The 56,690-nt window shown below is 73.5% G+C and carries 51 protein-coding genes (2 of these 51 only partly in view); 29 read left to right on the forward strand and 22 right to left on the reverse strand.

What is annotated here, in order from left to right; translation table 11 throughout:
- Positions 1-233, reverse strand: partial view of a DUF2530 domain-containing protein gene (locus IF30_RS0110320; RefSeq protein WP_030235181.1) — the 5' portion only. Its footprint begins 70 nt before the window's first position; 233 of the gene's 303 nt are visible here — the first part of the coding sequence; its start codon is at positions 231-233; the stop codon falls past the left edge of the window.
- Positions 234-493: 260 nt separating this feature from the next.
- Between IF30_RS0110320 and IF30_RS0110325 the strand changes: the two genes are divergently transcribed.
- Entirely contained in the window at positions 494-1,954 is a 1,461-nt protein-coding gene (locus tag IF30_RS0110325) for an NCS2 family permease (protein WP_030235183.1), read from the forward strand.
- 126 nt (positions 1,955-2,080) lie between these two features.
- Here the strand turns inward: IF30_RS0110325 and IF30_RS0110330 are convergent, their stop codons facing one another.
- The gene (locus tag IF30_RS0110330; RefSeq protein ID WP_030235186.1) at positions 2,081-2,530 is read right to left on the reverse strand and encodes a VOC family protein; all 450 of its coding nucleotides are present in this window, start codon (positions 2,528-2,530) and stop codon (positions 2,081-2,083) included.
- Between the two features lie 129 nt (positions 2,531-2,659).
- Between IF30_RS0110330 and IF30_RS0110335 the strand changes: the two genes are divergently transcribed.
- Both IF30_RS0110335 and IF30_RS0110340 read left to right on the forward strand, forming a co-directional pair.
- Positions 2,660-3,583, forward strand: coding sequence for a DUF4231 domain-containing protein (locus tag IF30_RS0110335; RefSeq protein WP_030235190.1), 924 nt, complete (start codon positions 2,660-2,662; stop codon positions 3,581-3,583).
- Positions 3,584-3,752: 169 nt separating this feature from the next.
- Positions 3,753-5,465, forward strand: coding sequence for a hydrogenase maturation protein (locus IF30_RS0110340; protein ID WP_030235192.1), 1,713 nt, complete (start codon positions 3,753-3,755; stop codon positions 5,463-5,465).
- A 70-nt stretch (positions 5,466-5,535) separates the two neighbouring features.
- Here the strand turns inward: IF30_RS0110340 and IF30_RS0110345 are convergent, their stop codons facing one another.
- Positions 5,536-6,369, reverse strand: coding sequence for an MHYT domain-containing protein (locus tag IF30_RS0110345; protein ID WP_051709722.1), 834 nt, complete (start codon positions 6,367-6,369; stop codon positions 5,536-5,538).
- Positions 6,370-6,675: 306 nt separating this feature from the next.
- A complete protein-coding gene (locus IF30_RS0110350; RefSeq protein ID WP_234322659.1) occupies positions 6,676-7,161 on the reverse strand; it encodes a VOC family protein in 486 nt (161 codons plus the stop codon).
- 122 nt (positions 7,162-7,283) lie between these two features.
- On the opposite strand from IF30_RS0110350, the gene IF30_RS0110355 reads away from it, so the two are divergent.
- Both IF30_RS0110355 and IF30_RS0110360 read left to right on the forward strand, forming a co-directional pair.
- Positions 7,284-7,718: a MarR family winged helix-turn-helix transcriptional regulator gene (locus tag IF30_RS0110355; protein ID WP_030235202.1), complete on the forward strand. Its 435-nt coding sequence runs from the start codon at positions 7,284-7,286 to the stop codon at positions 7,716-7,718.
- Positions 7,719-7,811: 93 nt separating this feature from the next.
- A complete protein-coding gene (locus IF30_RS0110360; protein WP_051709725.1) occupies positions 7,812-9,362 on the forward strand; it encodes an MFS transporter in 1,551 nt (516 codons plus the stop codon).
- A 46-nt stretch (positions 9,363-9,408) separates the two neighbouring features.
- On the opposite strand, the gene IF30_RS0110365 is transcribed toward IF30_RS0110360, so the two are convergent.
- On the reverse strand, positions 9,409-9,927 hold the full coding sequence (locus tag IF30_RS0110365) for a GNAT family N-acetyltransferase (protein ID WP_030235208.1): 519 nt from the start codon (positions 9,925-9,927) through the stop codon (positions 9,409-9,411).
- 136 nt (positions 9,928-10,063) lie between these two features.
- On the opposite strand from IF30_RS0110365, the gene thpR reads away from it, so the two are divergent.
- Positions 10,064-10,654 (forward strand): RNA 2',3'-cyclic phosphodiesterase, encoded by a 591-nt coding sequence (gene thpR / locus IF30_RS0110370; RefSeq protein ID WP_030235211.1) that lies wholly within the window; start codon positions 10,064-10,066, stop codon positions 10,652-10,654.
- A gap of 316 nt (positions 10,655-10,970) precedes the next feature.
- Here the strand turns inward: thpR and serC are convergent, their stop codons facing one another.
- Entirely contained in the window at positions 10,971-12,089 is a 1,119-nt protein-coding gene (gene serC, locus IF30_RS0110380) for a phosphoserine transaminase (protein ID WP_030235214.1), read from the reverse strand.
- Positions 12,090-12,239: 150 nt separating this feature from the next.
- Entirely contained in the window at positions 12,240-13,340 is a 1,101-nt protein-coding gene (locus IF30_RS0110385) for a citrate synthase 2 (RefSeq protein WP_030235217.1), read from the reverse strand.
- A gap of 487 nt (positions 13,341-13,827) precedes the next feature.
- Here IF30_RS0110385 and pdxH point away from each other — a divergent pair, with 487 nt between their 5' ends.
- The 4 genes from pdxH (at position 13,828) to IF30_RS0110405 (ending at position 18,292) form a co-directional block, all read left to right on the forward strand.
- On the forward strand, positions 13,828-14,460 hold the full coding sequence (gene pdxH / locus IF30_RS0110390; RefSeq protein WP_030235219.1) for a pyridoxamine 5'-phosphate oxidase: 633 nt from the start codon (positions 13,828-13,830) through the stop codon (positions 14,458-14,460).
- Positions 14,461-14,860: 400 nt separating this feature from the next.
- Positions 14,861-15,052: an FxSxx-COOH cyclophane-containing RiPP peptide gene (fxsA, locus tag IF30_RS0110395; RefSeq protein ID WP_030235222.1), complete on the forward strand. Its 192-nt coding sequence runs from the start codon at positions 14,861-14,863 to the stop codon at positions 15,050-15,052.
- Between the two features lie 41 nt (positions 15,053-15,093).
- Entirely contained in the window at positions 15,094-17,505 is a 2,412-nt protein-coding gene (locus IF30_RS0110400) for an FxsB family cyclophane-forming radical SAM/SPASM peptide maturase (protein WP_037899568.1), read from the forward strand.
- A 13-nt stretch (positions 17,506-17,518) separates the two neighbouring features.
- Positions 17,519-18,292, forward strand: coding sequence for an aminoglycoside N(3)-acetyltransferase (locus IF30_RS0110405; protein ID WP_030235228.1), 774 nt, complete (start codon positions 17,519-17,521; stop codon positions 18,290-18,292).
- A gap of 109 nt (positions 18,293-18,401) precedes the next feature.
- Here the strand turns inward: IF30_RS0110405 and IF30_RS0110410 are convergent, their stop codons facing one another.
- The 3 genes from IF30_RS0110410 to IF30_RS0110420 form a co-directional block, all read right to left on the reverse strand.
- Positions 18,402-19,187 (reverse strand): alpha/beta fold hydrolase, encoded by a 786-nt coding sequence (locus IF30_RS0110410; protein ID WP_030235231.1) that lies wholly within the window; start codon positions 19,185-19,187, stop codon positions 18,402-18,404.
- Between the two features lie 19 nt (positions 19,188-19,206).
- A complete protein-coding gene (locus IF30_RS0110415) occupies positions 19,207-19,866 on the reverse strand; it encodes a DUF4097 family beta strand repeat-containing protein (protein WP_030235234.1) in 660 nt (219 codons plus the stop codon).
- 468 nt (positions 19,867-20,334) lie between these two features.
- Positions 20,335-20,529 (reverse strand): DUF397 domain-containing protein, encoded by a 195-nt coding sequence (locus IF30_RS0110420; protein WP_030235238.1) that lies wholly within the window; start codon positions 20,527-20,529, stop codon positions 20,335-20,337.
- A gap of 198 nt (positions 20,530-20,727) precedes the next feature.
- Here IF30_RS0110420 and IF30_RS41260 point away from each other — a divergent pair, with 198 nt between their 5' ends.
- The 3 genes from IF30_RS41260 to IF30_RS0110435 are packed head-to-tail and all read left to right on the forward strand — an operon-like array spanning position 20,728 to position 27,282.
- A complete protein-coding gene (locus IF30_RS41260; RefSeq protein ID WP_051709729.1) occupies positions 20,728-22,257 on the forward strand; it encodes a TIR-like protein FxsC in 1,530 nt (509 codons plus the stop codon).
- Positions 22,254-26,261 carry an FxSxx-COOH system tetratricopeptide repeat protein gene (gene fxsT / locus IF30_RS0110430; RefSeq protein ID WP_078891281.1) on the forward strand — a complete coding sequence of 1,336 codons (4,008 nt, stop codon included), beginning with the start codon at positions 22,254-22,256 and terminating at the stop codon, positions 26,259-26,261. Before IF30_RS41260 ends, fxsT begins: the two co-directional genes overlap by 4 nt.
- A 55-nt stretch (positions 26,262-26,316) precedes the next feature.
- Positions 26,317-27,282, forward strand: coding sequence for a 2-hydroxyacid dehydrogenase (locus IF30_RS0110435; RefSeq protein ID WP_030235247.1), 966 nt, complete (start codon positions 26,317-26,319; stop codon positions 27,280-27,282).
- A 9-nt stretch (positions 27,283-27,291) separates the two neighbouring features.
- Here the strand turns inward: IF30_RS0110435 and IF30_RS0110440 are convergent, their stop codons facing one another.
- The 4 genes from IF30_RS0110440 to IF30_RS0110455 all read right to left on the reverse strand — a co-directional run bounded on the left by IF30_RS0110440 (position 27,292) and on the right by IF30_RS0110455 (position 30,878).
- On the reverse strand, positions 27,292-27,981 hold the full coding sequence (locus IF30_RS0110440) for a hypothetical protein (protein ID WP_030235250.1): 690 nt from the start codon (positions 27,979-27,981) through the stop codon (positions 27,292-27,294).
- Between the two features lie 72 nt (positions 27,982-28,053).
- Entirely contained in the window at positions 28,054-28,908 is an 855-nt protein-coding gene (locus IF30_RS0110445; RefSeq protein ID WP_030235254.1) for an alpha/beta fold hydrolase, read from the reverse strand.
- 23 nt (positions 28,909-28,931) lie between these two features.
- The gene (locus IF30_RS0110450; protein WP_051709731.1) at positions 28,932-29,867 is read right to left on the reverse strand and encodes a DUF4231 domain-containing protein; all 936 of its coding nucleotides are present in this window, start codon (positions 29,865-29,867) and stop codon (positions 28,932-28,934) included.
- A gap of 246 nt (positions 29,868-30,113) precedes the next feature.
- Complete coding sequence (locus tag IF30_RS0110455; RefSeq protein ID WP_030235261.1) at positions 30,114-30,878, reverse strand: sugar isomerase domain-containing protein; 765 nt, start codon at positions 30,876-30,878, stop codon at positions 30,114-30,116.
- A gap of 220 nt (positions 30,879-31,098) precedes the next feature.
- Here IF30_RS0110455 and IF30_RS0110460 point away from each other — a divergent pair, with 220 nt between their 5' ends.
- Positions 31,099-31,791: a metal-dependent transcriptional regulator gene (locus IF30_RS0110460; protein ID WP_030235264.1), complete on the forward strand. Its 693-nt coding sequence runs from the start codon at positions 31,099-31,101 to the stop codon at positions 31,789-31,791.
- Between the two features lie 430 nt (positions 31,792-32,221).
- Here the strand turns inward: IF30_RS0110460 and IF30_RS0110465 are convergent, their stop codons facing one another.
- Entirely contained in the window at positions 32,222-32,923 is a 702-nt protein-coding gene (locus tag IF30_RS0110465; RefSeq protein ID WP_030235268.1) for a bifunctional DNA primase/polymerase, read from the reverse strand.
- Positions 32,924-33,238: 315 nt separating this feature from the next.
- On the opposite strand from IF30_RS0110465, the gene IF30_RS0110470 reads away from it, so the two are divergent.
- Both IF30_RS0110470 and IF30_RS46510 read left to right on the forward strand, forming a co-directional pair.
- Entirely contained in the window at positions 33,239-34,615 is a 1,377-nt protein-coding gene (locus IF30_RS0110470) for a hypothetical protein (protein ID WP_030235271.1), read from the forward strand.
- A gap of 207 nt (positions 34,616-34,822) precedes the next feature.
- Entirely contained in the window at positions 34,823-36,019 is a 1,197-nt protein-coding gene (locus IF30_RS46510; RefSeq protein WP_051709734.1) for a hypothetical protein, read from the forward strand.
- A gap of 119 nt (positions 36,020-36,138) precedes the next feature.
- Here IF30_RS46510 and IF30_RS0110480 read toward each other — a convergent pair whose 3' ends face one another.
- Positions 36,139-37,437: an ABC transporter substrate-binding protein gene (locus IF30_RS0110480; protein WP_051709737.1), complete on the reverse strand. Its 1,299-nt coding sequence runs from the start codon at positions 37,435-37,437 to the stop codon at positions 36,139-36,141.
- Between the two features lie 255 nt (positions 37,438-37,692).
- Here IF30_RS0110480 and IF30_RS0110485 point away from each other — a divergent pair, with 255 nt between their 5' ends.
- Positions 37,693-38,127: an SCO4402 family protein gene (locus IF30_RS0110485; RefSeq protein ID WP_234322660.1), complete on the forward strand. Its 435-nt coding sequence runs from the start codon at positions 37,693-37,695 to the stop codon at positions 38,125-38,127.
- A 144-nt stretch (positions 38,128-38,271) separates the two neighbouring features.
- On the forward strand, positions 38,272-39,138 hold the full coding sequence (gene purU / locus IF30_RS0110490; protein WP_234322661.1) for a formyltetrahydrofolate deformylase: 867 nt from the start codon (positions 38,272-38,274) through the stop codon (positions 39,136-39,138).
- 3 nt (positions 39,139-39,141) lie between these two features.
- Here purU and IF30_RS0110495 read toward each other — a convergent pair whose 3' ends face one another.
- Positions 39,142-40,377 carry a zf-HC2 domain-containing protein gene (locus IF30_RS0110495; RefSeq protein WP_037899571.1) on the reverse strand — a complete coding sequence of 412 codons (1,236 nt, stop codon included), beginning with the start codon at positions 40,375-40,377 and terminating at the stop codon, positions 39,142-39,144.
- Complete coding sequence (locus IF30_RS0110500) at positions 40,374-41,033, reverse strand: sigma-70 family RNA polymerase sigma factor (protein WP_063752566.1); 660 nt, start codon at positions 41,031-41,033, stop codon at positions 40,374-40,376. The genes IF30_RS0110495 and IF30_RS0110500 overlap by 4 nt, the downstream gene beginning before the upstream one ends.
- A gap of 596 nt (positions 41,034-41,629) precedes the next feature.
- On the opposite strand from IF30_RS0110500, the gene IF30_RS0110505 reads away from it, so the two are divergent.
- Positions 41,630-42,103 carry an ATP-binding protein gene (locus IF30_RS0110505; protein ID WP_051709740.1) on the forward strand — a complete coding sequence of 158 codons (474 nt, stop codon included), beginning with the start codon at positions 41,630-41,632 and terminating at the stop codon, positions 42,101-42,103.
- Between the two features lie 32 nt (positions 42,104-42,135).
- Here IF30_RS0110505 and IF30_RS47650 read toward each other — a convergent pair whose 3' ends face one another.
- Both IF30_RS47650 and IF30_RS0110515 read right to left on the reverse strand, forming a co-directional pair.
- Positions 42,136-42,282, reverse strand: coding sequence for a hypothetical protein (locus tag IF30_RS47650; protein ID WP_158834920.1), 147 nt, complete (start codon positions 42,280-42,282; stop codon positions 42,136-42,138).
- A gap of 375 nt (positions 42,283-42,657) precedes the next feature.
- Positions 42,658-43,626: a GlxA family transcriptional regulator gene (locus tag IF30_RS0110515; RefSeq protein WP_030235294.1), complete on the reverse strand. Its 969-nt coding sequence runs from the start codon at positions 43,624-43,626 to the stop codon at positions 42,658-42,660.
- Here IF30_RS0110515 and IF30_RS0110520 point away from each other — a divergent pair.
- From IF30_RS0110520 to IF30_RS0110535, 4 genes are all read left to right on the forward strand, one after another.
- The gene (locus tag IF30_RS0110520; protein WP_078891287.1) at positions 43,625-45,229 is read left to right on the forward strand and encodes an MFS transporter; all 1,605 of its coding nucleotides are present in this window, start codon (positions 43,625-43,627) and stop codon (positions 45,227-45,229) included. The two genes, IF30_RS0110515 and IF30_RS0110520, sit on opposite strands and share 2 nt — an antisense overlap.
- Positions 45,230-45,239: 10 nt before the next feature.
- The gene (locus tag IF30_RS0110525) at positions 45,240-45,767 is read left to right on the forward strand and encodes a GNAT family N-acetyltransferase (protein ID WP_030235300.1); all 528 of its coding nucleotides are present in this window, start codon (positions 45,240-45,242) and stop codon (positions 45,765-45,767) included.
- Positions 45,768-45,963: 196 nt separating this feature from the next.
- Positions 45,964-46,308: a DUF4229 domain-containing protein gene (locus tag IF30_RS0110530; RefSeq protein WP_030235302.1), complete on the forward strand. Its 345-nt coding sequence runs from the start codon at positions 45,964-45,966 to the stop codon at positions 46,306-46,308.
- 36 nt (positions 46,309-46,344) lie between these two features.
- On the forward strand, positions 46,345-47,409 hold the full coding sequence (locus tag IF30_RS0110535) for a LacI family DNA-binding transcriptional regulator (RefSeq protein WP_078891288.1): 1,065 nt from the start codon (positions 46,345-46,347) through the stop codon (positions 47,407-47,409).
- A 432-nt stretch (positions 47,410-47,841) separates the two neighbouring features.
- Here IF30_RS0110535 and IF30_RS0110540 read toward each other — a convergent pair whose 3' ends face one another.
- Positions 47,842-49,053, reverse strand: coding sequence for an MFS transporter (locus IF30_RS0110540; protein ID WP_030235307.1), 1,212 nt, complete (start codon positions 49,051-49,053; stop codon positions 47,842-47,844).
- Positions 49,054-49,571: 518 nt separating this feature from the next.
- Here IF30_RS0110540 and IF30_RS0110545 point away from each other — a divergent pair.
- Positions 49,572-50,921: a dicarboxylate/amino acid:cation symporter gene (locus IF30_RS0110545; protein WP_051709743.1), complete on the forward strand. Its 1,350-nt coding sequence runs from the start codon at positions 49,572-49,574 to the stop codon at positions 50,919-50,921.
- 243 nt (positions 50,922-51,164) lie between these two features.
- On the opposite strand, the gene IF30_RS0110550 is transcribed toward IF30_RS0110545, so the two are convergent.
- Positions 51,165-51,368 carry a cold-shock protein gene (locus IF30_RS0110550; RefSeq protein WP_030235313.1) on the reverse strand — a complete coding sequence of 68 codons (204 nt, stop codon included), beginning with the start codon at positions 51,366-51,368 and terminating at the stop codon, positions 51,165-51,167.
- Positions 51,369-51,892: 524 nt separating this feature from the next.
- On the opposite strand from IF30_RS0110550, the gene IF30_RS0110555 reads away from it, so the two are divergent.
- The 5 genes from IF30_RS0110555 to IF30_RS0110575 form a co-directional block, all read left to right on the forward strand.
- Entirely contained in the window at positions 51,893-52,819 is a 927-nt protein-coding gene (locus IF30_RS0110555) for a menaquinone biosynthetic enzyme MqnA/MqnD family protein (RefSeq protein WP_199807850.1), read from the forward strand.
- A gap of 150 nt (positions 52,820-52,969) precedes the next feature.
- A complete protein-coding gene (mqnC, locus tag IF30_RS0110560) occupies positions 52,970-54,193 on the forward strand; it encodes a cyclic dehypoxanthinyl futalosine synthase (RefSeq protein WP_051709745.1) in 1,224 nt (407 codons plus the stop codon).
- A 45-nt stretch (positions 54,194-54,238) separates the two neighbouring features.
- Positions 54,239-54,985: a hypothetical protein gene (locus tag IF30_RS0110565; RefSeq protein WP_030235323.1), complete on the forward strand. Its 747-nt coding sequence runs from the start codon at positions 54,239-54,241 to the stop codon at positions 54,983-54,985.
- 295 nt (positions 54,986-55,280) lie between these two features.
- On the forward strand, positions 55,281-55,868 hold the full coding sequence (locus IF30_RS0110570; protein ID WP_030235326.1) for a hypothetical protein: 588 nt from the start codon (positions 55,281-55,283) through the stop codon (positions 55,866-55,868).
- Between the two features lie 141 nt (positions 55,869-56,009).
- A protein-coding gene (locus IF30_RS0110575; protein ID WP_030235330.1) for a demethylmenaquinone methyltransferase crosses the window boundary here: on the forward strand, positions 56,010-56,690 show its 5' portion. 15 nt of this gene lie beyond the right edge of the window; 681 of the gene's 696 nt are visible here — the first part of the coding sequence; its start codon is at positions 56,010-56,012; the stop codon falls past the right edge of the window.

The raw sequence follows: 56,690 nt of genomic DNA on the forward strand, positions 1-56,690 counted from the left end.
CTGCGGGCGATCGCGTCCCGCCGGGCCCGGCAGTACCAGAGGCCGATCAGGCCGAGCAGGCCGCCGGAGAGGCAGATCCAGGGCCAGGTGCCGTGGCCGTGCTCGGAGAGGGTGCCCTGGAAGGGCAGCAGGGCGAGGAAGGCCACGAACCACAGCACCGTGCCGCCGCCGACGATGGCGACGTCGTTGGCCTCCAGCGGAGGGGGCGAGGGGTGCAGTGGCGTCTTGGGCATGGGGCCTAGCGTACGGTGCGGCGGGCGCGCGGTCGTCGTCACGGCGGGCTGTCCTGGCGCCGTGCGCGGCCCCGCGGGGCGCGGTGGGGATCCGGCGGGCCCGGCGCATGCCCCCGTGGGCTCCGGAGAGGGCCCGGCGCGGTGCTCTACGCGCGAAGATAGCGCGGCTGGGACCGGGAAACCATACTTGAAGTTCTGCGCCCGGCCACCGTCGCCCCGGGCACTCCCCCCTCCTCAGCTCCCCCACAGAGGACGCACGCATGCCTGTGGTCCAGCCGACCACCGAGTCGCCCGAACCCGCCGACACCGCGCCCCAGCCCCCCACCGGCGCCGTCGACCGCTACTTCCGGATCAGCGAGCGCGGCTCCAGCCTCCCGCGCGAGATCCGCGGCGGAATCGCCACCTTCTTCACCATGGCGTACATCCTGGTGCTGAACCCGATCATCCTGGCGAGCGCCACGGACATGACCGGGGCCCACCTGGACAGCGCCCAGCTGGTCACCGCCACCGCCCTCACCGCCGGCCTCACCACCCTGCTGATGGGCGTGATCGGCAACGTCCCGATCGGCCTGGCGGCCGGCCTGGGCGTCAACACCATCGTGGCGCTGCAGCTCGCCCCCAGGATGACCTGGCCGGACGCCATGGGCATGGTCGTGCTGGCCGGTTTCGCGATCATGCTGCTGGTCGCCACCGGGCTGCGCGAGCGGGTCATGAACGCCGTCCCGCTGGGGCTGCGCAAGGCCATCGCGATCGGCATCGGCCTGTTCATCGCCCTGGTCGGCCTGGTCGACTCCGGCTTCGTCAGCCGCATCCCGGACGCCGCGCACACCACCGTCCCGCTGCAGCTCGGCGGCAACGGGCACCTGCTCGGCTTCCCCGTGCTGGTCTTCGTGGTCGGCCTGCTGCTCACCCTGATCCTGGTGATCCGCAAGGTGCCCGGCGCGATCCTGATCAGCATCGCGGTCTCCACCGCACTCGCCGTGGTGATCGACAAGCTGGTCGACATCCCGGCGCTCAAGTGGGGGCTGACCGTTCCGACCTGGCCGGGCAACCCGGTCGCCGCGCCGGACTTCGGGCTGGTCGGCAAGGTCAGCCTGTTCGGCGGCTTCGAGAAGGTCGGCGTGCTGACCGGCGTGCTGTTCGTCTTCACCGTGCTGATGTCGTGCTTCTTCGACGCGATGGGCACCATCCTCGGCGTGGCCGACGAGGCCCACCTGCTGGACGGGAAGGGCGACCTGCCCGGCATCAACAAGATCCTGATGGTCGACGGCATCGCCACCGCGGCCGGCGGCGCCACCTCCGCCTCCGCCAACACCTGCTTCGTCGAGTCGACCGCGGGCGTCGGCGAGGGCGCCCGGACGGGCTTCGCCTCGATCGTCACCGGCCTGCTCTTCGTGGTGGCGCTCTTCCTGACCCCGCTCGCCACCATGGTCCCCGCCCAGGCCGCCACCCCGGCCCTGGTCACGGTCGGCTTCCTGATCCTGGCCAACTCGGTCAAGGAGATCGACTGGGCCGACTACACGATCGCGATCCCGGCCTTCCTGACCATGGTGATGATGCCGTTCACCTACAGCATCACCAACGGCATCGGCTTCGGCTTCATCGCCTTCTGCGTCCTGCGCCTGGCCGTCGGCCGCGGGCGCAGCGTGCCGGCCCCGCTGTACGTGGTGGCGGCGGTGTTCGCCTTCTACTACCTGATGCCGGCCTTCGGCCTGCTCTGACCCCGTACGGTCCGTACGGTCCGTACGGCCCGTACGGACCGAGCGGCCCCCCACGGCCCGACCGGACCACGGCCCCGACCGGCCCCGCACCCACCCGGGTGCGGGGCCGCGGCGCTTTCCGGCCGGTCAGTGGGCGCAGAACTCGTTCCCCTCCGGATCCCGCATGACGGTCCACTCGCCGCCCGGCTCCTCGACGTGCCGCACGACGGTGGCACCGAGGGCTTCGAGCCGGGCGACGATGGCCCCGCGCTCGCCGGGCGCGGCGTGGACGTCGAGGTGCAGACGGTTCTTGCCCTGCTTGGGCTCGGGGACGGCCTGGAAGAGGATGCGGCGGCCGAGGCCGGTGTCCGAGGCGGGGTCGAACGGGTCCTCGGGGTGGCGGACGGCGGCCAGGGTGCGCCAGGCGGGGCGGCCGTCCACCTCGGTGACGGCGTCCGGGCCGATCGCGCCGGCGTCGAGCAGGCGTCCGATCAGCGGGCCGTGGTCCTCCGGCGCGTAGTCCAGCGCGGCGGCCCAGAAGGCGGCCTGGCGGTGCGGGTCGGCGCAGTCGATGACGAGCTTCCAGTGCAGTGGCATGCAACCGTTCATAGCGGTTGCGCCGCCGGCCGGGCAGCGACCGCGCCGGGAATGTCAAAAAGGCGCCTGTGTAGGCCAGTTGGCTGGGGGAATACTGGCTGGACGGAGAAGGGGGAGGGGACTCGGTCGATGGTGCAACAGGATCCGCCCGGGGGAGTCGAGGCGCAGCTGCTGCCGGAGCTGTTCCGGACGGCGGACAAGGCCTCGCTGGACGGCCAGCGCGAGACGCTGCGCTGGTACCGCGGCCTCATCGCGATGCTGGTGGTCGCCGCGCTGATCGGGTCGTTCCCGGGCCCGGAGCACGACGGCGACTTCGACCCCTGGCCGCTGTTCTCGGTGGCCGCCTTCCTGGTGGCCGGCTACTTCTGGTCGCGGCTGCGCCGCAGCAACCCGCAGGGCCGCTGGTACGAGGCCCGGGCGGCGGCCGAGTCGGTCAAGACGCTGGCCTGGAAGTACACCGTGCGGGCCCGGCCGTTCGACGGCGAGGCGCAGTCCGAGGACGTGGACCGCGGCTACCTGCTGCAGGTCGAGGACGTGCTGCGGGCCTTCGAGGACCCGGAGATCGTGCCGCCCGACACCGTCGCCGAGATCACCCCGGAGATGCGGCGGCTGCGCGCCGAGAGCCTGACCGCCCGGCGCACCCTCTACCTGCGCACCCGGGTCGAGGGCCAGCGCACCTGGTACCGCTCCCGGGCCGAGTCCTGCGACTCGCAGGCCGTCTCCTGGGGGCTCGGCATCGCGGCGCTGATCATCATCGGCGCGGCGGCGGCCGTCGCCCAGGCCACCGGCGCGCTGCAGGTGCACGTCTTCGGCGCCAGCTCGGCCGCGGCCGCGTCGATCATCGCCTGGACGCAGCTCAAGCAGCTCCGCCCGCTGGCCACCGCCTACCAGCTGGCCGCGCGTGAGCTGGAGAACGTCGGCAACCAGCTCTCGGACCTGGACCTCAAGGCGCCGGACGCCGAGGCCCGCTGGGCCCGGCTGGCCGCCGAGGCGGAGGACGCCGTCTCCCGGGAGCACACCACCTGGCGGGCCCGGCGGGCGTTCCCGCGCTAGGGCAACTCTGGAAAACGGCTGGGGAGATCGGGCGAAGGAGCACCACACCGGGCGCACAGGTGTGCGGGGTGCGTGAGGGTCGGGCGCCGAGGTGCGAACCGTAATCGTTACGTGTCCATGTCGTGGTTTCATCGCCTCCGCGCGACCCCTGTAACGCCGGAGGCCCCCCTTGCGCATTCTCCTGATCGCCAGCGCTTTCAACAGCCTGACCCAGCGCGTCCACACCGAGCTGCGCGAGCGCGGCCACCAGGTCGCCGTGCAGCTCGCCCTCGGCGACGACCAGATGCGGGCGGCGGTGGAGCGCACCGATCCCGAGCTGATCGTCTGCCCGATGCTCACCAAGGCCGTGCCGCAGGACATCTGGTCCACCCGGACGGTCCTGATCGTGCACCCCGGTCCCAAGGGCGACCGCGGCCCCTCCTCGCTCGACTGGGCGATCACCGAGGGGGCGCAGCGGTGGGGCGTCACCGTGCTGCAGGCCGTCGAGGAGATGGACGCCGGCGACATCTGGGCGTCCGTCGAGTTCACCGTCCCCGCCTGCGGCAAGAGCGAGCTCTACCGGGGCGAGGTCGCCGACGCCGCCACCGAGGCCGTCCTGCTGGCCGTCCAGCGCTACGAGGGCGGCCTGTTCACCCCCGAACCGCTGGACTACGACCGGCCCGACGTCCACGGAGAGCTGCGGCCCTTCCTGCGCCAGGAGGTGCGCCGGATCGACTGGGAGCGGGACGACACCGCCACCGTGCTGCGCAAGCTGCGCGCCGCCGACTCCCAGCCCGGCGTGCTGGACGAGCTGTACGGGCGGGAGTTCTTCCTGCACGGCGGCCACCCCGAGGACGAACTGCGCGGCCCGGTGCCCGGCGCCGTGCTGGCCACCCGGGACGGCGCGATCTGCCGGGCCACGGTGGACGGCGCGGTGTGGATACCCCAGCTGCGCCCGCGCCGCACGCCCGGCGGCCCGGCCACCTTCAAGCTGCCGGCCGCGACGGTGCTCGCCGGCGAACTGCACCGGGTGCGCGAGGTGCCGGTGAGCCCGGAGTCGGCCGGCCGCCGCGACACCTGGTCGGAGCTGCGCTACCGCGAGGAGGGCGAGGTCGGCTACCTCGAGTTCGCCTACCCGGGCGGGGCGATGAGCACCGACCAGTGCCGCCGGCTGCTCGCCGCCTACCGCGAGGCGGCCGACCGGCCCACCTCGGTGCTGGTGCTCGGTGCGCCGCGCGACTTCTACTCCAACGGGATCCAGCTCAACGTCATCGAGGGCGCGGCCTTCCCGGCGCTGGAGTCCTGGGAGAACATCAACGCGATGGACGACTTCGTCGAGGCCGTCCTGACCACCACGGACAAGGTCACCGTCGCGGCCCTCGCCGGGAACGCGGCGGCCGGCGGCCTGATGATGGCGCTCGCCGCGGACGAGGTGTGGTGCCGCGACTCGGCGGTGCTCAACCCGCACTACCGCCTGATGGGCCTGTACGGCTCCGAGTACTGGACGTACACCCTGCCGCGCCGGGTCGGTGCGCAGTGGGCGGAGCGGCTCACCACCGAGGCGCTGCCGGTCGGCGCCGAGCAGGCCCGCAGGATCGGCCTGGTCGACCGTACGGCCGGCGGCGACGCGGTGGCGTTCCGCCGCTGGGTGGCCCGGGAGGCGGCCCGGATCGCCGCCTCGACGGAGCTCACCGGGCGGCTGGTGGACAAGAAGCGCCGCCGGGCCGCCGACGAGGAGGCGAAGCCGCTGGCCGAGTACCGGGCGGAGGAGCTGCGGCGGATGCACGCCAACTTCTACCGGGCGGGGGAGCCGTACCACGCGCTGCGGCGGGACTTCGTCCACAAGGTCTGCCCGGTGGCCACCCCGGAGCACCTGACCGGGCTGCTCGGGCGCCCCGAGTAGCGGCCGGAGACGGCGCGACGCCCGGCCGGGGCGGGGGCCCGGCCGGGCGTCGGCGTTCCGTCGTCGGGCCTCAGTGCCGGGCGCCGGCCCCGGCCGGCCGCTTCCGCCGCTGCTGCGGGGGGACGCGGGGGGCCCGCGGGGGCAGCGGGGCGGCCGGCCCGGCCAGCAGGGGCTGCGAGTCGGGGCGGCTCGGGGAGACGGCGAAGGCCAGTGAGCCGAAGAAGACGTAGCAGCCGAGGCCGACCCCGAGCGGGAAGATGAACTGCAGGGCCATCACGCCGCCCTCGGTGCTGCGCGAGAGGTCCACCTGGACCGACAGCGCCGCCATGCCCGTGTAGTGCATGGCGCAGACTGCCACGCCCATCACCGGCGCCGCCGCGAGCACGGCGACCGTGCCGCGGATATTCAGCGCGGCCCAGAGCGCGGCCGTCGCCGCGACCACCGCGATGACGAGCGAGAGCACCACCGTGAGGCGGTCGAAGCCCAGCCGGCCGGGCAGGACCATCGCGGCCATGCCCAGGTAGTGCATCGCGGCGACGCCGAGTCCGGTGGTCAGCCCGCCGACCAGGAGCGCCAGGGCGGGGCGGCGGCGCCAGTACCCGACGGTGAAGAGCCCGACGCCGACCATGGCGACGGCGACCAGCAGGCTGAGCACCGTCAGCCCGGGCCGGTAGCTGATCTCGACGCCGGTCACGGAGAAGCCGAGCATCGCGATGAAGTGCATGGACCAGATGCCGGCGCCGAGCGAGGTCGACGCGAAGAGCAGCCAGGCAACCCGGGTGCGGCCCTTGGAGACGAGTGCCCAGCGGGCGCTGCGCAGGGCGACGAAGGAGCCGACGCAGGCGACGAAGTACGAGATCGCAGGTGTCAACCAGCCGTGGTCGGCATGGTGGATCGCACCCAATTGAGCTCCCTGGACGAGGGGTTGAGGGCGTCAGGACTCGGGCGGACGTGGCCGGCGGAAGAGCCGGGGGCGGGCGCGCGGCAGTGGGCGCGGCAGCGGGGGGAGAGTTCCGCCGAAGGTGAGACCTGACGTGTGATGCCCCTGACAACGGGGGACAGTAGCCACTGTCCGGCGGTCGCACAATGTTCGTGGTTTTCGTGAAATCCCAGGTCAGGGGGGGCCTTTACCGGGCCTACATGATCTTGGCACGAAGTCCTGACATCGCCTGCGCATGCTCCTGACGTCGCTTGCGCCCCCATTTGTGCCTTACTCCAACGGGGCCAGCCCGAACGGGTGGCCGGCTGGGTCGATCAGCACCCTGAGCGTGCGGCCGTGCTGGTAGGCGGGTTCGGTCGCGCCGAGCGCGAGGGCCCGCGCGGTGGACTCGTCCAGGTCGTCCACGTAGAAGTCGAGGTGGAAGTGCTTGCTGCCGTCCGGCTCCGTCCACGGCTCCGGCCGGTACCCGTTCACCCGGCCGAAGCCCAGCGGGCTGCCGCCCTCCGGGTTGTCGAGGATCGCGAAGTTCTCGTCGACGTGGCGGGTCTCCCAGCCCAGCAGCGCGCCGTAGAACGAGGCCAGCGCGACCGGGTCGGCGCAGTCGATGGTGACCATGGCGAGCCGGGCGAAGCCGGTGTCGCCCGGAGCGTTCCGGGCTCCCGGTGCACCCGGTGTGCCCTGGGTGCCCTGCTCGGCCGATGCGGACGGCGTGGCCTGCGAGGACGGCGCGGACTGCTCGGAGACGAGGTCGGACATGGCTGGTCGGCCCTTCTGGGAGTCGAGACCTGAGGCCCATGACCAATATGGCACCGGGCCGGTGCTCCGGCACGGTGGGGATCTCGTTTTCCTTAGCGAGAGTAATGACGTAAGCTAAAGAGATGCCCGAGATGTCCGAGCAGGACCTCGCAGCGATCAGTCAGCTGCGGTCGTCCACGATGCGCCTCTCCCGACGACTCAAACACCAGCGGGTGGAGGAGTCACTGAGTCCCACCGAGATGGGAGTACTGGGCACCCTCGCCCGGTGCGGAAAGGCGACGCCGGGTGAGCTCGCCCGGAAGGAGCACGTGCAGCCGCCTTCGATGACCAGGATCGTCGCGATGCTGGAGGAGAAGGGGCTGGTGCGGCGCGAGCCGCACCCCGAGGACCGCCGCCAGGTGGTCGTCAGCAGCACCGAGCAGGCCGAGACGATCCTCGCGGAGAGTCGTCGGCGCCGAAACGTCTGGCTCGCCGAGCTCGCCCAAGGGCTCGACGAGGAGGAATGGGCCGTCCTCCGGGAGGCCGCGCCCGTGCTCTACAAGCTCGCACACCTCTAGGCACGCCGACCCCGGCCCCGCCGGCCGGGAGAACAAGGAGCCCCCATCACCGCAGGACCGACCACCGACACCAGGAGCGCGACGGCCACCGCCATGGCCGTCGCGCCGCGAGGGGAGAACACCGTGACACCGCCGGTCGCAGCCAGCGCCGCCGCCATCCGTACCGACGAACCGACCACCGACCCCGCCGCGGCGACCGCCGCGGCCGCCGACGCCCAGGCACCCGCCCCCGCGGGGCAGCCCGGCAACGGCGACGACGACCCCGACGAACGCACCGCGGCGGACCCCGCCGCTCAGCGCCGAACCCCTTCGGCCGCATCTCCCACAGGAGCCGAGTTCACCCGGCCCGGGGGGATGTTCTCCTCCCTCCGCGTTCGCAACTACCGCTACTACTTCGCCGGCCAGGTGGTGTCCAACACCGGCACCTGGATGCAGCGCATCGCCCAGGACTGGCTGGTGCTGAGCCTCACCGGCAGCCCGCTCGCGGTCGGCATCACCACCGCCATGCAGTTCCTGCCGATGCTGCTGCTCGGGCTCTTCGGAGGCGTCCTCGCCGACCGGATGCCCAAGCGCAGGCTGCTGATCTACACCCAGGGCGCGATGGGCCTGCTCGCCGCGGGCCTCGCCGTACTGACCGTCGGCGGCGTCGTGACGCCGTACTACGTGTACGCCTTCGCGCTGCTGCTCGGCCTGGTCACCGTCGTGGACAACCCGACCCGGCAGGCCTTCGTCTCCGAGATGGTCGGGCCCGAGGACCTGGCCAACGCGGTCAGCCTGAACGCCGCCAACTTCCAGACCGCCCGACTGGTCGGCCCCGCCGTCGCGGGCCTGCTGATCGCCGCCGTCGGCAGCGGCTGGGCCTTCGCCGTCAACGCGCTGTCCTTCGCCGCCGTGATCGGCGGACTGCTGGCGATGCGGGAGGGCGAACTGCGCCCGACCGCGCGGATCGCCCGGGACAAGGGCCAGCTGCGGGAGGGCCTGCGCTACGTCAAGGAGCGGCCCGAACTGCTCTGGCCGATGGTGCTGGCCGGATTCATCGGGACCTTCGGGTTCAACTTCCCGACGCTGCTCTCCGGCTTCGCGTACGACACCTTCAAGGTGGGCGCCGGCCAGTACGGCCTGCTGAACACCGCGATGGCGGTCGGCTCGCTGGCCGGCGCGCTGCTCGCCGCCCGCCGGGGCGCGCCGAGGCTGCGCCGCCTGGTCGGCGCGGCACTGGCCTTCGGCACGCTGGAGGTCGTCGCGGCGTTCTCGCCCGACTACTGGACCTTCGCACTGCTGCTGATGCTCATCGGAGTGTTCGGCCTGAGCTTCAACACCTCGGTCAACTCCATGCTGCAGCTCGCCACCGACCCCGAGATGCGCGGCCGGGTGATGGGCCTGCTCGTCCTGGTCTTCACCGGCGGCACGCCGATCGGCGCCCCGATCGTCGGCTGGGTGACCGCCTCGTACGGGCCCCGGCTCGGCCTGCTGGCCTGCGGACTGGTGTCCGCGCTGGCGGCGGCCACGGTCGGCCTGGTGCTGGCCCGCAGTGCCGACCTGCGGGTGCGCTTCGACCTGCACCCGGGCCGCGGTGGCCGGGTGGTGGCCGTCGTGCCGCGGACCGGCCCGGCGCGCAAGTCCGAGCTGGCCGCCGCCTGCTGACGGTACGTCAGGCACCCCCCGAGGCCGCCTCGGGGGGTTCGTGGCGTCAGAGCCGGATGGCGAGGACCTGGCCGGGCCAGACACCGGTCGGCTGCTCGACCTCGAAGCCCTCCGTCTCGGTGAAGCCGAGCGCCCGGTACTGCGCGACCAGCCTGCGGTCGTCCCCCGCGTAGCAGTCCACCCGCAGCAGGCCGATGCCGCGCCGGCGGGCCTCCTCGACCGCGTCGGCGATCAGCGCGGCGCCGATGCCCGTACCCTTGCGGGCCCGGTCGGTGACCAGGTTGCGGACGTACAGCTCGCGCTCGGCCACGGCGGGGATGTGCCTGCCGCGCTCCTCGGACAGCACGCAGGCGCCGACCGTACGGCCCTCGTCGTCCACGGCGAGGCGCATCAGGAACGGCTCGCGGCCGTACCTCTCGACGTACTCGACCCGGGCCGGCGCGGTGCTGAACGGCTGGTCCCCCCACTGGCCGGTACGGCCCCGGGCGGCCAGCCAGGCCACGGCGCCGTCGAGCAGGGCGAGGAGGTCGGGGACGTCCTCGGGGCCTCCGGTGCGGATCTTCATGCCGCTGGAATCGATCACGAAACCGTTCTATCCCGAACCGGGGCGCCCCGGGAAGGCCGGGGAGGAAGGTGCGCGCGGGATTCGGGGCGGCCCGGGAGGACGTGCCCGCGCCCGCACCGGCGGCAAGAATGGCCGCATGAGGCTCTTCGTGGCGGTGCTCCCGCCGGTCCCGGCGCTGCAGGGGCTCGCCGACGCGGTCGCCCCCCTCCGGGCCCTGCCCGGTGCGGACCGGCTGCGCTGGACCGCGGCGGAGGGCTGGCACCTGACCCTGGCCTTCCTCGGTGAGGTGCCGGCCGAACGGCTGCCCGAGCTGGAGGCGGGCCTGGCCGCCGTCGCCGAGGTCCATCCCGTGCACCGGCTGCGGATCGCGGGCCCCGGGCGGTTCGGCGACCGGGTGCTCTGGATCGGCGTCGAAGGCCAGACCTGGGCGCTGCGCCGGCTCGCCGAGGCCGTCACCGAGGCCACCGCCGGGGTGACCGCGGAGACGGCGGACGCCTTCGCCTTCCACCCCCACCTCACCCTCGCCCGGGCCGGCTCCTCGCGCGGCCGCCGGCGGGCCGTCCAGCGGGTCGCCGCGGCCGAGCTGGACGGCCTCGCGGCGGCGTTGGCCGACTACCGGGGGCCGGAGTGGGCGGCCGCCGAACTGCACCTGATGCGGAGCGACCCGGCCGGCGGTCTCGCGCACTACGAGTCGCTGCGCTCCTGGGCGCTCGCGGACTGGGGCTAGCGGACTGGACCGGCGGACTGGGGTCGGCGGGTCGGGCGGGCCGACCGTGGGGCGGAGCAGCGGTGGGCGGACCGGCGGGCCGGGCCCGGCGGGACCTCCGATCCGTCCGGGCGTGAGGCGGAGGTACGCTCGTTGACCGTGGACCCCAAGACTCGAATGCGCATCGTCTCCGGCACCCTGGTGCTGCTGCTGGTCGTCGTGCTGATCAGCTCACTGGTCGGCCGGTAGGCAGGAAACGGCGCGAGGGCCACCACCCGGGCGGGTGGTGGCCCTCACGCATGCCTCGGCGCGTGCCTCGGGGCGCCTCAGGAGGTGCTCAGAGCTGCTCGACCACGTAGTCGATGCAGTGGGTGAGCGCCTCGACGTCCGCCGGGTCGATCGCCGGGAACATCGCGATGCGCAGCTGGTTGCGGCCCAGCTTGCGGTACGGCTCGGTGTCCACGATGCCGTTGGCGCGCAGGGCCTTGGCGACCGCGGCCGCGTCCACCGACTCGTCGAAGTCGATGGTGCCGACGACCTGGGAGCGCTCGGCCGGGTTCGCCACGAACGGGGTGGCGAAGGAGGACTTCTCGGCCCAGGAGTACAGCCGGGACGAGGAGTCGGCGGTCCGGGCGACGGCCCAGTCCAGCCCGCCGTTGCCGTTCAGCCACTCCAGCTGGTCGGCCAGCAGGAAGAGGGTGGCGATCGACGGGGTGTTGTACGTCTGGTCCTTCGACGAGTTGTCGATGGCCGTCGGCAGGTCGAAGAACGGCGGGACGTAGCGGCCGGAGCCGGCGATCTCGGCGGCGCGCTCCAGGGCGGCCGGGGAGAACGCGGCCAGCCACAGGCCGCCCTCGGAGGCGAAGGACTTCTGCGGGGCGAAGTAGTAGACGTCCGTCTCGGTGATGTCCACCGGCAGGCCGCCGGCGCCCGAGGTGGCGTCCACCAGGACCAGCGAGCCCTCGTCCGCGCCCGCCGGGCGCCTGATCGGCATCGCGACGCCGGTCGAGGTCTCGTTGTGGGTGAGCCCGTACACGTCCACGCCGGCCTCGGCGACCGGCAGCGGGTGGGTGCCCGGGGCGGTCTTGATGACCGTCGGCTCGGCGAGCCACGGCGCGGCCTTGACCGAGGAGGCGAACTTCGAGGAGAACTCGCCGAAGTCCAGGTGCTGGGACTTCTCCCGCACGAGGCCGAAGGCGGCGATGTCCCAGAAGGCGGTCGAGCCGCCGTTGCCGAGGACGACCCGGTAGTCCTCGGGCAGCGAGAAGAGGCTGCTCACGCCCTCGCGCACGCGCTTGACCAGGTTCTTGACCGGGGCCTGGCGGTGTGAGGTGCCGAGCAGGGAGGTCTGGGTGGCGGCGAGGGCACTCAGGGCCTCGGGGCGCACCTTGGACGGTCCGCAGCCGAAACGGCCGTCTGCGGGCTTGATGTCAGCGGGGATCTGGATCTGAGCCACGCGCGCAGCCTACCGGCCGGGGACCGGGCCGGGGTACGGTCGTCCGCCCGCTGAGACTGTGATCTTCGCTGCTCAGAGACGCCGAAAGCGGGCCCGGCCGAGGCCGGACCCGCTGCTCAGGGCCACTGTTCGGACTGCCGTCCGATGCCGTCAGCGGACGATGGCGTCCCAGCCCTCGATCTCCTCGGGACGGCGCGGGCCGGGGCCGATGTAGCGCGCGGAGGGGCGCACGAGCCGACCCGTGCGCTTCTGCTCCAGGATGTGCGCCGACCAGCCGGCGGTGCGGGCACAGGTGAACATCGAGGTGAACATGTGCGCCGGCACCTCGGCGAAGTCCAGCATGATGGCGGCCCAGAACTCGACGTTCGTGGCCAGCACGCGGTCGGGGCGGCGGTTGTGCAGCTCCTCCAGCGCGGCCTTCTCCAGCGCCTCCGCGACCTCGAAGCGCGGCGCGCCGAGCTCCTTGGCGGTGCGGCGCAGCACGCGGGCGCGCGGGTCCTCGGCGCGGTAGACGCGGTGGCCGAAGCCCATCAGGCGCTCGCCCTTGTCCAGCGCGTTCTTGACCCACGCGGTGGCGTCGCCGGTGCGCTCGATCTCCTCGATCATGCCGAGCACGCGCGAGGGGGCACCGCCGTGCAGCGGGCCGGACATCGCGCCGACCGCTCCGGACAGCGCGGCCGCGACGTCGGCGCCGGTGGAGGCGATCACCCGGGCGGTGAAGGTGGAGGCGTTCATGCCGTGCTCGGCGGCCGACGTCCAGTAGGCGTCGACGGCCTTGACGTGCTTCGGGTCCGGCTCGCCCCGCCAGCGGATCATGAACCGCTCGACGACCGTCTCGGCCTTGTCGATCTCGCTCTGCGGAACCATCGGCAGGCCCTGGCCGCGGGCGGACTGGGCGACGTAGGACAGCGCCATCACGGCGGCACGGGCGAGGTCGTCGCGGGCCTGCTCGGCGGAGATGTCCAGCAGCGGCTTGAGGCCCCAGACCGGGGCGAGCATGGCGAGCGCGGACTGCACGTCGACCCGGATGTCGCCGGAGTGCACCGGGATCGGGAACGGCTCGGCGGCCGGCAGGCCCGGGTTGAACTTGCCGTCCACGAGCAGGCCCCACACGTGGCCGAAGGAGACCTTGCCGACCAGGTCGTCGATGTCGACACCGCGGTACCGCAGGGCGCCGCCTTCCCGGTCGGGCTCGGCGATCTCGCTCTCGAACGCGACGACTCCCTCAAGCCCGGGTACGAAATCGGACATGCGACGGCTCCTTCAGTTCTTGGATCGGCGTTCCGCCGTGGTGGGGCGGGCACGCCAGTGACCGAATCGTGGTTGGCACTCGGTGCCAGAGTGACAGGCACGGGGTGCATTGCGCCATACACCACCGTGGTGATGTTTGCCTCCGGGCCCGCTTGAACTTCTCCGTCGAGGCCCGGTCGAGGCCTGCTCGGGGGTTCCGTCTGGGTCCTGCCGGGGTCCTGCCGAGGTCCCGTCGAGGCCCGGTAGGGCCCGGCCGGCGCCCCGAACCGAGCCCCCGGTTCCGGACAATTCCCCGCGCTACGGACGGCCAAGCGGTGGCGAGTCACCTTATCTCCCACCGGGGTTTGTCCGGAGGTAGCGGTACCGGTTGCTTGTCGTACGGGATGATGTCGGCGTGCAGATCCCGGAACGCGCCCAGTCGACGACCCCGAGCCCCGCCCTCCGGCCCCCCTCCGGTGAGGCCCGCCCCGGCCCGGACCTCACCGTCATGCGCGAGCACTACATCCACGAGGGCCTGGTCGAGGAACACCTCGCGCCCGAGCCGGCCGCCCAGTTCACCCGCTGGTTCCACGAAGCGCAGGACGCCGGGGTGGTCGAACCCAACGCGATGGTGCTCTCCACCGCCGACGCCGAGGGACGGCCCAGCTCGCGCACCGTCCTGCTCAAGGGCCACGACGTGCGCGGCTACGTGTTCTTCACCAACTACGGCTCCCGCAAGGGCTCCGAGATCGCCGCCAACCCCCACGCCGCCCTGCTGTTCCCGTGGATCACGCTGGCCCGCCAGGTGATCGTCCAGGGCCGGGTGGAGAAGATCGGCCGGGACGAGACCGCCGCCTACTTCCGCACCCGCCCGCACGGCTCCCAACTGGGCGCCTGGGCCAGCGAGCAGTCCAGCCCCGTCAGCAGCCGCGACGTGCTCGAACAGCGCTACGCCGAACTGGAGCGCCGCTACCCGGAGGGCGAGGGCGTGCCCGTCCCGCCGTTCTGGGGCGGGTACCGGGTGGTCCCCGAGAGCGTCGAGTTCTGGCAGGGCCGGGAGAACCGCCTCCACGACCGGCTGCGCTACCTCGCCGACCCGACGGCCCCGACGGGGTGGCGGGTGGAGCGGCTCTGCCCGTGAGGGCCCGCACGGCTCAGGTCTCCCAACTCGTCGGCCCGGTCGGCCCGGTCGGTCCCGTCGCCAGGCCGGAGGGCCGGAGTCGACGGCGCGGGATCGACGGGCCGGGCGGTCGAGCCGCCGCTCCCGGCCCGGAGCGGTGAGCGGTCACCTTCGCCGGGGTGTCGCCGGTGTGATCCGTACCGCCCGTCGCCGAGGGGGCTTGTGCGCCGGTCAGGTGCCCATGCGCGACCGCTGAACGGGTGAACTTTCGGCGAGACTCCGCAGCACGCGGGGGTTGGTGGGCAGTAAGGGCCGTGTAGGGGTGCACCGCGGTTGCACCCGCGCAGTACCCTTGCGACCAAGCCGGGGTATATACCCGGCCCTGCTTCTCTCTAACCCCCATCGTGGAAGAGAATCGAACATGACTCCCGCACTGGACACCATGCCGCGCACGGAACTGACGGGCCCTCAGGAAATTCGGGGGGGTGATCGGCCGTCGCTCGCCGATCTCGCCCAGCTCGGCGCGGAGGAACTCTCCGCGAGGATCCGGCGAGCCTTGCCGGACACCGGTGCGGGTGCGGTGCCGGTCGCGGCGTTCAACTCCTCCATCTGATCGGCCGACTCGCCGTCGGCTCTGGCTGAATCCGATCGACCATGACGCCAACTCCGCTGCCTTTCACGCAATTCGTGGTGAAAGTCCACAGCAGGTGTGATCTCGCCTGTGATCACTGCTACGTGTACGAGCACGCCGACACCAGTTGGCGGCGACGCCCCAAGGTCATCGGTGACGAAGTGCTGGAGGCCGCCGCCGAACGCATCGGCGAGCACGCGGCCGCCCACCGGCTGCCCGCCGTCCGGGTCGTCCTGCACGGGGGAGAACCCCTGCTCGCCGGCCCGGACCGTCTGCGCCGCGCCGCCGAGTCGCTCCGGGCGGCGCTCCCGTCCGGCTGTGCGCTCGACCTGCGCATCCACACCAACGGTGTGCTGCTGAGCCGCGCCTTCTGCGCGCTGTTCGCCGAGTTGGACCTCAAGGTCGGCATCTCGCTGGACGGGGACAAGGCCGCCAACGACCGGCACCGGCGCTTCGCCGACGGGCGCAGCAGCCACCCCCAGGTCCTGCGGGCCGTCGCGCTGCTGAACGAGCCCGAGTACCGGCACCTCTTCGCCGGACTGCTCTGCACCATGGACGTCGAGAACGACCCGGTGGCCGTCTACCGGGCGCTGGCCGAACTCCGGCCGCCCGCCGTCGACTTCCTGCTCCCGCACGCCACCTGGGACGAGCGGCCCAAACGCCCCGCCGAGCTGGGCGCCACCCCGTACGCGGACTGGCTGCTGACCGTCCACGGGCTGTGGGAGGCCGACGGGCGGCCGTTCGCCGCACGGACCTTCGAGTCCGTGCACCGGACCCTGCGCGGGTTCTCCAGCCTCACCGAGTCCCTCGGGCTGGAGCCGTCGGACCTGGCGGTCCTGGAGACGGACGGCACCTTCGAGCAGGCCGACAGCCTCAAGACCGCGTACGACGGCGCGCCGGCCACGGGGATGAACGTTTTCGCGCACAGCCTCGACGACCTCGCCCGCCACCCCGGCATCGCCGCCCGACAGTCCGGTCTGGCCGGGCTGAGCGAGGCCTGCCGCGCCTGCTCCGTGGTCTGCTCCTGCGGGGGCGGACTGTACGCCCACCGCTACCGGAGCGACGATGGAGGAGGCAGCTTCGACCATCCCTCCGTCTACTGCGGTGATCTCATGACACTCATCAACGGCCTTGCCGGCGCCGGTGGTTCTGCCGCCGTGCCGACGCAGGGCGGCGAGCAGCTGCCCGACGGCGCACTGCTGCCCGGCGCGCTCACGCCCGCCCAGCTCGACGAGCTCGCCCACGGGTACGGCAGCGCGGACACCGTCGCCACGCTCGGCCGCTCCCAACTCGCCCTCACCCGGGCGATGCTGGCCGCCGCCTGGGACGCCTCGGGGCAGGGGCGGCCCGAGGCGTGGGCCCTGCTGTCGGCACTCGACCTCGCCGCCCCCGCCGCCGTGGACACCGTCCTCGCCCACCCGTACGCCCGCGCCTGGGCGGCGCGGCGGCTCGCCGGCGACCTGTCCGTCGGGCTCGGCCCGCTCGCCGCCCTGGCCGCGGCCGCAGCGGTGCGGGCCGGGCGCGGGGACGCGGTGGCGGTGCCCGTGCGGGGCGGTTGGCTGCACCTGCCGACGCTCGGGCGAATCGCCGTACCCGACGGGGAAGCAGTGGTCACCGGGCGGGCGGGCGGCTTCGAGGTACGGGCCTCCGACGGCTCGGTGCGCACGGTCCTGGACGAGCCGCTGCGGCGGGTCCGACTGGCCGGCGGCTGGACCGTCGCCCTGGAGGACACCGACCCGCTGCGCGACTGCCACGACCACCCCGTCGCGGACCGGCTGACGGACGGCGAACTGCTCGACTGGACGGGCGCCTTGCGCGAGGCCTGGGAACTGCTCGGGCGGGACCTGCCCGAGTACGCGGAAGGCATCCGGACCGGACTGGCGACGGTCACCCCGCTGCGGCCGGGCCCGACAGGCCGGGACGTCAGCTCGGCGGCCCGGCAGGCGTACGGCGCGGTCGGCATCGCCCGGCCGGCCACCGCGCCGACGCTCGCCCTGCTGCTCGCGCACGAGTTCCAGCACGTCAAACTCGGCGCGGTGCTGGACCTGACGGACCTGTACGACCGCACCGACTCCGCGCTGTACTTCGCCCCCTGGCGGCCCGACCCCCGGCCGATCGAAGGACTGCTCCAAGGCACCTACGCCCACCTGGCCGTCACCGAGTACTGGGGCACCCGCACCCTGGCGTACGACGGGCTGGCCGGCGAAGCCGCCGACCGGGCGCGCGCCCAGCTCGCGCTCTGGCGGCGGTACACCGCCGACGCCGTGGACCGGCTCGTCGAGTCCGGGGCGTTGACGGCGCTCGGTGTGCGCTTCGCGGACGGCATGCGGGAGAGCGTCACCCCGTGGCTCTCCGTGCGGCTGCCCGCAGCAGCGGAGCGGGCCGCCGACCGGGCCCGCCAGGAACGCGGGCAACTGCGCCTCACCGAAGCCTGATCCAGGAGCCGCCGTGATCTCCGCCGCCGCCCTCACCGCCGGTCTCGCCGAACTGGGCGTCCGCCCGGGCACCGTGCTCCACGTCCAGGCCTCACTGCGAGCACTCGGACCGGTCGCGGGCGGCGCGGGCGGCGTGGTCGACGCGCTGCTCGACACCCTCGGGGACCAGGGCACGCTGGTGGCCTACACCGCCACCCCGGAGAACTCCGCCACCTCGCGCGTCCACCGGGCCGCCGTCGCCGGGCTCACCCCGGCGGAGACCGCCGCCTACCAGGACCGGATGCCGCCCTTCGACCCCGCCACCACCCCGTGCTCGCCCACCATGGGGGCCCTCTCCGAAGCGGTCCGCACCCGCCCCGGTGCCCGGCGCAGCAGCCATCCGCAGACCTCCTGGGCCGCACTCGGGCCCCGGGCCGGCGAGATCACCGCCCGCCACCCCCTCGCCTCCCACCTGGGACCGGATTCTCCGCTCGGGAGGCTGTACGACCTCGACGCCCGGGTGCTGATGATCGGCGTCCCGATGGCCGGCTTCACGGCCTTCCACCTCGCGGACCTGCGCATGCCGGACGTGCGGCTGCGCGAGTACCGCTGCGTCGGCGAGGACGGCTGGACCACCTTCACGGCCCCCGACCTGGACGACCTCCACTTCGGCGCGCTCGGCGAGGAGGTCCTGCGGACCGCCCGCGGCATCACCACGGCGCGCATCGGCGGCGCGGACTGCCGCCTCGTGCCGGTCCGGGAGGCCGTCGACCTCGCGGAGCGGATCCTGCGGCGCCCCCGGGCCTGAACCCGCCACCCGTCGCCCGTCGCCTGCCGCCCGTCGCCCGCCGCCCGTCGCGCCGGGGACGGTGGTGACAGCCCCGCCCCGGAATCCAAGCGGCGCCGGGGGTGGTCGCTCAGGCGGTGGTGAGTTCACGGACCGTGGCGGCGACGGCGGCGAAGTCCTTGCGCAGGATCTTGGAGTGGTTGCTCGGGACCTTCGTGCTGAGCTTGATGTCGGGGTTGCGGGCGACGACGGCGTCGAGGCCGGCGCGGATCCCCTCCATCACCTTCGGGTCGCCGCCCAGGTTGCCGCCGCTGGCCAGGACGTACCGGGTCGGTGTGGTGATGCGGTCGAAGACCGGGTCGAGGGCGGCGGGTGCGCAGAGTTCGTTGAGCTCGATGTTGATCTCGGCGTGTTGGGCGGCGCTCATCCGGGCGGCCAGGCCGAGGCGGCGGCAGAGCGGGAACAGCGGGCTCAGGCGGCGGAACAGCTTGCGGATCTGGGCCTTGGTGGTGTCGTCGAGCCACTCGTGTGCCATCGCGCCGTCCACGGACACCACCCCCCGGACGCGGTGGGGGTGCCGTGCTGCCCAGTGGATCGCGAGCATGGCGCCGTAGGACCAGCCGACCAGGATCGGCCGCTCGACCCCCCGTGCGGTGAGGACGGCGTCGAGGCTGCGGACGGAGGACTCGAAGGAGTAGTCGGAGGACGTCCCGGACTTGCCGCGGGCGCGCTCGTCGTAGGTGATGTGCCGGTAGCCGCTGCCGAGTTCGGCGATGACGTGCTTCCAGTGCGACTGGTCGGCGTAGGAGCCGTTGAGGTAGACGACGGGGATGCCGGGGCCGCCGGTGTCGGTGACGGCGAGGGCGGTGTCGTCGACCGGGACCATGCCGCTCCATGCGGGTCGTTCGGTGGTCATGGTGAGTGTCCTAGGGGTCTCAGAGGCTGCGGGCGGTGATGTCGCCGTGGGAGGTGGTGGCGCGGATGTCGAGCGCGGTGGTGCCGTCGTTGCGCAGGGTGTTGCTGATGCGGCCGTGGGCGGTGGCGGCGTCGAGGGAGGCGGAGGCGCCGGGGGCGGCGCCGACGGCGATGTTTCCGGACTGGGTGGTGAGGGTGACGGTGCCGCGTTCGGCCTGGTTGACGCGGATGTCGCCGCGGGTGGTGCTGATCTCGGCGGGGCCGGTGAGGCGGCCGATCTCGATGTCGCCGTCCACGGCGGTGAGACGGACGCTCGCGGCCTCGTCGATCCTGGTCTGGCGGTAGGCGCCGTCGAAGGAGAGGTCGCCGAGGCGGCCGACGACGCGCAGCTCGGCGGCTTCGGCCTTGGCCTCGACGCGGGAGCCGGCCGGCAGCTGGACGGTGACCTCGATCGAGCCCGCGCCGAAGAGTCCGCCGGCGTCGGGGGTGCGGATGTGCAGGACGCCGTCGAGGTAGGTGGCGGTGGTCTGCTCGGCGGTCTGGACGTCGCGGTTCTTCCCGGCGTTCGCGGGGCGGACCTCGACGGTGGTGTCGGTGCGGTCGGCGGCGATCAGCTGGACACGGCCGGCGGGGATGTCGAGGACGGCGGTGATCGCGGCGGGGGTGTCGAACTTCTGCATCGTGCTCTCCTTCGTGAGGCGGCGGCCGCTCGGTGCGCCCGCCGTTTCTGACGATGGAAAAGCTACGTTGCGTTCGAGAATCAGGCAACGCGTTCGTTGCTCAAAAAGCAGATCTACGCAGGTGGTGACCGAGAAATCGTTGCACTCGTTCTGAATCGAATGCAACGACATGAGACCTGTTCATTGCAATGGATTGTGAGTGAACGCTATCCGGGCCTGAATCGCCGCCGTCGGAACGGCAAGGGACGGCGGCTGGGCCTGCCGGACCGGACCGTCGCGGCAGGCCTCGGTGCGTGGAAGTCGCTGCGGTCGCCGGCGAAGCCGCCGACCACCGGCGGGTACGGGCGGTCGGCCCGGCGGTCGGCCCGGCGGATCGGCCGACCGCCGGGTCTCGCGGTCGCAACGCACAGGGCCGTGCCCTGGCGGCCGGGGGCGGGGAAGGCGACCCCGTCGAGACCCGGGACGACCTCAGGCGACGAAGTGGTCGAACTCGCCGGCCTTGGCGCCGCGGACCCAGGCGTCGAACTTGACGCGGGTGGTGGTGACGATGCGGGTGAGGTCGTTGGACTCGCGGATGTAGACGAGTTCGCCGTCGGAGGCGATCTCGATGTAGTCCGCCGAGCCCGCGCTGAGACTGGACCTCTGCCACTCGAGATGTTCCACGGGTGCCCCTTCTGGTGGTTCGCGGCGGCCGGGACGAGGGTACTGCCCCGACAGCACTGATGGCGGCATCGTTTCGGTCATGTCAATTCGTACGAGTCGTTGTGCTATTCCATTGGGGAGTCAGTCGTTCCTACACTGAAGCCCCGCCGCACGGGGGCTGCGGGAGGCAGGTTGCCGACGGGCCCGGGGGAGGCGCGTGTGACTGACCGGGGCTGGGACGAGGACGACTCCCGGCCGTACTTCTTCCTCTCCTACGCGCACACCCCGAAAGCCGGTGCGCGGGGCGCGGGCGACCCCAACCACTGGGTCAGGCAGCTGTACCGGGACCTCTGCGAGGCCGTGCTGCAACTGACCACGGTGCCGGACGGGGCGTCCGTGGGCTTCATGGACGAGTCCATGCACCAGGGCGAGTTGTGGGCCGACCGGCTGTCCGAGGAGCTGGCGACCTGCCGGGTCTTCGTGCCGCTGTACTCACCCCGGTACTTCAACAGCGTCCCGTGCGGACAGGAATGGCACGCCTTCACCCGCCGCCCCGTCTACCCGGCGAACCTCGACTCCGAACGCACCAGCGGCATCGTCCCCGTGCTGTGGGCGCCGATGAGCCGCTACCGGCTGCCGAAGGTGGCCGGCGAACTGCAGTTCAACCACGCGAGTTTCGGGCCCGACTACGCCACCGAAGGCCTGTACGCGCTGATGAAGCTCACCTACTTCCGCTCCGCGTACGAGCTGGCCGTGCACCGGCTGGCGGCGCGGATCGTGCAGGTCGCGGAGGAGACGGTGATCCCGGTCGGGCGCCGCCTCGACTTCAACGGCCTCCCGAGCGCGTTCAACGTCACCGCCCCGACCAAGCAGCTGCGGATCTCCGTCCTCGCCTACCACCAGGGGGAGTTGCCCACCGACCGCAACCCCGACTACTACGGCGAGCGGCGTACCGACTGGCACCCGTACCGGCCGGTCGGCTCGCCCATCGCGCAGCACGCCGTCCGGCTGGCACGGCAGTTGGGCTTCCAGCCGACCGTGCACGAGTTCGACGACGAGGTCGAGTCGATCATCGAGGGCAACGCCGAGGCGCCCGGCCTGCTGCTGCTCGACCGGTGGGCGCTGCGCGACCCGCGCCGACGGGAGCTGGTACGGCGCTTCGACCGATCGGACAGCACCTGGGTGAGCGTCCTGGAGCCGTGGAACGCCGACGACCCGGAGTGCGGCGAACGCGGCGGAGAACTCGGCGACTTGAGCGACGACGCCCTGCGCAACACCCGGCGCGCCAGCCGGCCGAGCTTCCTCGGCGCGACCGGCCCGACCGGCCTGCACACGCTGGAGGACTTCGACGACGCACTGCCCCGGGCCGCGATGAAGGCCAAGTACGCCTTCGAGAGCCGCACCAGGGCCGAGCCGGAGGAGCCGCCACCGCCCCGCCCGAGCCTGCGGGACGCGTTCCGGCCCGTCGGAGGCGGGTACGGTCCGGACGGATCAGACCCGGACGGATCCGACCCGGACGGGTACGGCCCGGACCCGTCCGAACCGGGGGAGGGCAACGGCCAGGGCCGGGGCCCGGGCAACCGCGACGACCCGTACCGCGCACACGATCCGCACGGCGAGCCCGACCCGCACCGCGCACACGATCCGCACCGCGCACACGATCCGCACCGCGAGCCCGACCCGTACCGCGACGACGGCGATGACCCCGATGACGGGATGGCGCCCCTGGGAGGACGAGGAAACCGATGACCGAGAACCGCACCAGGAACCTCCGCCTCGGGGGCCTCACCGCCGCCGACCTGGTCGCCCAGCGCGAGGCCGAGCGGCGCGCCGCGGAACAGGACCGCAACGGCCGGATCATCACCTTCTACTCCTACAAGGGCGGCACCGGCCGCACCATGGCCCTCGCCAACACCGCCTGGATCCTGGCCGCCAACGGCTTCCGGGTGCTCACCGTGGACTGGGACCTGGAGGCGCCGGGCCTCGCCAAGTTCTTCCACCCGTTCCTCGACCCGGCCTCCCTCGCCGGCACCACCGGGATGATGGACCTGATCGCCGAGTACCGCGAGGAGGCGCTGCGCCCGGTCGAGCACGCCGAGGGCTGGCACCTGGACTTCGCCCGGGTGCACCCGCACGCGCTGTCGCTCTCCTGGCCGCACTTCCCGTCCACCGGCAGCCTGGACTTCCTCTCCGCGGGCCAGTTCAACCGGGACTACTCCGAGGCCGTCACCCACCTCGACTGGGACATCTTCTACGACCGCTTCGACGGCGGGCAGTTCTTCGACGCCCTCAAGGCCGACATGGCCAAGCGCTACGACTACGTGCTGATCGACTCCCGCACCGGCCTGTCCGACATCGCCGAGATCTGCACCGTCCAGATGCCCGACGACCTGGTGGTCTGCTTCACCCTGAGCGACCAGTCGATCGACGGCGCCTCCCGGATCGCCCAGCACATCCACGACCGCTACCGCGAGCGCGGCATCCGCATCCTGCCCGTCCCGATGCGCATCGACGAGGGCGAGAAGGAGAAGGCCGACGCCGGCCGGGCGCTGGCGAGAGTCCGCTTCGACGGCCTGCCGTCCGGCCTCAACGGCGAGGAACTCGCCCAGTACTGGGGCTCGGTGGAGATCCCGTACCGGCCGTTCTACGCGTACGAGGAGATCCTCGCGACCTTCGGCGACCAGACCGGCACCCCCACCTCGATGCTGGCCGCCTGCGAGCGGCTGACCTCCATGCTCACCGACGGCCGGGCCCCCGGGCTGCCGCCGATGGACGAGGCGGTCCGGCTGCGCTACGTCGACGCGTTCACCCGCCGCCGCCCGTCCGTCCCCGCCGACCTCTACCTCTCCTACGTCCCCGAGGACCGGATGTGGGCGGACTGGATCGAATCCGTGCTCACCCGGGCCGGCTTCCGGGTGCTGCCCCGGGACCTGAGCGCCGGCACCGACCCGCGCGAGGAGACCGAGCGCGGCATCGACTCCGCCTTCCGGACGGTCGCCGTGCTCTCACCCGCCTACCAGCGCTCCCCGCAGGCGCGGGCGCTGTGGGAGTCGGTGGTCAGCTCCGACCCGTCGGGCACCCGGCGCCAGCTGCTGCCCGTCCGGGTCGGCGACGTGCGGCTCACCGCGCCGTTCAGCAACCGCAACCCGGTCGACCTGGTCGGCCGCGACGAGGCGCAGTCCGTCCAGAGCCTGCTGCGCGCACTCGGCCGCGGCGACGCCACCCTCGACGACGCGCCCAGCGGCGGCCCGCGCTTCCCCGGCAGCAAGCCGTCGGTGTGGGACGTCCCGCCGCGCAACCCCTCCTTCACCGGCCGCTCCGCGGTCCTGGAACAGCTGCGCAACCAGCTGCGCGGCGGCATGGCGGCCGTCCTGCCGACCCCGCAGACCCTGTACGGGCTCGGCGGCGTCGGCAAGACCCAGGTGGCGCTGGAGTACGCCCACCGCTTCATGTCCGACTACGACCTGGTCTGGTGGATCGACGCCGAGCAGACCGAGCTGGTCGCCCCCGCGCTCGCCGAACTCGCCCGCCGACTGGGCCTACGGGTCGGCGACTCGGTGACCGAGGCCGCCGAGGCCGCCCGGGAGGCCCTGCGCCGCGGCGTGCCGACCTCGCGCTGGCTGCTGATCTTCGACAACGCCGACGAGCCCGCCGAGATCCGCCGGTTCTTCCCCGGCGGCTCCGGCCACATCCTGGTCACCTCCCGCAACCAGGCCTGGACCGGGCACGCCGAGGCACTGGAGGTCGACGTCTTCACCCGCGGCGAGAGCGTCGAGCACCTGTGCCGGCGCGCCCGCAGCCTCTCCCGGCCGGACGCCGACCGGGTCGCCGAGGCGGTCGGCGACCTGCCGCTGGCCGTCGAGGTGGCCGCCGCCTGGCTGGACACCACCGGGACACCGGTGGAGACCTACGTCACCCAGCTGCACGCCGAGGCGGCCCGCGCGCTCGCCGTCGGCCGGCCCGCCGACTACCCGACCCCGGTCGCCGCGACCTGGAACGTGTCGATCGGACGGCTCCGCGAGCAGTCTCCGGCGGCGGTGCGGCTGCTGCAGCTGTGCGCGTTCTTCGCGCCCGAGCCGATCTCGATGAACCTCTTCTACAGCGACCAGATGATCCGGGCACTGGTGAGGTACGACGCCGACCTCAGCGACAAGTTCATGCTGGGCAAGGTGATCCAGGCGATCGGCCGGTACGCCCTGGCCAAGGTCGACGCCGGCAGCAACAGCTTCCAGGTGCACCGGCTCGTCCAGGCGGTGATCCGGGCCGGGATGACCGCCGACGAGCAGGAGATCGCCGTCCACGAGGTGCACCGCATCCTCACCGGCGCCCGGCCCGTCCTCGGCGACACCGACGACCCGGCCAACTGGCCCGCGTTCGACGAGATCTGGCCGCACCTGTCGCCCTCCAGGGCGCACAACTGCGACGAGGCGGACACCCGCCAGCTCCTCATCGACCGGGTCCGCTACCTGTGGAAGCGCGGCGAACTCGACCGCGCCCGCGACCTCGGCCACGCACTCGACGCGGAGTGGACCAGCAAGCTCGGCGACGACGACCGGCAGACCCTGCTGCTGCGCTTCCAGCTCGCCAACGTGCTGCGCTCCCAAGGAAACTACGCCGAGGCGCTGGCCCTGGACGAGTCCACCCTGGAGCGCCAGCGGGCGCTGCTCGGCGAGCACCACCCGTACACCCTGATGACGGCCGGATCGCTCGGCGCCGACCGCAGGGCACTCGGCCGGTTCCAGGCAGCACTCGACCTGGACCGCGAAATCCTCGACCAGTTCCGCGAGTTGTTCGGCGACGACAACCCGCGCACGCTCTCCATGGCGAACAACCTGGCGATCGACTACCGGCTGGTCGGCGACAGCGAGGCCGCCCGCGAACTCGACCAGGAGACCCTCGACCGGCGCACCGCCGTGCTCGGCCCCAAACACCCCTACACCCTGTCCACCAAGTCCAACCTGGCCCGCGACCTGCGCGAACTCGGCGACTACCGAGGCTCGGTGGACCTGCTGCAAGAGGTCACCGCCGACCTCGGCGACGTCCTCGACCCGGACCTGCCGGAGAACCTGCGCAACGCCAAGTCGCTGGCCGTCTCCCTGCGCCGCATCGGCCAGCTCGCCGAGGCCCGCCGGATCACCAAGGAGACCTACGAGCGCTACCTGGAACGCTACGGCGCCGACGCCCCCGACGCGCTCGCCTGCGCGCTCAACCTGGCCGCCGACCACAGCGCCTCCGGCGACAAGGAGGCCGCCCGCGACCTCTGCTCCACCGTCTTCGAGGGCCACCGGCGGCTGTTCGGCGACGAACACCCGTTCACCCTGGCCTGCGCCAACAACCTCGGCATCTACCTGCGCGGCAGCGGCGACGTCCAGGGCGCCATCGAGCGCGGCCGGCTCACCGTCGAGGGGCTGACCCGCTCGGTCGGGGCGAAGCACCCGTACACCCTCAACGCGATGATCAACCTGGCCAACGCCTACGGCGACGACGGGCAGCCGGAACTCGCCGAACAACTCGGCCGGGCCGCCTACCAGGGCCTGTGCGAGCGCTACTCGTCGCAGCACCCGGACGCGGTGGCCTGCGAGGCCAACCTGGCGATCACCCTCAGGTCCGTCGGCCGGCACACCCAGGCCGCCGAACTGCGCTCCCGGGCGATCGCCGAGCTGATCCGGCAGTTCGGCGAGGAACACCCCAACACGGTGTCGGCGCGCGGCTGGAAGCGGATCAACCGCGACCTGGAGCCGCAGCCGGTGTGACGGCCCGGGCGCGAGGCGCCCGGTGACCGGGAGGGGCGGGGTACGCTGCCGAGCCATGGCCACCACCCCGCCCCCGGTCCTGGTCACCCGGCGCCTCGCGCCCGGTGTCATCGAACGGCTCACCGCCCACCACGCCGTCACCTACCAGGACTCCGACCTGGCGATGGACCGGTCCGAACTGCTCGCCGCCGTCCGCGGCCGGCAGGCCGTCCTCACCACCCTGGACGACCGGGTGGACGCCGAGTTCCTGGACGCGGCCGGCCCCGGGCTGCGGATCGTCGCCAACCACGCGGTCGGTTACCACAACGTCGACCTGGCCGCCTGCGCCGAGCGCGGCGTACTTGTCTCCCACACCCCCGGCGTGCTCACCAACGCCACCGCCGACATGGCTTGGGCGCTGCTGCTGGCCGCCACCCGCCGGCTCGGCGAGGGCGAGCGGCTGCTGCGCTCCGGTGCGCCCTGGACCTGGGCGCCGAACTTCCTGCTCGGCCTGGAACTGGCCGGCACCCCGCTGGGCGTGCTCGGCATGGGCCGGATCGGGCAGGCGGTGGCCCGCCGGGCCCGCGCCTTCGACATGCCGGTCAGCTATCACAACCGGCGCGAACTGCCGCCCGGCCAGGCCGAGGGCGCCGACTGGAAGCCGCTGGAGGAGCTGCTCGCCACCTCCACCGTGCTGGTCGTCACCTGCCCGCTCGGCGACGCCACCCGGCACCTGCTGGACGCCCGCCGGCTGGCACTGCTGCCGCGCGGCGCCGTGGTGGTCAGCATGACCGCCGGGGTGGTCGACGAGGAGGCGCTGGCCGCCGCGCTGGAGTCCGGCGTGCTGTTCGCCGCCGCCGTGGACAACTTCGAGCACGAGCCCGCCGTGCCGCCCGCGCTGCTCGCCCAGGAACGGGCGGTGCTGGCCCCGCACCTGGGCAGCGCCACCGTCGCCACCCGGCAGGCGATGGGCGGGCTCGCGGTGGACAACGTCCTGGCGGTGCTCGACGGCCGGGAGCCGGTGACGCCGGTGAAGCCCTGAGGGGCCGGGCTACCGGGTCTTCGGCTGCTGGTAGTACGTGGCGGTGAGGAGCCAGGCGATGAGGGGGCCATGGACCTCCCGCGCCTGCTCCAGCGTCATGCCGACCGGGTCGGTCGAGACGTGCTGGCGCAGGTCCCGCCGGTCCTTCCGGGGCAGTCGCCAGGCGGTCATCAGGCGGTCGCCCGGAACGTCCCACTCGACTTGACCGTAGTCCTGCCCGTCGTGGACGAGGTGGGGACCGGGGCGGTCGGTATCCGGTTCGGGTCCGAACCCGAACCGGTAGTGCGACGGCCGGGTCGGCAGGCGCTCGAGCAGTTCGGGAACCGCCTGCTCGATGGGCGTCGACGGCGCGAAGTAGGCGATGACCCGCAGGTGCCCCGTCAGCGCCGACTCCGTCCCGGGCGTGGCGTGGGGGACCGGGATGAAGCCCAGCCGTGAACCCCGTCGGCAGCTGTCGATCGTCTGGCTGAAGACGGGCCGGAGCGCGTGGGTCCGCGCGAGCTCCGACAGCCGCACCCGCAGCTGTTCCTCGGCCTCCTCGCGGGCCTGCCGGACGGCCTTCGAACGGACGACCCGCCGCAGCCGCCACGTCGCCGGCACACCGGAGGCGAATGCCGCCTTCCCGGCGACGAGGACGAGGAGCACGACGACCCCCAGGATCTGTTTCGCCTTCGCCGGCCCGCGGCGCCAGTCGCTCATCCGCCCATGCTCGCCGAGTCGGCCGGCCCGCACCTGAGTACGCGTACTCAGAAACCGGTCCGGGACGTGTGGTCAACCGGCCGCCCAGGCAAGGGCGGTGGTCATCACCCGGAACGCGCCGAAGTGCGCGGCGCCGGGCTCCACGAAGAGTTCGGCGCCCGGGATGTGGTCGGCCAGCCAGCGCGAGTGGTCGACCGGCGAGAACTGGTCGTCGGCGCCGTGCCAGAGCCAGGTCGGCACCCGGATGGAGCCGATGTCGAAGCCCCAGTCGGCGGTGAAGGCCAGCACGTCGTCGATCCAGCCGTCCGCGCCGTGCCGGAACGCCTCCCGGTAGTTGCTCTGGAGCATCCGCCGCAGCCCGCTGTCGGCCACCACTTCCCGGTCGGCGGAGGAGAGTTCGGTGCGCAGCCCGTTCAGCAGCCGGACCGGGTCGTCCTTGATCTGCCGGGAGCGGAACTCCATCGCGTCGGCGATCCGGCTGTGCCCGAGCTCCGCCTCCTTGTAGGCGCGGACGTTGGACGGGGTCATCCCCGCGTACCAGTCCAGGCCGGCCGCGTCGCGCGGCGCGAGGCCCACCAGCACCGCCACCCGGCTGACCCGCTCGGGCAGCAGCGCGGCGCAGGCCAGCGCGTGCGGGCCGCCGCCGGAGCGGCCGAGCACCGCGAAGCTGTCCAGCCCGAGGTCGTCCGCGATGGTCCGCACGTCCGAGGCCGCCGCGCTGACCCGGCGGCCGAACAGCCGGGTCGAGTCGCCGTAGCCGGGCCGGTCGTACGAGATCAGCCGGACGCCGAGCCGGTACAGCACGGTGCTGCGCGGGTGCGGGCCGACCCGACTGCCGGGCATCCCGTGCAGCAGGAACACCGGGCGGCCGCGCGGGTCGCCGAGGGACTCGACGGCGAGGGCACGGTCGTCCGCCGTTTTGACCATCCGTAACGACACCTGCGGCCTCCTCAGTGCTCCGGGTCGGTTCCGTGCGCCGGGTCGGTTCCGTGCTCCCGGTCGGTGGTGGTGCGGACCTCCCGGCGGGCCTGCCAGGTGGTGTGCTCGCGGGAGATCGCGTCCTCGGCGTCCCGGGCCAGCCGGGCCCAGACCTCCTCGGCCTCCTTGGAATCCAGGTCCAGCCGGGCGAGTTGGCGCTGGATCTGCGCCAGCTCGGCGGCCGCCAGCCCGTACGCCGCGGCCAGCGGGCGGAACTGGCGCAGCTGCGCCCACGCGGTGACCGAGGCGGCCACCGCCGAGACCGTGCCCAGTGCGTCGTAGGTGAACGCGCCGAGTGCCCGCAGCACCGCGAGCACCAGCCCGAGCGCGGGCAGCAGCACGCCCAGCATCCCGGCCCAGTACCCGGCCCGGGCGCAGTAGCGGGCCTTGGCGCGGTACCAGTCGTGCTGCACCTGGATCCGCTCGGCCAGGTACACCTCGCGGCGCACCGCCAGCGGCTGCTCGCGCAGGTCGCGCATCGCCGCCGTGACCTCCACCCCGCTCCCGGGGACGGCCACCGGGGTGTCCCGGAAGGCGCCGAGCACCCGGCCCAGCTGGAAGCGGTACAGGCCTTCGGCGTCCGGCAGGGCGCGCGGCGGCGGCTGGTAGGCGTCGGCCCGGACGGCGTACTTCCAGGCCAGGGTCTTGACCGACTCGGCGGCCGCCCGCCCCTCGTACCAGAGCCCCTGCGGGTTCTGGCGGCTGATCACCACCGCCAGGGCGATCGCGCCGAGGTAGGCGGCGGCCGCGGGCCAGGCCCTGGGCGCGCCGTCGGCCGAGCCGGTCGCGGCGGCGATCACCAGCAGGACCAGCTCCCAGGCGGAGAGCAGCACCGAGCGGCGCTGCCCGCGCAGCGAGGCCGCGTCGGCGGCCCAGAAGAACTCGGGCAGGAGGTCCCGCTCGCGCACCCACCCCGTCCGTCCAGCCCCAGACGCCATGTTCGGCCCCCACCTGTCGCACCGGTAGCACCGCTTTCCTGCCCCGGGCGGCTTCCCGGTACGCCTGGCGGCGTCCGGGGTGGCACGCATTGGCCGGGAAGGCGCGGTGGATTGTCCGGTACGCCCCGTGTTCGCTCTGGCACCGAGCGTGTGCGACGGTCCGGTCAGGGGTCCGCCGGCGGGTGCGGTCAGCAGGCGGGGGCCGGGAGGTGCGGGTCAGTACGTGTAGAAGACCCGTTCCGCGTTGGCGGCCATCTGCTTGGCGTTCCACTCGGTGCCGCCCGGGACGTTGCCGGAGCGGAACAGCGGCGGGGCGGGGGCGTCCCCGGCGCTCGCCCGGTCGGCCAGCCGGCCGACCGCGGCGGCGACCACGGCCTGCATCAGCGCACTGGTCACGACGGTGGAGACCGGCCCGAAGGTGGTCTCGGCGCCGGGGTGGGTCAGCTCGCCGTCGCCGACCGCGATCTTGCTGTCCAGGACCACGTCGCAGTGGTCCTTGAGGTAGGTGCCGGACGGGTGCGCGGAGGGGACCTCCGCCGGGTAGGCCAGCGAGGTCACGCCGATCACCTTGAGTCCGCGGTCCCGGGCGTAGCGGGCCAGCTCGACCGGCATGACCTGGCGGCCGGACAGCGAGATCACGAACAGCAGGTCGCCGGTGGTCGCCGGGGTGAGGTCGAGGGTGGCGGTGGCCAGTCCGGAGACCCGCTCGAGCGCGCTCGACAGCGGTGCGGGCATCACCGTCACCCCGGCCGTCCCGGGCACGTTCAGCAGGTTCATCGGGACTAGTCCGCCGGCCCGGTAGACGACGTCCTGGGCCGGCAGCGAGGAGTGTCCGGCGCCGTAGGCGAAGACCCGGCGGCCCTCGGTGATCGTCTCGGCCAGCAGCGCGGCGGCGGCCTCGATGGTGTCGGCCTCCTCCTCGCGGACCTGCCGGAGGTGGGCGATCGCGGCGTCGAAGTACCTGCCGACCAGGTCGTCCATCTGGTGCCTCCGCTCTCTGCCGGTGGGGGAGCCGGCCGCATGGGGCGGTCCGGGTGGGCCGGAGCGCCGGTGGAGAAAGCTACGGCCAGCACCGTCGCGCCCGGGCGGTACCGCTGTCAACAGCGACGAAACCGGTGCCCGGAGCCCCCGCGCGGGCCCGGTTGCCGTCCCGGTACGTCAGAATTGGCGGTGAGGACACCGAAGAACGGAGCCAGCGGCGATGTCTGGGCTGATCGACACCACTGAGATGTACCTTCGCACCATCCTGGAACTGGAGGAGGAAGGCATCGTCCCGATGCGCGCCCGGATCGCGGAGCGCCTGGAACAGAGCGGTCCGACGGTCAGCCAGACGGTCGGCCGGATGGAGCGCGACGGGCTCCTCAACGTCGCGGGGGACCGCCACCTCGAACTGACCGAGGAGGGCCGGCGCCTCGCGGTGCGCGTCATGCGCAAGCACCGCATCGCCGAGTGCCTGCTGGTCGACGTGATCGGCCTGGAGTGGGAGCAGGTGCACGAGGAGGCCTGCCGCTGGGAGCACGTGATGAGCGAGACGGTCGAGCGCAAGGTGCTCGCCATGCTCGGCCACCCCACCCAGTCCCCGTACGGCAACCCGATCCCGGGCCTGGACGAGCTGGGTGACGCCAAGGCGGAGGGCGAGGGCTTCGACGCCGGGCTCGTCCCGCTGGACACCGTCAAGCCGGGCGACGCCGGGGCCGACGTGGTGGTCCGCCGGATCGGCGAGCCGATCCAGACCGACAGCGTGTTGATGAGCACCCTGCGCCGGGCCGGCGTCCGGCCGGGCTCCACGATCAAGGTGACCGCGGGCGTCGGCGGCGTGCTGGTCGGCAGTGGGGACACCGCGGCGGAGCTGGGCAAGGACATCGCCCAGCACGTCTTCGTCGCCCAGGCCTGAGGCCCGGCGCTCGTCGACGGAGTGGGGCCCGCTGCTCCCCCGGCCTTCGGCCGGGAGGTGCTCACCCGCACAGCGGGCCCCGCTCGCCTCCCCGTTCCCTCCCGTCCCTCCCTCTTCCCCTCCGTCCCTCCCGCTTCCCCTCCGCCGCCTCGCCCGGCTTCCCCGTCCGAGCGCCCCTTCCGGCTGCCCACACCGCAATTCCTCCCCTCGGCCGATCATGGCAATCCTTGAGCGCTGTCACTCGTACGAGGGGCTTTCCCGGTTGACCAGCGGGTAGGTCGAAGCCTTATCCGGACATGCGGATGACGGGCCCCGCCCCCGGTGGGGGGCAAGGCCCGTCACTCATGCGCGTTGTCTCGCGCGGAGCGCGCCCTCGCCCGATCGGCGTAGGGCGGCCGTCCTGGGGAGGGTGAACCGGCGGCCGGCCCGTTCAGCCCACCGGCGCCGGCAGGGCGGCCTGGTCGGCGCGGTACGCGGGCGCCTCCCGGCCGCAGGCGTACGCCAGCGGGCTGATCAGCTCGGCGGCGTCCGGCAGCCAGCGGTTGAGGGCGGAGGGGGAGCGGGCCCACTGGGCGTACCCGGTGGAGCCGATCCGGGACGGCGGGGCGACCGTCCAGTCCCCCTCGCCGCGGGCGACCAGGTCGAGGCGGCCGGGCGGCCAGCCGAGCTTGCGGAGCATCTCCGGGAGCTTGGCCGCGACCCCGGGCAGGACCAGGAAGTGCAGCCGTCGGCCGACCCGCCCCGGTGCGGCGGGCAGCACCGCCACCGGCCCGAGCTGGAGGTCCATCCGTTCCATCCGGGCCAGTGCCAGGCAGCCGGCCGTCTCCGGCACGTCCAGGACGTCGAAGGACCGGCCGGTGGGGAGCAGGATCGAGGCCTGGGGCCGCTCGGTCCACCAGCGCCGGACCGCCCCGGGCCCGGCGCTCGCCTTGCGGGCCCAGTCCGCGTCCAGCGGGTGGGCGCCCGGCATCGCGCAGTGCGGGTCGTCGCAGGAGCAGCGGGCGGGCCCGTCGCCGTCGACCAGCCAGGCGCCCGGGGCCACCTCCCAGTGGCGGTTCTCGGCGTAGCCGACGGCTTCGATGAGCAGCGGGGGCAGGCCGGCGTTCTCGTCCTGGCCGGAGGCGTCGGGGATGTCTTCCACGTGCTGCTCAACTACCGTGCGTGAGGCGGGTTACGGCCCCGGGGCGCCCGGTTGGACGCATCCCGGCAATGTCACCCGTTCCGGTTACTCGACCGAGCCGGTGGGGTCGGGGGCAGGCGCAGCGGGGGCGCACGGGAGCATTTCCCAGGGCGCAAGGGGGGTGCGGATCGTCACCGTGGGTATCCCGCTGGCGTTGCTGATCGCTAACCTGGTGTCAGATTCCTTGGACGGTCGGACAGTCGGCAACAGATCAGCAGAATCGTCGCCCGCCGGCCGGGACCGGTGGGCGTGGGGAGGCGAAGCCCAATGGCCGCGAGACCACTCGTCGCACGACAGCCCAACGAGCGTCTGCAGCAACTGATCCAGGAGGCCAGCTGCTCCAACGCCGGCCTGGCCCGGAGGGTCAACCTCTGCGGTGCCGAGCACGGTCTGGACCTGCGGTACGACAAGACCTCCGTCGCCCGCTGGCTGCGCGGGCAGCAGCCGCGCGGGCAGGCGCCGGCCGTGATCGCCGAGGCCCTGGGCCGCAAGCTCGGCCGCAGCGTGTCGGTCGAGGAGATCGGCATGGCCGACGGCAAGAACCTCAGCTCCGGCATCGGGCTGCAGTTCGCGCCGACCCTCGGCGCCGCCCTGGAGCAGGTCTGCGAGCTGTGGCGCAGCGACGTCGGCCGGCGGGACTTCCTCACCGGGGCGACGGTGGCCGCCTCGGCGCTGGTGGAGCCCAGCCGGGACTGGCTGATCACCCCGCCGGACCCGGTGGTGGCGCGGACCGGCGGCCCCCGGGTCGGCCCGACCGACGTGGCCGCGATCAGGGCGACCACCGCGATGCTGGTCGACCTCGACCACCGCTTCGGCAGCGGCCACGTGCGCCCGGTGGTGGTGCACTACCTCAACTCGGTGGTCTCCGGCCTGCTCGGCGGGGCGTACCGGGAGGAGACCGGTCGCCAACTCTTCGCCGCGGTGGCCAGGTTGACCGAGCTGGCCGGCTACATGGCGGTCGACACCGGACAGCCCGGGCTCGCCCAGCGCTACTACATCCAGGCACTCCGGCTGGCCCAGGCGGCCGACGACCGGGGCTACGGCGGCTACGTGCTCGCCGCCTCGATGAGCCACCTGGCGGCCACCCTCGGCAACCCGCGGGAGATCGCCCAACTCGCCCGCGCCGCCCAGGAAGGCGCCCGGTCGGTGGCCACCCCCACCGCGATGGCGATGTTCTACGCCGCCGAGGCCCGCGGTCACGCCCTGCTCGGCGACGCCCGATCCTGCGAGGCGGTGGCGGCCAAGGCGCTGGAGATGATGGGCAAGCGCCGCCCGGAGGACGACCCGGACTGGATCGTCCACTTCGACGACGCCTACCTCGCGGACGAACTCGCCCACTGTCACCGGGACCTGGAACAGGCGGGGCCGGCCGAGCACTACGCCCGCCGGGCACTCGACCTGCACCCGCCCACCCGGGTCCGGCGCCGGGCGGTCGACCTCGTGCTGCTGGCCACCGCGCAGCTGCAGCAGCGCGACCTGGAACGCGCCTGCGAGACCGGCACCCAGGCGGTGCGGCTGCTGAGCGGGCTGCGCTCCAACCGGGGCGTGGAGTACCTGGACGAGTTCCGGCGCCGGCTGGAGCCCTACCGGGAGCAGCGGGTGGTCCGCGAGTTCCACGCGCGGGCGGACGCGGAGGCGGCCTGACCCGGGAGGCCCGGACCGGGGGCGGTGCGAGCGGCGTCGCTCCCGGATCGTCTGTGCAGGGAGCGTGACGGATGTCCCGCCCACGTGGTCACCCGGTGAGGCGAACCGGTAGCGTGGGCGCGACGTCCAAGGAACTGTGATGCTCCCAAGAACCGACGAGATGTGGTCCGCCGTCAGTGCGCGGTCCTGCACAGGTGAGGAATCGCGTTGAGTCAGCGCCGCTCGTACCCCAACTCGGGTGACTTCAACCTGGACGACCTGTTCCGCCCCGAGCCCGCCCCGCAGGGCCAGCCGGGGCAGCCGGACCAGGCAGGCCAGCCCGGCCAGCCCGGCCAGCCCGGCCAGCCGCAGGGCCACTCGGCCGTGCCGCCGGTGGGGCAGCCGTCCGGGCAGCCGGAGTACCTCGGCGAGGGCGGGCACGCGCTGCCGACCCAGGCCATGCCCGCGCAGCCCGTGCCGGGCCAGGGCGCCCCGTGGGGTGCGCCGCAGCCCGGGTACGGCGCCCCGCAGCCCGGCCCGGCCCCGGAGACGCAGCACCTGCCGCCGTACCCGGCCGGCGACCCCCAGGCGCCCGGCTACCCGGCGCCGCAGGCCCCGCCCGGTTATCCGCAGCAGCACGCCGCCCCGGCCTACCAGGGCTACCCGGCGGCCGCACAGCCCCAGCCGGCCTACCCGGCGCAGGACTACAGCCAGGGCCACGGCCAGGGCTACGCCCCGGAGCACGTGCAGGACCACGACGGGCCCCGGGCCGGCGGGTCCGGCCGCCGCCCGTCCAACAAGCTGATCATCGGCGGCGTGGTGGCGGGCTGCGCCGTGGCGGGCATCCTGGTCGCCGTCCTGATGAGCGGCGGCGGCGGGGCCAAGGACGACAAGAAGACCACCCCGGTGGCCGCCACCGGCAGTGGCGCCGCCACCGGGACGAACGGCCCGAGCGGTTCCGGCGCCGCCGTCGACCCGGCGGTCAAGGCGCAGGCGCAGCCGCTGTCGGACCTGCTGGGCACCGCGAGCGACAGCCGCAACTCGGTGGTCTCCGCGGTCGCCTCGGTGCAGAAGTGCGACAAGCTCCCCGAGTCCCAGCAGGCCCTCAGCGCCGCGGCCGGCAAGCGGCGCGAGCTGCAGACCAAGCTCGGCCAGCTGAAGACCGACAAGCTGCCCGGCGGCCAGCAGCTGGTCGAGCAGCTCAACGCCGCCTGGACGGCCTCGGCGCAGGCCGACGACGAGTACGCGGCCTGGGCGCAGGACGCGCAGGGCTCCTGCGACGCGAAGAAGCAGGACAACCAGCACTACAAGAACGCGGTCCAGGCCAGCGGCTCCGCGACCAACGCGAAGAAGCAGGCCTCCGCGCTCTGGAACACGATCGCCACCCAGACCGGCCTGCCCGCCCGCAGCGACGGCGACCTGTAGCCAGCGCATCCGGTGGCGGTGCGGACCCGTAGCGGTGCGGACCCCGTAACGGCGCGGATCCGGCGGCGGCGCCGGTCCCCGGCGGGAGGGGCGGGCCGGACGGGCCCGCCCCCCGTGCGTCAGGCGGGTGGGCGGCCCCCGGTGAGCACCCAGCGGACGTCGACGAAGCCCGGCTGCTGCAGGGTCATCCGGCCGGACCTCACCACCTGGTCGGTGACCCACGTGTTCACCAGCCGCGGCGACTCGGTGCTGGGCAGCATGTTGGTGGCGCCCCAGTTCAGCGGCGGCGTGATCCCGGTGTCGATGCCCTCGCCGGAGTCCAGCAGCCCGGCGATCGACGTCGGGGTGACCGGCTTGCCGGCCTCCGCCAGCTTCTGCGCCACCGTCCGGAACACCTCGTACGCGACCCAGGTGGTCTGCACCCCGGGGTCGGAGACGTCGATGGTGCGCCCGCCGGTGGTGTCGGCGCGCACCACCGCGCGCAGCCCGTCCCAGACCTTCGCCGACTCCGGCGGGTACCAGCTGGTGACGTAGGCGCCGCCCAGCGGGCCGGAGTCGCCGCCGGTGGAGTCGACCACCGACTGCTGCACGCTGCCGATGACCGAGGCGATGCGGGTGTTCTTCGGGGTCAGCCGCCGGTAGGAGTCCAGCAGGTTGCCGGTCGGCTCGGCTCCCAGCGCGCTGGTGACGCAGTTGCCCGGCTCGTCCTTGCCGAGGGCCTTGCGGGCCACCGGCGTGTAGTCGGAGGACCCCTCGGGCGCCTTGACGTCCTGGAGCTTGATCCCGGCCGGGCGCAGCGCGTTGCCCAGGTAGCCGAGCAGGTTGTCGCCGGCCGGGGTGTCCGGGCGGATCAGGGACACGGTCCTGCAGCCGGCCTCCACCAGTTGGCGGCCGTTGCCGGCGATCAGGGCCGGCATGCCGCCGTCCACCGGGTAGGACAGCGGGCTGGAGAACTCCGGCTGGGAGAGCCCGTAGCCGCCGATCAGCGGGATGCCGGCGCGCTCCAGGACCGGCATGAAGTCCTCGCCCCACTGGCTGTAGGAGCCGATGACGGCGGCGGCCTTGGCGTCCACGGCCTGTTGGGCGCAGGCGCGGGCGCCGTCGGCGCTGTTGTGCTCGTTGCAGGTGATCACCCGCAGTCGGCGTCCGTCGAGTCCGCCCTTGAGGTTGACGTCCTGGCCGATCGCGGAGGCGAGGGCGGTCATGCCCGGCCGGTCGGCGGTGCCGGTGCCGGACGGTGCCCAGGTCATCACCGTCAGGTCGGTGCCGCCGGCGGCGTCGGCCGGTCCGCCGCACGCGGAGGCCGAGAAGAGGGTGGGGAGCAAGGCCGCCGCGGTCGCGGCGGCGGCGATCGGGCGGCGGCACCGGCGCCGCCCGATCGGGGGACGGCCCTGGAAAGAGTCCCTTCGGCTGGTCATCGGTTTCCCTCTCTCTGGGCGCACTTCGGCGCACCGGATCCAGCCAAGCCCCGGCGCCACAAGCCGAGAGGGCAGAAATGCGAACGGTCGGCAAACGGCGGCCGAACTCCGGAGCGGTACGCGTGTAGATCGGGAGTGGAGTACGAACGGACGGGGAACGTACGATCGTTCACCATGTCCGCCAGCACAGATTCTTCGCACCGGTCCGCCCGAAACCCTTCTCGTCCGGGCCACCGTTCCAGCACGATGGGCGGCATGCCGCTCAACGACCTGCCCTGGTGGCGCTGGCGAGCCCGACTGCGCTCGGCGCTGCACATGCTGTCCGACCCCGCCTTCCAGCAGGAGGCCTGGCTGACCGGCCGGGAGGGCTACGGGGACGTGACCGACGCCGTCTACCGGCTGGTCGAGGACACCTGGCTGGACCGCTGGTCGGCCGAGAAGTACGTGGGCACGATCTTCCGGGACGCCGCCGAGGCCGCGCTGGTCGACGTCGCGGTCCTGCGGGCGGTGCAGGTGCTGCACGAGGTCGGCGCGGACGCCCCCGCCTCCGCCTACCTCGGCCACCCCGGCTGGCCGGAGACCGTCCGGGCCGCCCGCGAAGCGCACGTCGCGCTGGCGGCGGGCGACGGGGACGACCCGGACGCGGCGCCCAAGTCGCTGGACGTGCTGCGCATCCTCACCCAGGTCTGATCCCCGGGGCGGGGCCGGACGCGGGACGGCCGCCGGCTGCCGGGCGCAGCCGTCCCGCAGTACGGGCAGCGGGGCGGCGGCTGTCCAGGATGTGACACGCTGGAGCGTCCACGCACGTCACGAGCTCAGAACGGGATACCCCCAGTGGAACCGCAGCCGGCCGGCGCCCAGTACGTCCTCACGCTGTCCTGCCCCGACAAGCAGGGCATCGTCCACGCTGTCTCCAGCTACCTCTTCATGACCGGCTGCAACATCATCGACAGCCAGCAGTTCGGGGACGGCGACAGCGGGCTCTTCTTCATGAGGGTGCACTTCTCCGCCCCCGAGCCCGTCACCGCCGACAAGCTGAGGGCCAGCTTCGCCGCGATCGGCGCCTCCTTCGGGATGGACTGGCAGATCCACCCGACCGACCAGCGGATGCGGATCGTCCTGATGGTCAGCAAGTTCGGCCACTGCCTGAACGACCTGCTCTACCGCACCCGGATCGGCGCCCTGCCGGTGGAGATCGCCGCGGTCGTCTCCAACCACACCGACCTGCAGGGCCTGACCGAGAGCTACGGGATCCCCTTCCACCACATCCCGGTCACCAAGGACACCAAGGCGGAGGCCGAGCAGCGGCTGCTGGACCTGGTGGCCGAGGAGCAGGTCGAGCTGGTCGTCCTGGCCCGCTACATGCAGGTGCTCTCCGACCAGCTGTGCACCCGGCTGTCCGGCCGGGTGATCAACATCCACCACTCCTTCCTGCCGAGCTTCAAGGGCGCCAAGCCCTACCACCAGGCGCACGCCCGGGGCGTCAAGCTGATCGGCGCCACCGCCCACTACGTCACCGCCGACCTGGACGAGGGCCCGATCATCGAGCAGGAGGTGGCCCGGGTCACCCACGACGTCAGCCCGGACCAGCTGGTCGCGCTCGGCCGGGACGTCGAGTGCCAGGCGCTGGCCCGCGCGGTGAAGTGGCACAGCGAGCACCGGGTGCTGCTCGACGGCACCCGTACCGTCGTCTTCGCGTAAGCCCTACGGCCGCGACAGCAACGGGAGCGCGTGCAGCACCTCGCGGATCGCGACCCGGTCCCCGTGCTCGCCGACCGGCAGCCGGTCCGGGTCGCGGTGCGCGGCGGCCAACTGGCAGAGCTCCAGGCCGTCCAGCACCATCGAGGCCACCGGCTCCCCGCCGGGCGCCGCCGCCTCCGGTCCCGCCGAAGCGCCCCCGCCGCCCAGCGGGACCAGCCACTCGCCGCCCGCCGGGCCGTCGACCACCAGCCGCAGCCGCCGGGCGGGCGGGACCGCGCCTTCCCGTGCACCCGGCGCACCCGGCGCACCCGCGCCGACCGGCGCCCCGGCGTGCTGCGGGCGCGCCGCGCGCAGGGCCGCCAGCGCCCGGGGGAGCAGCCGGACCACCAGCTCCACCATCGGCCGCAGGTGCTGCGGCGCGGGCGGATCGTACGGGTAGGCGACCGCCCGGGCCACGTCCTCGCCGTGCACGTAGCACTCGAAGGCCCGGTCCACGAAGGCGTCGCGCAGCGGCAGCACGGTGAACCCGTAGTCGACCGGCGTGCCGCCCTGCGGGGCGAGCGCGGCGCTGCGCACCAGGTCGTGGGTCTGCCGCCGCCACCGGGCGCGCACCGACTGCGGTGCCAGGGCGCCCTGTTCGGCGACCATCCGGGCGGTGCGCGCGGCGATCGTGGCGTACGGGCCGCCCGGCGGCGGCACCCGCGGCGCCGACGGCCGCCCGGCCGGATCCTGCGGCGGTACCCGCCGTTCGGCCGCCGCGACGGGTGCGCCCGGGACGGCCGGCACCGGGTCGGGCAGCCCCAGGGCGAGCGCCAGGAAGCCGTCCACGGCGGTCAGGTGGCCGAGCACCTCGGCCGGGCGCAGCCGGTCGGTGCCGCCGTGCCACGGCAGTTCGGCCACCTCCTGCCACTCCTCCCGGCCGAGGTCGCGCAGCAGGGCGTCGAGCTTGGCGGTCTCCGCCGCGTACGGCACCACCCAGGTGGGGACGGGCAGTTCGGCCGGGCGGCGGGCCAGGCACCAGTCGAGCACCTGCTGGCGCAGCGAGCCCGGCTGGTCCAGCGGCTCGTCCAGGGAGAGCCAGCCGGCCGCCCCGCGCAGCCGGGCCGCCTCCTCGGCGCACTCCGGGCAGGCCCGCAGGTGCTGCTCCAACTCGGCGGCCTCGCGGGTCGGGCAGGCGCCGAGGGCCCAGGCGCCGAGCAGCGAGCGCAGGGCGTCGTGCTGCTCCTCAGTGCTGCTCACGTCTTCCCGTCTCCGGCTCGGTCCTCGGCGCGGTCTCCGGCCTGGTCGCCGGCCTGTTCGTCGGCCTGGTCGCCGGCCTGGTCCTGGCGGGCGCCTTCGTCGGCCGGTTCGTCGGTCGGTTCGTCGGCCAGTTCGGTGGCCAGCAGCTCCAGGCCGAGGCGCATCCGCTGCTTGGCGGCCTGCTCGCTGATGCCGAGCAGTCGGGCCGTCTCCCGGTAGGTGCGGCCGTCGTAGTACGTCACCGCGATGGTCTCACGCAGGGGTTGGGGCAGGGAGTCGACCACGTACCGCATGCGGGCCGCGGTCGCCACGGCGCGGATCTCCGCCTCCGCTCCCAGGGGGTCGCCGTCCGCCGGGTGTTCGGCGGCGCGCCGCGCCCGCAGCCGGTCGACCGCGCGGCGGTGGGTGAGCGCGCCCAGCCAGGAGCGCAGGGTGCCCCGGGCCGGATCGAAGTCCTCGGGGTGCTCCCAGACGTGGGCGAAGATCTCCCGGGTCAGCTGGGCGGCGGCGGCCTGGTCGGCCAGTATCCGCCCGGCCAGGCCGTGCACCATCGGCGCGAGCTGGTCGTAGAGTTCGCCGAGCGCGGTCTCCTCGCCGCGCGCGAGGCGGCGCTGCACCTGCTCGTCCCAGCGTGGGGCCCGCTCCGGAGTGGCCATCGGGAACCACCCTCCTGACCCGGTCCGCTGGCGTACCCAACGGTATCTTGCGGCCGGTGCGCGGCGGAGGGAATCCGGCAACAACGGAATCCGTCCTCGCGGATCGCCGGACCGGGTGCCCGAGCGGGTTCCGGGCCGGATGTGCGGGCAGGGTTCCGGAGCCGCGGGCGGGCCCGCTGTTCGAGAACCGCTGGACATATGTCGCACGGGTGGTTCGCGAGTGGCGGGCGGGGCGCCGGGGGCGTCCGGCGGTAGGTTCCCGACTGCGGGACCGGCGGGTCGGCCCGGGCCGGACGAGCGCCGGTACGAGGCTCGCGAGAGTGAGCGGGACAGTATGCACTGCCCTGTCCCCCGATCGCCGGAATATGCCCGAAGCGCTTGCTGCGGCCCGCCCGGCCGCCCATCCTGAGGCGTGTTCGTGTCGCGGCCGGTGCGCGGCCGACGGGTCGGAGCGGACGAGTGGGCGCGGGTGAACGGACCGGGCGGACGTCCGGGAGCGGCTCGGGTGGCGCCGGGCGGAGTGCGAGGACCCGCCCGGCCGGCAGATCCGGCGCGATCGGGACTTAGGCCGAACTGCGAGTGCGGGTGGTGGAGCGGTGCAGGTTCTTCAGGTACAGCTGGCGGTGCAGGCGGACCCCGCGGAGGTCGGCCGGGCCCGTCGGTGGGTGCGCTCGCGGCTGTTGAACCACGGGGTGGACCCGGACGCGCCGATGGCCGAGACGGTGGTGCTGGTGGTCTCGGAGCTGGTGACCAACGCCGTGGTGCACACCGGCTGTCCGGCCGTGCTGCGGCTCTGCCTGCCGGTGGCCGAGGGAGTGCCGACGGGCTGTCCGGCCGTCCCGCTGCGGGTGGAGGTCGCCGACGCGAGCCAGGCCGCCCCGGCCCCGCGGCACGCCGGGGCGGACCAGGACGCGACCAACGGGCGCGGCCTGGAGCTGGTCGAGCTGCTCTGCGAGCGCTGGGGCTGGTACCCGGACGGCTCGGGCAAGCGGGTCTGGTGCGAGATCGGCTCGGACGCCCGGCCCGCCGATCCGCTGGCGGACGTGGACTGGGCGGCTTTGGCGCAATAGCGGCTGTCCCGGCGGCCGGAGCGCCGTCGCGATCAGGCCCGCGATCGGCTCGCGATCGGACTGGCGATCAGGCCGGTGCTCAAGCGGGTGCTCAGGCCGGTGCCCAGGTCGGCGATCAGGTTCGCGGGCACCGTGGCGGTCACCCCGGCGGCCGACTGTCGGGCGCGGATGGCGATCACCGGCCGAAAGGTGACGCAACCATTCCGAATTTCGGACTACCCATTGACGTGACGTATCCGACTGATCACGCTTGGGTGCGGCGCTCCGACGCGAGGGGACGCCGAGGGGACGTCCGTCCACCGCCGCAGTGCCGCTGTCCAGGGGGATCGTGTCAGCGAGGGGGCTGCGGACGGCCGGTCACGGGCCGCCTCCTCGGCGAGTGCGGAGGTCGAGGCGCGGGTTCAGGGCCCGCGCGTCGCGGTTGGATGGCGGCCTGCCGTGCCGTGCTCGGGGTGCGCGCGGCCCGCCGCCATCCAATTCGGCGCCGCGCCACGGCGAGATCCGGCCACCGGCCGCGCCGGCGCCCGGCCGCCTGACCGACCGGCAGGCCCCGCCTAGGCGCTGGTACGGAAGGTGCGCCGGTAGGCGCTCGGTGCCACATCGAGCCGGCCGCGCAGTTGCAGCCGCAGTGAGGCGGCGGTGCCGAAGCCGGACTCCCGGGCGACCTGGTCGATGGTCAGATCGGTCCGTTCCAGCAGCTGGCGGGCCCGCTCGGTGCGCTGGGTGGTGATCCACTGGCCCGGACTGGCGCCGGTCTCCTCGCGGAAGCGCCGGGTGAAGGTCCGCACGCTCATGCCCGCGCGGTCGGCGAGTTGGCGCAGTGCGAGTGGCCGGTCCAGGTGCTCCAGCGCCCAGGCGCGCACCGCGGCGGTGCCGCTGCCCTCGGCGTCCACCGGGCTCGGGGCCTCCACGTACTGCTTCTGGCCGCCCTCGCGCCAAGGCGGTACCAGGCAGTTGCGGGCCACCGCGTTCGCCACCGCGCTGCCGTGGTCGCGCCGCACCACGTGCAGGCAGAGGTCCACCCCGGCGGCGACCCCGCCGGAGGTGAGGATGTCGCCGTCGTCGGTGTAGAGCACGTCGGGGTCGAGCCGCACCCGGGGGAACAGCCGGGCGAAGCGCTCGGTGTAGCGCCAGTGGGTGGTGGCCGGACGGCCGTCCAGCAGGCCGGCGGCGGCCAGGACGAAGGAGCCGGTGCAGATCGACATCAACCGGGTGCCGGGGCGGATCCGGGCCAGTGCGGCGGCCAGCTCCGGGGTGAAGCAGGCGTCGGCGACGGCCGGGCCGGAGTCGGCGGAGGCCGGGACCACCACGGTGTCGGCCCGCTCCAGGAGTTCGGGCCCGTGGTCGACCGTGACCCGGAAGTCGGCACTGGTGGCGACCGGCCCCCCGTCCAGGGTGCAGGTGGCCACGTCGTAGAGGGGCTGCCCGGACGGGTCCTTGGCGCCGCCGAAGATGCGGGCGGGGATGCCGAGTTCGAAGGCGATCACGCCGTTCAGGGCGAGTACCGCGACCAGGTGTGCCATGTCGTCCCCTCAGGTGCCGGCGGGTCAGGGCCAGGGTACGCGGGAACCTTGGCCCGATTCTTGCGAAAGCTGTCATTCAGGCCACTCGTCCGGGCCCCGGACGCCCGGAACACTCGTCCGCGTGACCGAACGCAGCGCCCTCGCCCCCACGTCCGCCCCCGAGCCGACCGCCCCCGAGCCGACCGCCTCCGAGCCGACCTTCCCCGAGCCGGCCGCCTCCGAGCCGACCGGCTCCGATCCGCTCGTCACCGATCCGCTCGTCCCCGCCCCGGCGGCAGGCGTCGGAGGGGCCGTCCCGGCCAGGCGCCCCCGGGTGCACTACGCCTGGGTGGTGGCCGGGGTGGCCCTGCTCGTCCTGCTCGGCTCGGCCGGCTTCCGCTCCGCGCCGAGCCTGATGATGGACGCCCTGCACAACGAGTTCGGCTGGTCGCTCGGGACGATCTCCAGCGCCACCTCCGTCAACCTGACCCTCTACGGCCTCACCGCCCCCTTCGCCGCCGCGTTGATGGACCGCTTCGGGGTGCGCCTGGTGGTGGTCTGCGCACTGCTGACCATCTCGGTCGGCTCCGGGCTGACCATGCTGATGCGCGAACCCTGGCAACTGGTGCTCTGCTGGGGCGTGCTGGTCGGCCTGGGCAGCGGCTCGATGGCCGGGGCCTTCGCCACCACCATCACCGGCCGCTGGTTCCAGGCACGCCAGGGCCTGGTCACCGGGGTGCTGACCGCCGCCGGCGCGGCGGGCAACCTGGTCTTCCTGCCGGTCGGCGCCTGGCTGGTCGAACAGCACGGCTGGCGCTCGGCCGTGGTCGTGGTCTCGCTCGCCGCCAGCGCCGTCGCCGTCCCGGTCCTGCTGCTGATGCGCGAGCGGCCCGCCGACCTCGGCCTGCTCCCGTACGGCGCCACCGAGGCCCCGCCCGCGCCGGCCGCCGACAGCCGCGCCCTGGCCCGCTCGCTGCGGGTGCTGCGCGACGCCGCCCGCACCCGGGCGTTCTGGCTGCTGGCCGGCTCCTTCGCGATCTGCGGCGCCACCACCGCAGGCCTGGTCGGCACCCACTTCATCCCGGCGGCGCACGACCACGGCATGCCGGTCACCACCGCCGCGAGCCTGCTCGCCCTGATCGGCGTCTTCGACGTGGCCGGGACGGTGTTCAGCGGCTGGCTCACCGACCGGGTCGACTCCCGGGTGCTGCTGACCGTCTACTACGGGCTGCGCGGCCTCTCGCTGCTCCTGCTGCCGCAACTGCTGTCCGGCTCGCTGCAGCCGCCGGTCCTCGCCTTCGTCGTCTTCTACGGCCTGGACTGGGTCGCCACCGTGCCGCCGACCGTCGCGCTGTGCCGTCGGCACTTCGGCGAGGACGCGTCGATCGTCTTCGGCTGGGTGCTGGCCGGCCACCAGATCGGCGCGGCCGTCGTCGCCGGGCTGGCGGGCCTGGCCCGCGACGCGCTCGGGAACTACGACCTGACCTGGTACGGCGCCGGCGCGCTGTGCGCGGTCGCGGTCGGGCTCTGCCTGGCGCTGCGCACCGGGCGGACCGACCGGCCGGGCGGTGACGGTGCCCCGGCGAAGGCCGTCGGAGCCGGGGCTGTCGGTGCTGAGGTCTAGGCTCCGGCGCATGGCGCTCACCTTCACCCTGGACCCGAAGCCCGACCCCGACCTGCGGGCGGCCGTCGTCCGGCTGTGGACCGACGTCACCAACGCCGGCGGCGCGGTCGGCTTCGTGGGGCCGGTCACCGAGGACGAGGTGTGGGACCGTGCCGACTCCCAGTTCGCCGGGCTCGCCCCGGACGGCCCGGACCGGCTGCTGGTCGCCCAAGACGGCGACACCGGTCGGCTGGTCGGCGCGCTGTTCTTCGCGTCGATGCGGTTCCAACCCATGGACCACTGGCGCATGCTCCAGCGGGTCATGGTGCACCCCGACCACCAGGGCCGCGGCCACGGCGGCGAACTGCTCGCGGAGGCCGAGCGGGTGGCCCGGGAGTGGGGCCTGGAGTCGCTGCGGCTCACGGTGCGCGGCGGCCTGGGGCTCGAGCGGTTCTACGCCCGTGCCGGCTACCGGGAGGTCGGCCGAGTGCCGGCCGCGATCCGGGTGGCCCCCGGGGACGACCGCGACGACATCACCATGTGGCTCGACCTGCGCTGACCACGGGCCCGGACGTACCAGGGGGGCGGCCGGGGGCGGCCGGGGGGCGGCGGCCGGGGGGGGGTCAGGGGGTGGTCAAGGGACGGCCGGGGCGTCGGGGCGGACGACCGGGTGACCCCTTCCCCGCGGCGGCCGTCAGGCATGCTTGACTGGTGGACCCGCCCACGCCCCCGCGCAACGAGAAGGATGTGTCCCAGTGAGCAGCAACGGCCCGGATAAGTCGCACGCCACGCTCCGCTACACCTCCCTGCGGGTCAGCATCTTCCTCGCCTGCCTGCTGGTGGCCCTGCTGCTCGGGCACTTCCAGGTCATCCCGGTCAGCGGCGACGCCGGCGTGATCTTCCTCTTCCTGCTGGCGGCGGTCGCCTCCGCGCCGCTCAGCTACGCCCTGCTGAGCAAGCAGCGCGACGAGATGTCCGCCCAGATCAGTGGCAAGGTCTCCGGGCTGCGCAGCCGTACCGCAGGACGGATCGCGGCGCAGAACGCCGAGGAGGACGCCGCCGACGACGCCGCCCGCGCGGCCGCCACCGGGCGGAACTGACCCCGCCCCGGACCGCCGAGCCGTACCGCAGCCGCCGTGCCCGCCACCCGAGACTCCGTGCCGCCCGAGCAGCCCTCCGCCGAGGGCGCGCTCGGGACCTGGCCGCCCCCGTCCCGCCGGCCCACCGGGCGGGACGTGGCCCGGCTCGCCGGGGTCTCGCAGGCCACCGTCTCCCTGGTCTTCTCCGGCGCCGAGGCCGGCCGCCGGGTCTCCGAGACGACCCGGCAGCGGGTCCGGGAGGCCGCGCACAGCCTCGGCTACCACCCGCAGGCGGCGGGCCGGCAGCTGCGCCTGGGCCGCAGCGGCATGATCCTGCTCGCCGTGCCGAACCTCCAGGGCCCGTTCTTCGGCCGGGTGCTGGAGGGCGTCCACGAGGAGGCCGGCCGCAACGGGCTGGCGGTCGTGGTCAGCTCCGGCTGGGGCAGCGCCACCCTCGCCGAGGCCGCCACCGCCGGGCGCTTCGACGGCCTGCTGATCTGCTCCCCGGACGACAGCCAGCTCGGCGAACTGCCCACCGACACCCCCGCGGTGTTCCTGGACGCCGACCCGGGCACCGACCGCGCGCGCCCGACCGTCGAGCTCGACGTGGCCGGCGGGATGCGGGCCGCCGTCGAGCACCTGGCCGCCCTCGGCCACCGCCGGATCGGCCGGCTGCGCTCCAGCCACGCCGCGCACACCTTCCGGGTCAGGCAGGCCGCCTTCGAGCAGGTGGTGCGGGAACTCGACCTGGACGTCGTGGAGTTGGGCGTGAGCCTGAACGACGGGCACCGGGCCGCGCGGACCGTGGCGGCCCGCCTGCTGACCCGGGCGGACCGGCCGCGCGCGGTGGTCTGCGACGACGACGTGGTCGCCTCCGGGGTCTACCAGGCCGCCGCCGAGCTGGGTTTGCGGGTGCCGGAGGACCTGTCCGTGGTCGGCATGGACAACGTCGCGGTGGCCGCGCTGCTGGCCCCGCCGCTGACCACCGTCGACCTGCCCGGCGAGGAACTGGGGCGGGCCGGGGCGGCCGCGCTGGCGGGCCTGCTGCGCGGGGAGCCGGTGGCCCCGGTGGCGCCGCTGGCCACGTCCCTGGTGCTGCGCTCCTCCACCGCGTTGGCCTGACCGCCCCCACCGGGCTGTCCGTCATCTCTTCGGATTGCTCAGAACAGTCGGTTAGCGGTCAGCCGCTCTCGCGTCGTGGGCCGGGGAGAACGACCGGACGATGAGATTCCGGCATACGGACGTCCCGACCGCGAACCCCACGCCTGTCCGGAGCGGCCCCCGAACGGCCGCGGCCTTCGGCCTCTTCGCCGGCCCCCTGCTCACCGGCACCCTCACGGCCCCGCCCGCCGAGGCCGCCGCCGCCGGGGCGCCACGGCTGATCGGCCGCAGGCAGTCGGATGGAACCCCGGCCGGCCGGACGGAACCCGGCCCGGCCGGAAGGAACAATCCGGCCGGAAGAAACACGTCAGCTGCAAGGACACGTCAGCTGCGAGAGCAGGACTGCGCCCACCGGCCAGACCCCGGTGGGCGCAGTCGTCTGTGGGGGCGGGCTCAGCCGACCGGCACCGGCTGGGCCAGGGCGGGCGCGACGGGCGCCGGGTGGAACCAGCGCCGAGCGCCGAACAGCAGCAGTCCGCCGAGCGCGATCCCGCCCGCCGCGCACAGGGCGACCGCGCGCAGCGAGCCCTCGGCGAGGTTGCCGGAGACGGCGTAGCCGAGCGAGTTGCCGGTGGCGAACAGCGTCACCAGCCAGGCGAAGGCCTCGGTGACCGTGCCGCTCGGCGCCAGTTCGGCGACCAGCACGAACGCCGCCGCCAGCAGCGGTGCCAGCGCGATCCCGGACAGGAAGGCCAGTGCGGCCATCGGGTACGGCCCGGGCAGGGCGACCAGCGGCAGGTAGGAGGCGGCCATCGCGAGTGCCATCACCCAGGTGCGGGTGGCGGTGGTGCTGCGCCACCGGACCGCGCCGTAGGCGAGCGCGCCGAGCAGGCCGCCGAGCGCCGCGAGCGCCAGTAGGGTGCCGGCGCCACCCGGCAGGGCGCCGGCGTGGTGCTCGGCGTAGGCGATGAACAGCACGTTCTGCGAACCGACCGCCCAGCCGGCGCCGGCGAGTCCGACCAGCAGGAACACCAGGCCGGGGGAGCGCAGGGGCCCGAGCAGTCCGGTGGAGTGCGCGCGGACCGGGGCGCGCCAGGCCCGGGCCGGTGCGGCGGTGGCCACGATCAGTGCGCCGGCCAGGCCGAGGCCGGCGGCCACCCAGAGCGCGGCGACCGGGCTGACCAGGCCGGCGATCCCGGCGACGGCCAGCGGCCCGGCGACGTAGAGGATCTGCTGGGAGGCGGAGTCGAAGGCGTAGGCGGTGTCGAGCTGCTCCTCCTCGACGACGTCCGGCCAGAGCGAGCGCAGGCAGGGCTCCAGCGGGGGCATCGCGAGGCCGGCTATCGCGGCGCCGACCGGGGCGGCGAGCGGGGAGCCGGGGGCGAAGGCCAGCAACGCGTACCCGCCGCCGGCCACCACGGCCGAGGCCAGCAGGACGCGCGGCTGCCCGGTGCGGTCCACGATCCGTCCGAGCACCGGTCCGCCGACGGCAGCCGAGATCGCGTACGCGGCGGTGGCCAGGCCGATCCGCCCGTACGGCGCGCCGGCCTCGCGCAGGGCGAGGGCGATCACCAGGGCGGTCATGCCGGCGGGCAGTCGGCCGAGCAGGGTGCCGAGGAGCAGGCGGGTGACGTGCGGGGCGCGGAGCAGGGCGAGGTAGCCCATCGGCGTCCTCTCCGGTCTGGGCAGGCGGGGGCGGGGACGCTGTCAAAGTTATACGTATAACCACCCGCCGGTCAACCGGGGCGTTCACTCGGACTGATGGTGCGTCAGCCTCGTTCGTGTCCGGATCTAGAAGCGGGGGAGGGGGTGGGGCGGGCTTCGGGTCCACTCCATCTCAAACAAGTACTTTGAACATCTCAAACCTTTACTGCTAACGTATCGGCCATGACAGCCTCAGACGCACTGCGGATGCACGGCCCGGGCCCACTGCCCGGCGCCGCCCGCCCAGGTGCTCTGACCGGCGCTGTGGACAGCCCGCGCCGTTGTCGCGCCATGAGCCGTGCGGCCCTGGGCCGTGCTGCCATGAGCCGCACTGCCGCGACCCGTGCTGCCATGAGCTGTATGGCGGCGGCACGCCCCTGACCGGGGGCCCGACCTCTCCCGTCCGGCCCCGCGCCGTGCCGCCTTCTCCGCCCCACACCCCACTGTTGAGCAACGCCCTCCCCCGGAGACGCACTCCCATGTCCACAGCGCCCCAGGCGACCACGTCGCCCTCCGTGCTCGCCCGTATCCGCAAGACGCCGTTCTGGGTGCAGATCGTCGCCGGCCTCGTGCTCGGCGTCGGCCTCGGCTACCTGGCCCGGGCCGCCGACATCTCCTGGCTGGCCACCACCCTGGAGACCATCGGCAAGATCTTCGTCCAGCTGCTCAAGCTGGCCGTCCCGCCGCTGGTGTTCACCGCGATCGTGGTGAGCGTCGCCAACCTGCGCAACGTCACCAACGCGGCCCGCCTGGCCACCCGGACGCTGCTGTGGTTCATGATCACCTCGCTGATCGCGGTCGGCATCGGCCTGGGCCTGGGCCTGCTGACCGACCCCGGCAAGGGCACCAACCTCAAGACCGAGGGCCTCAAGGCGCTCGACTCCAAGGGCACCTGGATCGACTTCCTGACCGGGATCTTCCCGACCAACATCGTCGACGCCTTCGCCAAGGTGAACGTCCTGCAGATCGTCTTCATGGCGGTCGTGGTCGGCGCGGCCGTCATCAAGCTCGGCGCCAAGGCCGAGCCGGTCCTCAAGCTCAGCGAGTCCGTGCTGGAGCTGACCCAGACCGCGCTGTGGTGGGTCATCCGGCTCTCCCCGCTCGGCACCCTCGGCCTGATCGGCAAGTCCGTCGCCAAGTACGGCTGGGACCTGCTCAAGCCCTTCGCCACGCTGACCCTCGACATCTACGTCGGCTGCGCGCTGGTCCTCTTCGTCGTCTACTCGCTGCTGCTGCGCTTCGCCGCCGGCCTCAACCCGCTCCACTTCTTCAAGGGCGCCTGGCCCGCCATCCAGCTGGCCTTCGTCTCGCGCTCCTCGGTCGGCACCCTGCCGGTCACCCGCCGCGTCACCGAGCGCCTCGGCGTCCCGAGCGAGTACGCGTCCTTCTCGGTGCCGTTCGGCGCCACCACCAAGATGGACGGCTGCGCCGCGGTCTACCCGGCGATCGCCGCGATCTTCGTCGCCCAGGTCTACAACATCGAGCTCGGCATCAAGGACTACGTCCTGATCGCCTTCGTCTCCGTGGTCGGCTCGGCCGCCACCGCGGGCCTCACCGGCGCGATCGTCATGCTGACGCTGACCCTGTCCACCCTGGGCCTGCCGCTGGAGGGCGTCGGCCTGCTGCTCGCCATCGACCCGATCCTGGACATGATGCGCACCGCGACCAACGTCGCCGGGCAGGTGCTGGTGCCGGTCCTGGTCGCCGCGCGGGAGAAGATCCTGGACGTCGCCGCGTACAACAACCCCTCGGGTGACCTCTACGACGCGGACGCCCCGACGGGCGCCGCCCCGGTCAAGGCCCCCGCGGGGGCTGCGGCCGCCGCCTGATCCCCGCCGGTACGGCGGCAAGGGCCCTCTCCCGCGACGGGAGAGGGCCCTTGCGCGTCCCCTGGCCGAGGCGGGACTTCGAGGGTGCCCGGACGGGCCGGTGCGAGGCGGTCCGTGCGACAAGGCAGGGGGCCCACCGAAAGGCGGGCCCCCTTGGGTACTGCTGTTGTGCTCATGGTGACGGCGTCGAGAGCCGTCGGCGGACCCGTCGGGGTCCCGAGCGATCAGATCATCAGAGGATGGTCAGATGGCGGTGACGTTCTCCGCCTGCGGGCCCTTCGGGCCCTGGGTGACGTCAAAGCTCACCGCCTGGTTCTCCTCCAGCGAACGGAAGCCGTTCGCGTTGATGGCGGAGTAGTGAACGAAGACGTCCGGGCCGCCGCCCTCCTGGGCGATGAAGCCGAAGCCCTTCTCAGCGTTGAACCACTTGACGGTTCCCGTGGCCATGCCGTTCTCCTTGCGATGCGTGTCGGGGACCACACCGTGTGGCGCCCGGTCCGCTGCGCTGATCGCCCTGCCTCCGGACGAGTCCGAAGTTTTTCGATATTGCTGAAAAACTACAAAAAGCCCGCGGTTACATGCTCCGCAGGCTTCAAGTACTGCAAGGGGAATCAAACTGCAACTGAGGGCAACGCTAGCATGCGGCAGCTGTGACGACCAGGGGTCGTTTGCGGCTCGGAAGGGGCGTGTCGTAAGGGCGGGAGCGGGCGTGGAAAGGCGTGCCGGGGGCGGGTGATGGCGTGTCGGGCGCCCGGTGGCGGCCGTCCGGAACGGCAGGCATACGCTGCGGGGAAGCGTACGAACAGCAAGGGAGCGGCGCAGTGGCAGCACCGGACGCACGAACACCGGACGCGCGGACGCGGGAGCCCCAGAACGGCCCGGGCGGGGACGACACCGCGGGCGGGGCGAGGCCCCCGGGCCGGGATGGCACCCCGGGCGCGAGCACCCCGGTCAGGCCGCGGGTCGGCCACATCCAGTTCCTGAACTGCGTACCCCTCTACTGGGGACTCGCCCGGACCGGCAACCTGCTCGACCTGGACCTCACCAAGGACACCCCGGAGAAGCTGAGCGACCGACTCGTCGACGGCGCCCTGGACATCGGCCCGATCACCTGCGTGGAGTACCTGCGCAACGCCGACGACCTGCTGGTCCTGCCCGACATCGCGGTCGGCAGCGACGGCCCGGTGATGTCCTGCCTGATCGTGAGCAAGGTGCCGCTCGCCGACCTCGACGGCCGCCGGGTCGCCCTCGGCTCCACCAGCCGCACCTCCGTCCGGCTCGCCCGGCTCCTCCTGGAGGAGCGCGAGGGCGTGCGCCCGGACTACTTCAGCTGCCCGCCGGACCTCAGCGCGATGCTCGTCGAGGCCGACGCCGCCGTCCTGATCGGCGACCCGGCGCTGCGCGCCTACCTCGGGCAGGCCGCCGACCTCGGGCTGACCGTCCACGACCTCGGCGAGATGTGGAAGGAGTGGACCGGCCTGCCGTTCGTCTTCGCGGTCTGGGCGGTGCGCCGCGAGTTCGCCGAACGGCGCCCCGAACTGACTGCAGCCGTGCACCGGGCCTTCCTGGAGTCCCGTGACCTGTCGCTGGTGGAGGCGGCCAAGGTCGCCGAGCAGGCCGCCCGCTGGGAGGCCTTCGGCGCGGACGTGCTGGAGCGGTACTTCAGCGAGGCGCTCGACTTCTCGCTCGGCGAGCGGCAGTTGGCCGGCGTCGCCGAGTTCGCCCGGCGGGTCGCGCACGACAGCGGCTTCGCGCCGGACGTGGCGGTGCGGCTGCTGGAACCGGCGGAGCGGGCGCCGGAGCTGCCGCTGGAACCGGCCGTGGAAGCAGCCGTGGCAGCAGCCGTGGAAGGCGCCGTGGAACCAGCGCTGGAGCCGGACCGGTCGCCGCTCGGCTGAGGGGCGGCGGGGCGCCCGGCGCGGAGCGAAGCGGGCTGCCGCAGGCGGCGGAACGTGCTGGCGTACGCTGGTTCGGCCGTACCCGGACGCCCTGTTGTCCGTGCCGGCAGCGCAGACAGCAGCAACACCCGAGAGAGAGAAGGCCGTCAGGTGACCGAGCTCGCAGCGACCACCCTCGATGCGTCCAGCACCGACCTGCAGGCCGTGCTCGACCGGGCCGCCGCCGGCGGCCGGATCACTCCGGAAGAGGCGCTGGAGCTCTACCGCTCGGCTCCGCTGCACGCACTCGGCTCCGCCGCCGACGCGGTGCGCCGCCGCCGCTACGCCGGTACCGAGCACATCGCGACGTACATCATCGAGCGCAACATCAACTACACCAACGTCTGCGTGACGGCGTGCAAGTTCTGCGCCTTCTACGTGCCGCCGAAGAGCGACAAGGGCTGGTCCCGCGAACTCGACGAGATCCTGCGCCGCTGCGCGGAGACGGTCGAGCTGGGCGGCACCCAGATCATGTTCCAGGGCGGCCACCACCCGGACTACGGCGTGGAGTACTACGAGCGCGCCTTCTCGGCGATCAAGGCCGAGTTCCCGCAGCTGGTGATCCACTCGCTGGGCGCCTCCGAGGTCGAGCACATGTCCCGGATCTCGGGCGTCTCCATCGAGGAAGCCATCACCCGGATCCACAAGGCCGGCCTGGACTCCTTCGCCGGCGCCGGCGCCGAACTCCTGCCTGAGCGCCCGCGCAAGGCGATCGCCCCGCTGAAGGAGTCCGGCGAGCGCTGGCTGGAGATCATGGAGGCCGCGCACGGCCTCGGCGTGGAGTCCACCTCCACCATGCTGATGGGCACCGGCGAGACCAACGCCGAGCGGATCGAACACCTGCGGATGATCCGCGACGTGCAGGACCGTACCGGCGGCTTCCGCGCCTTCATCCCCTACACCTACCAGCCGCAGAACAACCACCTGAAGGGCTCGACCCAGGCCACCGTCTTCGAGTACCTGCGGATGATCGCGATCGCCCGCCTGTTCCTCGACAACGTCGCCCACATCCAGGGCTCCTGGCTCACCACCGGCAAGGAGGCGGGCCAGCTGTCGCTGCACTACGGCGCGGACGACCTCGGCTCGGTCATGCTGGAGGAGAACGTCGTCTCGGCCGCCGGTGCCAAGCACCGCTCCAACCTCACCGAGCTGATCCACCTGATCCGGGCCGCCGACCGCGTCCCGGCGCAGCGCTCGACCACGTACGAGCACCTGCGGGTGCTGGACGACCCGGCCGACGACCCGGTCGACCCGCGGGTCGCCTCGCACATCGCCTCCACGGCGATCGAGGGCGGTACGGCGCACCCCGAGCTCAAGATCCTCGACAACGACTGAGGCCGCCGCCACCCAGGCGGCCGCCCTCCCGGCGAAGGTTCCCCCGTGCTGACACTGCACCGGGCGGCGTTCGTGCTGCCCGACCCGGCCGACCCCACCGCCCCGTCCCACCCGGACGGGGCGGTGCTGGTGCGTGGCGAACTCGTCGAGGCCATCGGGCCGTACGGCGGCCTGGCCGCGGCACACCCCGGCGCGCGGGTACGGGAATGGGGCCGGGCCGTGCTGGCACCGGGACTGTGCAACCCGTACGGGCACTGGCTGCTGGAGCGGGCGTACCACCCGGACCCGCGGGAGGAGATCGGCGTCGAGCCGGTGGCGGACGGGCTGGTCGGGTCCACGGACGAGACGCGGTGTGGGGCGAGTGCGCGGCGGGGGCTGCAGCGGATGCTCGGGTTCGGGGTGACGGCGGTGGCCGGGCCGTTCCGGCGGGCCTCGGTGCGGACGGCGGTGGCGCGGTCGGGGGTGGTGGCCTTGACGGGCACTTCTTCGGGTGCCGTGGGCGCTGCGGGGACTGCGGGGGCCGTGGGCGCTTGGGGCGTCGCGGGTGTCGGGGGTGGCGCGGGTGCCGGGGGTGGTGCGGGGGGCGCCGGTGACTCGGGGGCGGGGCCGTTGGACCCGCTGGCCGTGCTGTCGCTCGCGGAGGCCGTGCACGGGCGGCTGACGGTCGGTGGCCGGGCGGACTTCGCGGTCTTTGCAGTCTTCGCGAGCGCGGGGGAGGAGGGCGCCCGGCCCGCGCCGGGCGGGTGCCTCGCCACGGTGCTGGGCGGGCGGTTGGTGTACCGGCGGCGGTGAGCGGGAGCTCCGGGACGCCGTGGTGCGTGGTCGGCGGGGGCCGTCGGAGGCCGTCGGCCCGAGTGTGACGTACCCGTCAGTAGCCGGATTCCCCTGTCACGTACGGGACTTCCTTCGTGTGCACCCGAACTGCGGTGCCCGTGCCGCCGGGTGATTGCCCCTTCGCCGTGACCTGAGGGCCCGCCAGCGGATACGATCCCGAACAGCTCATTCCGCACCCTCACCACACCACCGCCCGTACCCGCGGGTGGCGGGGCCCCGTCCCAGGCCCCGACGGCAAGCCAGGACAGGAACCATGCAAACCGCGACCGTTCCCCCGCCGCGCATCCCGCGGTTGGGCCGTGGTTGGTACCTCGCCGCCGTGCTCAGCGCCGTGCTGGCCGTCGGCATGTGCCTGCTCGGTTGGCGCCAAGCCGACCAGGCCGACCGGATCGAGGCGCACCCGGTGAGAGTCGAGGGCGTCGTCACCCAGCTCCCCACCGGCGGCGGCACCTACAGCGCCGTCAGCTACCGGGCGGGCGGGCAACCGCACACCGCGGCCGCGCTGCCGCTCGCCGACGGCACCAAGCTCGGTGACAAGATCTGCCTGGAACACGCGGCCGACGACGCGGGCGCGGTGCGGATCTGCGGCGACACCTACCCGCAGCCGGTCGGCGTGGGCCTGGCCCGCTTCAGCGTGCCGGTCGCCGTGGTGCTCTTCGTGATCTGCGTGCTGCGCATCCGGCGGTACCGGAAGGCCGTCGCGGTCCGCGCCGGGCAGGGGCGGCTGGCCGCCAACCTCGCGCTGGCGACCGAGACGCTGGCAGACGGGATGCCCGCGATAACGCACGGCAAGCGCTCCCGTCGCAAGCGGCGCGCGGGCGGGCGGCGCGCGCAGTCCTGACGGAGGCGCTCCGCGGGTGGCCGGCGTGACGCTGGTGTTCCGTGGCCGGGCGCCCCGGCGGAGGCGTTCCGCGGGTGGCCGGTGGGCCCATGGGTGTGCCCCGTTGGTCGGGATGTCCGGGCGAGGGTGAACAATGGGGGCGTGACCCGAGCCTCTCTGGACAAGCAGCCGCACGAAGTCGCCGCCATGTTCGACGACGTCGCGGCCAAGTACGACCGCACCAACGACGTGCTCTCCCTCGGCCAGGCCCGCGCCTGGCGCCGGGCGGTGGCCGAGGCGGTGGCCGCCGGACCGGGGGACCTCGTGCTCGACCTCGGGGCCGGCACCGGCACCTCCTCGCTGCCCTTCGCCGAGGCCGGGGCCAAGGTCGTCCCGTGCGACTTCTCGGTCGGCATGCTCACCGAGGGCAAGGCCCGCCACCCCGAACTGCCGCTCACCGCCGGGGACGCCACCCGGCTGCCGTTCGCGGACGACACCTTCGACTCGGTCACGATCTCCTTCGCGCTGCGCAACGTCCAGGACACCGACGCGGCGCTGCGCGAGATGCTCCGGGTCACCAAGCCCGGCGGCAAGCTGGTGATCTGCGAGTTCTCGACGCCGACCTGGACGCCGTTCCGGACGGTCTACACCGAGTACCTGATGCGCGCGCTGCCGCCGGTCGCCACCGCCGTCAGCAGCAACCCGGAGGCGTACGTCTACCTCGCCGAGTCCATCCGGGCCTGGCCGGACCAGCCCGGGCTGGCCGCCAAGCTGCAGGAGGCCGGCTGGTCGAAGGCTGCCTGGCGGAACCTGACCGGCGGGATCGTCGCGCTGCACCGGGCG

Source organism: Streptomyces sp. NRRL S-350 (assembly GCF_000719705.1).
Classification (GTDB): Bacteria; Actinomycetota; Actinomycetes; order Streptomycetales; family Streptomycetaceae; genus Kitasatospora.

What these genes read in the sequence shown, in the direction of transcription:
- IF30_RS0110325 (WP_030235183.1), top strand. Translation starts at nt 494, where the DNA reads ATGCCTGTGGTCCAGCCGACCACCGAGTCGCCCGAACCCGCCGACACC.
- IF30_RS0110330 (WP_030235186.1), bottom strand. Translation starts at nt 2,530, where the DNA reads ATGCCACTGCACTGGAAGCTCGTCATCGACTGCGCCGACCCGCACCGC.
- IF30_RS0110335 (WP_030235190.1), top strand. Translation starts at nt 2,660, where the DNA reads ATGGTGCAACAGGATCCGCCCGGGGGAGTCGAGGCGCAGCTGCTGCCG.
- IF30_RS0110350 (WP_234322659.1), bottom strand. Translation starts at nt 7,161, where the DNA reads ATGTCCGACCTCGTCTCCGAGCAGTCCGCGCCGTCCTCGCAGGCCACG.
- IF30_RS0110355 (WP_030235202.1), top strand. Translation starts at nt 7,284, where the DNA reads ATGCCCGAGATGTCCGAGCAGGACCTCGCAGCGATCAGTCAGCTGCGG.
- IF30_RS0110360 (WP_051709725.1), top strand. Translation starts at nt 7,812, where the DNA reads ATGGCCGTCGCGCCGCGAGGGGAGAACACCGTGACACCGCCGGTCGCA.
- IF30_RS0110365 (WP_030235208.1), bottom strand. Translation starts at nt 9,927, where the DNA reads ATGAAGATCCGCACCGGAGGCCCCGAGGACGTCCCCGACCTCCTCGCC.
- thpR (WP_030235211.1), top strand. Translation starts at nt 10,064, where the DNA reads ATGAGGCTCTTCGTGGCGGTGCTCCCGCCGGTCCCGGCGCTGCAGGGG.
- IF30_RS0110385 (WP_030235217.1), bottom strand. Translation starts at nt 13,340, where the DNA reads ATGTCCGATTTCGTACCCGGGCTTGAGGGAGTCGTCGCGTTCGAGAGC.
- pdxH (WP_030235219.1), top strand. Translation starts at nt 13,828, where the DNA reads ATGCGCGAGCACTACATCCACGAGGGCCTGGTCGAGGAACACCTCGCG.
- fxsA (WP_030235222.1), top strand. Translation starts at nt 14,861, where the DNA reads ATGACTCCCGCACTGGACACCATGCCGCGCACGGAACTGACGGGCCCT.
- IF30_RS0110400 (WP_037899568.1), top strand. Translation starts at nt 15,094, where the DNA reads ATGACGCCAACTCCGCTGCCTTTCACGCAATTCGTGGTGAAAGTCCAC.
- IF30_RS0110410 (WP_030235231.1), bottom strand. Translation starts at nt 19,187, where the DNA reads ATGACCACCGAACGACCCGCATGGAGCGGCATGGTCCCGGTCGACGAC.
- IF30_RS0110415 (WP_030235234.1), bottom strand. Translation starts at nt 19,866, where the DNA reads ATGCAGAAGTTCGACACCCCCGCCGCGATCACCGCCGTCCTCGACATC.
- fxsT (WP_078891281.1), top strand. Translation starts at nt 22,254, where the DNA reads ATGACCGAGAACCGCACCAGGAACCTCCGCCTCGGGGGCCTCACCGCC.
- IF30_RS0110435 (WP_030235247.1), top strand. Translation starts at nt 26,317, where the DNA reads ATGGCCACCACCCCGCCCCCGGTCCTGGTCACCCGGCGCCTCGCGCCC.
- IF30_RS0110440 (WP_030235250.1), bottom strand. Translation starts at nt 27,981, where the DNA reads ATGAGCGACTGGCGCCGCGGGCCGGCGAAGGCGAAACAGATCCTGGGG.
- IF30_RS0110445 (WP_030235254.1), bottom strand. Translation starts at nt 28,908, where the DNA reads ATGGTCAAAACGGCGGACGACCGTGCCCTCGCCGTCGAGTCCCTCGGC.
- IF30_RS0110455 (WP_030235261.1), bottom strand. Translation starts at nt 30,878, where the DNA reads ATGGACGACCTGGTCGGCAGGTACTTCGACGCCGCGATCGCCCACCTC.
- IF30_RS0110460 (WP_030235264.1), top strand. Translation starts at nt 31,099, where the DNA reads ATGTCTGGGCTGATCGACACCACTGAGATGTACCTTCGCACCATCCTG.
- IF30_RS0110470 (WP_030235271.1), top strand. Translation starts at nt 33,239, where the DNA reads ATGGCCGCGAGACCACTCGTCGCACGACAGCCCAACGAGCGTCTGCAG.
- IF30_RS0110480 (WP_051709737.1), bottom strand. Translation starts at nt 37,437, where the DNA reads ATGACCAGCCGAAGGGACTCTTTCCAGGGCCGTCCCCCGATCGGGCGG.
- IF30_RS0110485 (WP_234322660.1), top strand. Translation starts at nt 37,693, where the DNA reads ATGCCGCTCAACGACCTGCCCTGGTGGCGCTGGCGAGCCCGACTGCGC.
- IF30_RS0110500 (WP_063752566.1), bottom strand. Translation starts at nt 41,033, where the DNA reads ATGGCCACTCCGGAGCGGGCCCCACGCTGGGACGAGCAGGTGCAGCGC.
- IF30_RS0110520 (WP_078891287.1), top strand. Translation starts at nt 43,625, where the DNA reads ATGTCGTCCCCTCAGGTGCCGGCGGGTCAGGGCCAGGGTACGCGGGAA.
- IF30_RS0110515 (WP_030235294.1), bottom strand. Translation starts at nt 43,626, where the DNA reads ATGGCACACCTGGTCGCGGTACTCGCCCTGAACGGCGTGATCGCCTTC.
- IF30_RS0110525 (WP_030235300.1), top strand. Translation starts at nt 45,240, where the DNA reads ATGGCGCTCACCTTCACCCTGGACCCGAAGCCCGACCCCGACCTGCGG.
- IF30_RS0110540 (WP_030235307.1), bottom strand. Translation starts at nt 49,053, where the DNA reads ATGGGCTACCTCGCCCTGCTCCGCGCCCCGCACGTCACCCGCCTGCTC.
- IF30_RS0110545 (WP_051709743.1), top strand. Translation starts at nt 49,572, where the DNA reads ATGTCCACAGCGCCCCAGGCGACCACGTCGCCCTCCGTGCTCGCCCGT.
- IF30_RS0110550 (WP_030235313.1), bottom strand. Translation starts at nt 51,368, where the DNA reads ATGGCCACGGGAACCGTCAAGTGGTTCAACGCTGAGAAGGGCTTCGGC.
- IF30_RS0110570 (WP_030235326.1), top strand. Translation starts at nt 55,281, where the DNA reads ATGCAAACCGCGACCGTTCCCCCGCCGCGCATCCCGCGGTTGGGCCGT.